General features: G+C 36.6%; 82 protein-coding genes (1 of these 82 only partly in view). 80 read left to right on the top strand and 2 right to left on the bottom strand.

Annotated elements, in window-relative coordinates:
- From HFD15_RS08160 to HFD15_RS08365, 42 genes are all read left to right on the top strand, one after another.
- Positions 1–309: hypothetical protein (locus HFD15_RS08160; RefSeq protein ID WP_346330340.1), on the top strand; the 309-nt coding region annotated here is incomplete at its 5' end.
- The gene (locus HFD15_RS08165) at positions 306–833 is read left to right on the top strand and encodes an SAM-dependent methyltransferase (protein ID WP_167593736.1); all 528 of its coding nucleotides are present in this window, start codon (positions 306–308) and stop codon (positions 831–833) included. The genes HFD15_RS08160 and HFD15_RS08165, both read left to right, overlap by 4 nt.
- A gap of 18 nt (positions 834–851) precedes the next feature.
- A complete protein-coding gene (locus HFD15_RS08170) occupies positions 852–1145 on the top strand; it encodes a hypothetical protein (RefSeq protein ID WP_167593737.1) in 294 nt (97 codons plus the stop codon).
- Entirely contained in the window at positions 1142–1309 is a 168-nt protein-coding gene (locus tag HFD15_RS08175) for a DUF1660 domain-containing protein (protein WP_167593738.1), read from the top strand. Before HFD15_RS08170 ends, HFD15_RS08175 begins: the two co-directional genes overlap by 4 nt.
- A 7-nt stretch (positions 1310–1316) precedes the next feature.
- A complete protein-coding gene (locus HFD15_RS08180; RefSeq protein WP_167593739.1) occupies positions 1317–1502 on the top strand; it encodes a hypothetical protein in 186 nt (61 codons plus the stop codon).
- Positions 1499–1714: a hypothetical protein gene (locus HFD15_RS08185; RefSeq protein ID WP_167593740.1), complete on the top strand. Its 216-nt coding sequence runs from the start codon at positions 1499–1501 to the stop codon at positions 1712–1714. Before HFD15_RS08180 ends, HFD15_RS08185 begins: the two co-directional genes overlap by 4 nt.
- Positions 1711–1848 (top strand): hypothetical protein, encoded by a 138-nt coding sequence (locus HFD15_RS08190; protein ID WP_158423215.1) that lies wholly within the window; start codon positions 1711–1713, stop codon positions 1846–1848. The genes HFD15_RS08185 and HFD15_RS08190 overlap by 4 nt, the downstream gene beginning before the upstream one ends.
- 373 nt (positions 1849–2221) lie before the next feature.
- Entirely contained in the window at positions 2222–2611 is a 390-nt protein-coding gene (locus HFD15_RS08195) for a DUF722 domain-containing protein (RefSeq protein WP_167593741.1), read from the top strand.
- A gap of 171 nt (positions 2612–2782) precedes the next feature.
- Positions 2783–3256: a helix-turn-helix domain-containing protein gene (locus HFD15_RS08200; RefSeq protein ID WP_167593742.1), complete on the top strand. Its 474-nt coding sequence runs from the start codon at positions 2783–2785 to the stop codon at positions 3254–3256.
- The gene (gene terL, locus HFD15_RS08205; protein WP_023164628.1) at positions 3237–4688 is read left to right on the top strand and encodes a phage terminase large subunit; all 1452 of its coding nucleotides are present in this window, start codon (positions 3237–3239) and stop codon (positions 4686–4688) included. The genes HFD15_RS08200 and terL overlap by 20 nt, the downstream gene beginning before the upstream one ends.
- Positions 4689–4700: 12 nt before the next feature.
- Complete coding sequence (locus HFD15_RS08210; protein ID WP_167593743.1) at positions 4701–6230, top strand: phage portal protein; 1530 nt, start codon at positions 4701–4703, stop codon at positions 6228–6230.
- Positions 6223–7053, top strand: coding sequence for a phage minor head protein (locus HFD15_RS08215; RefSeq protein ID WP_031561053.1), 831 nt, complete (start codon positions 6223–6225; stop codon positions 7051–7053). Before HFD15_RS08210 ends, HFD15_RS08215 begins: the two co-directional genes overlap by 8 nt.
- 15 nt (positions 7054–7068) lie before the next feature.
- A complete protein-coding gene (locus HFD15_RS08220) occupies positions 7069–8118 on the top strand; it encodes an XkdF-like putative serine protease domain-containing protein (RefSeq protein ID WP_167593744.1) in 1050 nt (349 codons plus the stop codon).
- Positions 8119–8136: 18 nt separating this feature from the next.
- The gene (locus tag HFD15_RS08225; protein ID WP_029344321.1) at positions 8137–9051 is read left to right on the top strand and encodes a hypothetical protein; all 915 of its coding nucleotides are present in this window, start codon (positions 8137–8139) and stop codon (positions 9049–9051) included.
- Between the two features lie 28 nt (positions 9052–9079).
- The gene (locus tag HFD15_RS08230; protein WP_029344320.1) at positions 9080–9316 is read left to right on the top strand and encodes an Ig-like domain-containing protein; all 237 of its coding nucleotides are present in this window, start codon (positions 9080–9082) and stop codon (positions 9314–9316) included.
- A 51-nt stretch (positions 9317–9367) separates the two neighbouring features.
- Positions 9368–9769 (top strand): hypothetical protein, encoded by a 402-nt coding sequence (locus tag HFD15_RS08235; RefSeq protein ID WP_167593745.1) that lies wholly within the window; start codon positions 9368–9370, stop codon positions 9767–9769.
- On the top strand, positions 9759–10103 hold the full coding sequence (locus HFD15_RS08240) for a putative minor capsid protein (RefSeq protein WP_167593746.1): 345 nt from the start codon (positions 9759–9761) through the stop codon (positions 10101–10103). The genes HFD15_RS08235 and HFD15_RS08240 overlap by 11 nt, the downstream gene beginning before the upstream one ends.
- Positions 10100–10429 carry a hypothetical protein gene (locus tag HFD15_RS08245; protein ID WP_029344317.1) on the top strand — a complete coding sequence of 110 codons (330 nt, stop codon included), beginning with the start codon at positions 10100–10102 and terminating at the stop codon, positions 10427–10429. Before HFD15_RS08240 ends, HFD15_RS08245 begins: the two co-directional genes overlap by 4 nt.
- The gene (locus HFD15_RS08250) at positions 10429–10863 is read left to right on the top strand and encodes a minor capsid protein (protein WP_167593747.1); all 435 of its coding nucleotides are present in this window, start codon (positions 10429–10431) and stop codon (positions 10861–10863) included. Before HFD15_RS08245 ends, HFD15_RS08250 begins: the two co-directional genes overlap by 1 nt.
- Before the next feature lie 13 nt (positions 10864–10876).
- Positions 10877–11356 carry a phage tail tube protein gene (locus tag HFD15_RS08255; RefSeq protein WP_167593748.1) on the top strand — a complete coding sequence of 160 codons (480 nt, stop codon included), beginning with the start codon at positions 10877–10879 and terminating at the stop codon, positions 11354–11356.
- 56 nt (positions 11357–11412) lie between these two features.
- Positions 11413–11820, top strand: a complete 408-nt coding sequence (locus HFD15_RS08260; RefSeq protein WP_167593749.1) for a hypothetical protein — start codon at positions 11413–11415, stop codon at positions 11818–11820.
- Positions 11821–11835: 15 nt separating this feature from the next.
- Positions 11836–12543, top strand: coding sequence for a Gp15 family bacteriophage protein (locus tag HFD15_RS08265; RefSeq protein ID WP_167593750.1), 708 nt, complete (start codon positions 11836–11838; stop codon positions 12541–12543).
- The gene (locus tag HFD15_RS08270) at positions 12533–15136 is read left to right on the top strand and encodes a phage tail tape measure protein (protein WP_167593751.1); all 2604 of its coding nucleotides are present in this window, start codon (positions 12533–12535) and stop codon (positions 15134–15136) included. The genes HFD15_RS08265 and HFD15_RS08270 overlap by 11 nt, the downstream gene beginning before the upstream one ends.
- Before the next feature lie 13 nt (positions 15137–15149).
- Positions 15150–16673, top strand: a complete 1524-nt coding sequence (locus tag HFD15_RS08275) for a distal tail protein Dit (protein ID WP_167593752.1) — start codon at positions 15150–15152, stop codon at positions 16671–16673.
- A complete protein-coding gene (locus tag HFD15_RS08280) occupies positions 16673–18460 on the top strand; it encodes a hypothetical protein (RefSeq protein ID WP_167595090.1) in 1788 nt (595 codons plus the stop codon). Before HFD15_RS08275 ends, HFD15_RS08280 begins: the two co-directional genes overlap by 1 nt.
- 15 nt (positions 18461–18475) lie before the next feature.
- Complete coding sequence (locus HFD15_RS08285; protein WP_167593415.1) at positions 18476–19597, top strand: hypothetical protein; 1122 nt, start codon at positions 18476–18478, stop codon at positions 19595–19597.
- Entirely contained in the window at positions 19597–19770 is a 174-nt protein-coding gene (locus HFD15_RS08290) for a hypothetical protein (protein WP_167593414.1), read from the top strand. Before HFD15_RS08285 ends, HFD15_RS08290 begins: the two co-directional genes overlap by 1 nt.
- Positions 19748–21265, top strand: a complete 1518-nt coding sequence (locus HFD15_RS08295; RefSeq protein ID WP_167593380.1) for a hypothetical protein — start codon at positions 19748–19750, stop codon at positions 21263–21265. Before HFD15_RS08290 ends, HFD15_RS08295 begins: the two co-directional genes overlap by 23 nt.
- 10 nt (positions 21266–21275) lie before the next feature.
- Positions 21276–21512 carry a hypothetical protein gene (locus tag HFD15_RS08300; RefSeq protein WP_167593413.1) on the top strand — a complete coding sequence of 79 codons (237 nt, stop codon included), beginning with the start codon at positions 21276–21278 and terminating at the stop codon, positions 21510–21512.
- A 12-nt stretch (positions 21513–21524) separates the two neighbouring features.
- Positions 21525–21749 (top strand): hemolysin XhlA family protein, encoded by a 225-nt coding sequence (locus HFD15_RS08305; protein WP_010905920.1) that lies wholly within the window; start codon positions 21525–21527, stop codon positions 21747–21749.
- Between the two features lie 13 nt (positions 21750–21762).
- Positions 21763–22050: a phage holin gene (locus HFD15_RS08310; RefSeq protein ID WP_167593412.1), complete on the top strand. Its 288-nt coding sequence runs from the start codon at positions 21763–21765 to the stop codon at positions 22048–22050.
- A complete protein-coding gene (locus tag HFD15_RS08315; protein ID WP_058208071.1) occupies positions 22050–22829 on the top strand; it encodes a peptidoglycan amidohydrolase family protein in 780 nt (259 codons plus the stop codon). Before HFD15_RS08310 ends, HFD15_RS08315 begins: the two co-directional genes overlap by 1 nt.
- A gap of 98 nt (positions 22830–22927) precedes the next feature.
- Positions 22928–23206 (top strand): YjcQ family protein, encoded by a 279-nt coding sequence (locus HFD15_RS08320; RefSeq protein WP_167593411.1) that lies wholly within the window; start codon positions 22928–22930, stop codon positions 23204–23206.
- A gap of 217 nt (positions 23207–23423) precedes the next feature.
- The gene (comGC, locus tag HFD15_RS08325; protein ID WP_167593410.1) at positions 23424–23720 is read left to right on the top strand and encodes a competence type IV pilus major pilin ComGC; all 297 of its coding nucleotides are present in this window, start codon (positions 23424–23426) and stop codon (positions 23718–23720) included.
- A 31-nt stretch (positions 23721–23751) separates the two neighbouring features.
- On the top strand, positions 23752–24111 hold the full coding sequence (comGD, locus tag HFD15_RS08330) for a competence type IV pilus minor pilin ComGD (RefSeq protein ID WP_023188582.1): 360 nt from the start codon (positions 23752–23754) through the stop codon (positions 24109–24111).
- Positions 24083–24379 (top strand): competence type IV pilus minor pilin ComGE, encoded by a 297-nt coding sequence (comGE, locus tag HFD15_RS08335; protein WP_010906316.1) that lies wholly within the window; start codon positions 24083–24085, stop codon positions 24377–24379. Before comGD ends, comGE begins: the two co-directional genes overlap by 29 nt.
- Complete coding sequence (gene comGF / locus HFD15_RS08340) at positions 24342–24788, top strand: competence type IV pilus minor pilin ComGF (protein ID WP_029344525.1); 447 nt, start codon at positions 24342–24344, stop codon at positions 24786–24788. Before comGE ends, comGF begins: the two co-directional genes overlap by 38 nt.
- A 47-nt stretch (positions 24789–24835) precedes the next feature.
- Positions 24836–25111, top strand: coding sequence for a hypothetical protein (locus tag HFD15_RS08345; RefSeq protein WP_255457174.1), 276 nt, complete (start codon positions 24836–24838; stop codon positions 25109–25111).
- Between the two features lie 81 nt (positions 25112–25192).
- Complete coding sequence (locus tag HFD15_RS08350) at positions 25193–25630, top strand: zinc-dependent MarR family transcriptional regulator (protein WP_003129992.1); 438 nt, start codon at positions 25193–25195, stop codon at positions 25628–25630.
- Positions 25627–26469, top strand: coding sequence for a metal ABC transporter substrate-binding protein (locus HFD15_RS08355; protein WP_015427160.1), 843 nt, complete (start codon positions 25627–25629; stop codon positions 26467–26469). The genes HFD15_RS08350 and HFD15_RS08355 overlap by 4 nt, the downstream gene beginning before the upstream one ends.
- A gap of 176 nt (positions 26470–26645) precedes the next feature.
- Positions 26646–27383, top strand: a complete 738-nt coding sequence (locus HFD15_RS08360) for a metal ABC transporter ATP-binding protein (RefSeq protein ID WP_012898617.1) — start codon at positions 26646–26648, stop codon at positions 27381–27383.
- The gene (locus tag HFD15_RS08365; RefSeq protein WP_014570791.1) at positions 27376–28185 is read left to right on the top strand and encodes a metal ABC transporter permease; all 810 of its coding nucleotides are present in this window, start codon (positions 27376–27378) and stop codon (positions 28183–28185) included. Before HFD15_RS08360 ends, HFD15_RS08365 begins: the two co-directional genes overlap by 8 nt.
- A gap of 37 nt (positions 28186–28222) precedes the next feature.
- On the opposite strand, the gene HFD15_RS08370 is transcribed toward HFD15_RS08365, so the two are convergent.
- Positions 28223–29089, bottom strand: coding sequence for an RluA family pseudouridine synthase (locus HFD15_RS08370; RefSeq protein WP_025017140.1), 867 nt, complete (start codon positions 29087–29089; stop codon positions 28223–28225).
- A gap of 204 nt (positions 29090–29293) precedes the next feature.
- Between HFD15_RS08370 and HFD15_RS08375 the strand changes: the two genes are divergently transcribed.
- From HFD15_RS08375 to HFD15_RS08420, 10 genes are all read left to right on the top strand, one after another.
- Positions 29294–29671, top strand: coding sequence for a pyridoxamine 5'-phosphate oxidase family protein (locus tag HFD15_RS08375; protein ID WP_003129983.1), 378 nt, complete (start codon positions 29294–29296; stop codon positions 29669–29671).
- Positions 29672–29784: 113 nt separating this feature from the next.
- On the top strand, positions 29785–30216 hold the full coding sequence (locus tag HFD15_RS08380) for a DUF3290 domain-containing protein (protein ID WP_010906308.1): 432 nt from the start codon (positions 29785–29787) through the stop codon (positions 30214–30216).
- Positions 30217–30232: 16 nt separating this feature from the next.
- Complete coding sequence (locus tag HFD15_RS08385; RefSeq protein WP_058207954.1) at positions 30233–30868, top strand: DUF421 domain-containing protein; 636 nt, start codon at positions 30233–30235, stop codon at positions 30866–30868.
- Between the two features lie 308 nt (positions 30869–31176).
- Entirely contained in the window at positions 31177–33408 is a 2232-nt protein-coding gene (locus HFD15_RS08390) for a PBP1A family penicillin-binding protein (protein WP_003129980.1), read from the top strand.
- 101 nt (positions 33409–33509) lie between these two features.
- Positions 33510–35327, top strand: coding sequence for an acyltransferase family protein (locus HFD15_RS08395; protein ID WP_039116455.1), 1818 nt, complete (start codon positions 33510–33512; stop codon positions 35325–35327).
- Positions 35328–35367: 40 nt separating this feature from the next.
- Positions 35368–35517: a 50S ribosomal protein L33 gene (rpmG, locus tag HFD15_RS08400; RefSeq protein WP_010906305.1), complete on the top strand. Its 150-nt coding sequence runs from the start codon at positions 35368–35370 to the stop codon at positions 35515–35517.
- A 110-nt stretch (positions 35518–35627) separates the two neighbouring features.
- On the top strand, positions 35628–35822 hold the full coding sequence (secE, locus tag HFD15_RS08405; protein ID WP_003129978.1) for a preprotein translocase subunit SecE: 195 nt from the start codon (positions 35628–35630) through the stop codon (positions 35820–35822).
- A 197-nt stretch (positions 35823–36019) separates the two neighbouring features.
- The gene (nusG, locus tag HFD15_RS08410) at positions 36020–36577 is read left to right on the top strand and encodes a transcription termination/antitermination protein NusG (protein ID WP_003129977.1); all 558 of its coding nucleotides are present in this window, start codon (positions 36020–36022) and stop codon (positions 36575–36577) included.
- A 101-nt stretch (positions 36578–36678) separates the two neighbouring features.
- Positions 36679–38169: a threonine synthase gene (gene thrC / locus HFD15_RS08415; RefSeq protein WP_058207953.1), complete on the top strand. Its 1491-nt coding sequence runs from the start codon at positions 36679–36681 to the stop codon at positions 38167–38169.
- Positions 38166–39455, top strand: a complete 1290-nt coding sequence (locus HFD15_RS08420; RefSeq protein WP_033900722.1) for an MATE family efflux transporter — start codon at positions 38166–38168, stop codon at positions 39453–39455. Before thrC ends, HFD15_RS08420 begins: the two co-directional genes overlap by 4 nt.
- A gap of 40 nt (positions 39456–39495) precedes the next feature.
- Here HFD15_RS08420 and mscL read toward each other — a convergent pair whose 3' ends face one another.
- The gene (mscL, locus tag HFD15_RS08425) at positions 39496–39864 is read right to left on the bottom strand and encodes a large-conductance mechanosensitive channel protein MscL (RefSeq protein WP_010906303.1); all 369 of its coding nucleotides are present in this window, start codon (positions 39862–39864) and stop codon (positions 39496–39498) included.
- A gap of 312 nt (positions 39865–40176) precedes the next feature.
- Here mscL and rpsJ point away from each other — a divergent pair, with 312 nt between their 5' ends.
- From rpsJ to rpsK, 28 genes are all read left to right on the top strand, one after another.
- Entirely contained in the window at positions 40177–40485 is a 309-nt protein-coding gene (gene rpsJ, locus HFD15_RS08430; protein ID WP_003129973.1) for a 30S ribosomal protein S10, read from the top strand.
- Positions 40486–40503: 18 nt separating this feature from the next.
- On the top strand, positions 40504–41127 hold the full coding sequence (gene rplC, locus HFD15_RS08435; protein WP_003129970.1) for a 50S ribosomal protein L3: 624 nt from the start codon (positions 40504–40506) through the stop codon (positions 41125–41127).
- A 25-nt stretch (positions 41128–41152) separates the two neighbouring features.
- Entirely contained in the window at positions 41153–41779 is a 627-nt protein-coding gene (rplD, locus tag HFD15_RS08440) for a 50S ribosomal protein L4 (RefSeq protein WP_003129968.1), read from the top strand.
- The gene (locus HFD15_RS08445) at positions 41779–42072 is read left to right on the top strand and encodes a 50S ribosomal protein L23 (RefSeq protein WP_003129966.1); all 294 of its coding nucleotides are present in this window, start codon (positions 41779–41781) and stop codon (positions 42070–42072) included. The genes rplD and HFD15_RS08445 overlap by 1 nt, the downstream gene beginning before the upstream one ends.
- Before the next feature lie 15 nt (positions 42073–42087).
- Positions 42088–42918, top strand: a complete 831-nt coding sequence (rplB, locus tag HFD15_RS08450) for a 50S ribosomal protein L2 (RefSeq protein WP_003129965.1) — start codon at positions 42088–42090, stop codon at positions 42916–42918.
- A gap of 159 nt (positions 42919–43077) precedes the next feature.
- Complete coding sequence (gene rpsS / locus HFD15_RS08455; protein ID WP_003129963.1) at positions 43078–43356, top strand: 30S ribosomal protein S19; 279 nt, start codon at positions 43078–43080, stop codon at positions 43354–43356.
- Between the two features lie 15 nt (positions 43357–43371).
- A complete protein-coding gene (gene rplV, locus HFD15_RS08460; RefSeq protein WP_010906302.1) occupies positions 43372–43719 on the top strand; it encodes a 50S ribosomal protein L22 in 348 nt (115 codons plus the stop codon).
- A gap of 12 nt (positions 43720–43731) precedes the next feature.
- Positions 43732–44385, top strand: a complete 654-nt coding sequence (gene rpsC / locus HFD15_RS08465; protein ID WP_003129960.1) for a 30S ribosomal protein S3 — start codon at positions 43732–43734, stop codon at positions 44383–44385.
- Between the two features lie 3 nt (positions 44386–44388).
- Positions 44389–44802 carry a 50S ribosomal protein L16 gene (gene rplP, locus HFD15_RS08470; protein WP_003129958.1) on the top strand — a complete coding sequence of 138 codons (414 nt, stop codon included), beginning with the start codon at positions 44389–44391 and terminating at the stop codon, positions 44800–44802.
- Positions 44802–45011 (top strand): 50S ribosomal protein L29, encoded by a 210-nt coding sequence (gene rpmC, locus HFD15_RS08475; RefSeq protein WP_003129957.1) that lies wholly within the window; start codon positions 44802–44804, stop codon positions 45009–45011. Before rplP ends, rpmC begins: the two co-directional genes overlap by 1 nt.
- A 20-nt stretch (positions 45012–45031) precedes the next feature.
- Entirely contained in the window at positions 45032–45292 is a 261-nt protein-coding gene (rpsQ, locus tag HFD15_RS08480) for a 30S ribosomal protein S17 (RefSeq protein WP_003129955.1), read from the top strand.
- A 22-nt stretch (positions 45293–45314) separates the two neighbouring features.
- On the top strand, positions 45315–45683 hold the full coding sequence (gene rplN, locus HFD15_RS08485) for a 50S ribosomal protein L14 (RefSeq protein ID WP_003129953.1): 369 nt from the start codon (positions 45315–45317) through the stop codon (positions 45681–45683).
- A gap of 133 nt (positions 45684–45816) precedes the next feature.
- On the top strand, positions 45817–46122 hold the full coding sequence (rplX, locus tag HFD15_RS08490; protein ID WP_003129951.1) for a 50S ribosomal protein L24: 306 nt from the start codon (positions 45817–45819) through the stop codon (positions 46120–46122).
- 19 nt (positions 46123–46141) lie between these two features.
- Positions 46142–46684: a 50S ribosomal protein L5 gene (gene rplE, locus HFD15_RS08495; RefSeq protein ID WP_003129948.1), complete on the top strand. Its 543-nt coding sequence runs from the start codon at positions 46142–46144 to the stop codon at positions 46682–46684.
- Positions 46685–46702: 18 nt separating this feature from the next.
- Entirely contained in the window at positions 46703–46888 is a 186-nt protein-coding gene (locus HFD15_RS08500; RefSeq protein ID WP_003129946.1) for a type Z 30S ribosomal protein S14, read from the top strand.
- 131 nt (positions 46889–47019) lie between these two features.
- Entirely contained in the window at positions 47020–47529 is a 510-nt protein-coding gene (locus tag HFD15_RS08505) for a DUF6287 domain-containing protein (protein ID WP_235586204.1), read from the top strand.
- Positions 47530–47736: 207 nt separating this feature from the next.
- Positions 47737–48135 (top strand): 30S ribosomal protein S8, encoded by a 399-nt coding sequence (rpsH, locus tag HFD15_RS08510; RefSeq protein ID WP_003129932.1) that lies wholly within the window; start codon positions 47737–47739, stop codon positions 48133–48135.
- A 216-nt stretch (positions 48136–48351) separates the two neighbouring features.
- Complete coding sequence (rplF, locus tag HFD15_RS08515) at positions 48352–48888, top strand: 50S ribosomal protein L6 (protein WP_003129925.1); 537 nt, start codon at positions 48352–48354, stop codon at positions 48886–48888.
- Positions 48889–49103: 215 nt separating this feature from the next.
- The gene (rplR, locus tag HFD15_RS08520; RefSeq protein WP_003129924.1) at positions 49104–49451 is read left to right on the top strand and encodes a 50S ribosomal protein L18; all 348 of its coding nucleotides are present in this window, start codon (positions 49104–49106) and stop codon (positions 49449–49451) included.
- 18 nt (positions 49452–49469) lie between these two features.
- Entirely contained in the window at positions 49470–49976 is a 507-nt protein-coding gene (rpsE, locus tag HFD15_RS08525; RefSeq protein ID WP_003129922.1) for a 30S ribosomal protein S5, read from the top strand.
- A 10-nt stretch (positions 49977–49986) separates the two neighbouring features.
- A complete protein-coding gene (gene rpmD / locus HFD15_RS08530) occupies positions 49987–50166 on the top strand; it encodes a 50S ribosomal protein L30 (RefSeq protein WP_003129921.1) in 180 nt (59 codons plus the stop codon).
- A 272-nt stretch (positions 50167–50438) separates the two neighbouring features.
- Positions 50439–50882, top strand: coding sequence for a 50S ribosomal protein L15 (gene rplO / locus HFD15_RS08535; RefSeq protein WP_003129920.1), 444 nt, complete (start codon positions 50439–50441; stop codon positions 50880–50882).
- Between the two features lie 77 nt (positions 50883–50959).
- On the top strand, positions 50960–52279 hold the full coding sequence (gene secY / locus HFD15_RS08540) for a preprotein translocase subunit SecY (RefSeq protein WP_003129919.1): 1320 nt from the start codon (positions 50960–50962) through the stop codon (positions 52277–52279).
- Positions 52280–52418: 139 nt separating this feature from the next.
- Positions 52419–53066: an adenylate kinase gene (locus tag HFD15_RS08545; protein WP_023188596.1), complete on the top strand. Its 648-nt coding sequence runs from the start codon at positions 52419–52421 to the stop codon at positions 53064–53066.
- Positions 53067–53362: 296 nt separating this feature from the next.
- The gene (infA, locus tag HFD15_RS08550) at positions 53363–53581 is read left to right on the top strand and encodes a translation initiation factor IF-1 (protein ID WP_003130554.1); all 219 of its coding nucleotides are present in this window, start codon (positions 53363–53365) and stop codon (positions 53579–53581) included.
- A gap of 53 nt (positions 53582–53634) precedes the next feature.
- Positions 53635–53751: a 50S ribosomal protein L36 gene (rpmJ, locus tag HFD15_RS08555; protein ID WP_001808836.1), complete on the top strand. Its 117-nt coding sequence runs from the start codon at positions 53635–53637 to the stop codon at positions 53749–53751.
- A gap of 17 nt (positions 53752–53768) precedes the next feature.
- On the top strand, positions 53769–54134 hold the full coding sequence (gene rpsM, locus HFD15_RS08560) for a 30S ribosomal protein S13 (RefSeq protein ID WP_003130555.1): 366 nt from the start codon (positions 53769–53771) through the stop codon (positions 54132–54134).
- Between the two features lie 20 nt (positions 54135–54154).
- On the top strand, positions 54155–54378 hold the 5' portion of the coding sequence (rpsK, locus tag HFD15_RS08565) for a 30S ribosomal protein S11 (RefSeq protein WP_010906297.1). Its footprint extends 160 nt past the window's final position; 224 of the gene's 384 nt are visible here — the first part of the coding sequence; its start codon is at positions 54155–54157; its stop codon lies beyond the right edge, outside the window.

The following is a 54378-nucleotide window of genomic DNA, read 5'->3' on the forward strand; positions in this document are numbered from 1 at the left end:
TTTAAAAAAGTCGTAAGTCCTATTGCATACGGATTAGCATATAAATCGAAGCTTGGAACTACAGAGTATCAACAACTTTATGCTGAGGATGATGTTATTAAATATTTTAATAATAAACCATCGCTCACGATTCCTAAAAGCATTGTAGAACAAGCGGATAAGACAGATTTAGATACATTATTTGAGTGGGGGAAACAAGAATTTTATCAATGGTTCAATCATGAACAGGATGAATTTATGCCTGTCATTTATGCCTACCTCGCAGGCAAAGCCCTCGGAGTTGATTTAGTGAAAGTGGTGGAGGGATGAAACCAATTTTAGATATATGCTGTGGTTCTAAAATGTTCTATTTTGATAAAGAAAATCCTAATGTTGAATATTGTGATATTCGAGAAGGTACTTATAAAAATTTAGACCGTGGGAATGTCAGAATTACAGATGTTAAACCTGATACAATCGCAGACTTTAGAAAGTTACCTTTTGAAAATAACTCTTTCTACCAGGTAATTTTTGACCCACCACATCTTAAGTATGCTGGAGATAATAGTTGGCTCAAAGCAAAATATGGATGTCTTGACCGTGAGAACTGGGAAGCAGATTTAAAAGCTGGATTTTCAGAAGCATGGAGAGTTTTGAAATTAAATGGGACATTAATTTTCAAGTGGAATGATATTGATATTCCTTTAGCAAAGTTATATCCATTATTTCCAGCTCAACCAATATTTGGCCAGAAAAGACCTAAAAATAAAAAAGGAAAATATTCTCATTGGTTAGTGTTTATGAAAGTAGAGGATATATTGAATGACCGACAAACTAATATCGCTGGTCAATGACTGGTGGGGAGGGATTGAATGTACGAAAGAAAATCATTATATATCAAACCAATAAATGAAATACACGATAGTGGGTTCGAAATGTTAGAAGTTGGCTATGTAAATAATGAAGAATGCAAAGCCATAGGGCAATGTTCTGATGTTATAAACTTTGGTTTTTGTGGGATTGATGTTATGCCAAAAGATTTAAATATTGATGTGAGCCCAAACGGAGCAATAAATATTTGGTCATTTAATGAGGAGCTTGAATGGAAAAGACCGATTTTATCTAATGCTCAAGTGATTGTTAAAAACAAGGAGGGCAACCAATGAAACTTTTGTGTAAGCTGTTCGGGCATAAGCCTGAACTATACGGTAAGGATTTAGTATGTGTTCGATGTTTTAAAGTTTTTAATTCCAAAATTATCAACCGCTCAGACCTTGACGAGTCCGAGAACGTGTTCCCTGAAAAATGGCTTGATAAACATATGGATTGAGGTGGAGATGAAAAAATTTGAATTATATAGCGCAGAATTCGTTAGCAAATATAGAAAACCTAAGTGTGTAATGAGTATTGTTGAAGCTAATAGTTTAGCAGATTTAATTCAAGAAATAGAAAGTAATGCAGGTTGGTACACTGCTGACAACGGAGCTTTCAAAGTTGCCTATATCGAGGAGGTTGTGGAATGATGTTTGAAACAGTGAAATATTATGGAGAAGGAATTAGCGGTAATATTGTTGAGCGGGAAACCCCTTATGGATTCTCACGAATGAAACATAAAAAACGTACTAAAAAAACAGTTTCTCAACCGTTGACTCTTGATGATTTTAAATTGATGGGGGAAATAGCTGGTAAAGCAGCAAAAGCTTTTGCCGAAGGATACATAGAGGGAATCAAATGACAAATAAAAACGAAAACGGGAAGTTAACTAATTTTCTAATACAAGTACTGACAGCAATAATCTTAATCGGAATTTGTGTGATTGTTACTGGACTGATACTTCGAGTAGTTCGTTTTATATGGTTCGGATATTAAATACAAAAAAGCCCGAACTGACTAAATTCGAGCGAAAGTAAAACCAAAACTGTTTGTTTTTATGATCTTACAAATTATATCATACTGAGCTAGGAACTCGCTAAACTCAACTGGAGGAGAAAAATGATTGCAAATATAATTATCATAGCCTACGTGCTATTCCTAATTCTTGGCCTGTTCGTTACACCTTACGCAATTGGGAAGCCAAGAAGTCCAATAAGTGTTGGGACCGCAACCTTTAATATATTATTTGGGATTGCGTTTCTAATCTCATTATATTTTAAATTAATTAATTAAACAAAAAAGCCCACGGCAATGGGCTTCGGCAACTGAATTTCTAACTTAATTATACCACAAAAGGAGAATTTGATGAATGGCTGATAAGTTAGATATAATTATTGGAGATTACTTGACAGGGAAGTTAGCAGCAAATATCAAAGCTAGAGAACTTGATTTAAGGGCTAGAAAACCTACAGATAATCTTGGAATTAGAACGCAATCACTTGGAATAGCACCACAAGAATCAGAATTTTTAAGAGTTGAGGAAGACGAACTTAATGGTATTCTCGGAAAAATGAAAAGGCAAAAAGAAATACTTGATATGTTTTGGGATGTAGAGTGTAGTGAGACGAAACAAGCTTTACTTCTTCATTATCAGCAAAGAATGACATGGTACGGAGTAGCTCAAGAGATGTTTGTAGGTGTTACTACATTATGGCGCTGGAACAAATCTTTTAAAGAAATGATTAGACCTTATTTGTAAGTTGTAAAATCGTGAAATGTTTTTGAATGATTCGTTGAATTTTACCCCGTGTTTTAAGTGGTATACTTATATCATGGTTTAAGACGACGAGCCAATACTCATAATTCTCCAAGTGATAAAAACTGCTAGAAATAGCGGTTTTTTTGTGTAGATTTTTAGAAAGGAGGAGAAATGGCAAAAGCTAAATATGAAGAATGGATTTTAGAAGAAGGTTTACTCAAGATTCAAGGTTGGGCAAGAGACGGCTTAACAGAGGAGCAAATCGCTCATAATATGGGGATTGCTGTTTCAACTCTGGGTAATTGGAAAAAAAGTCATCTGGAGATTTTGGAGGCCCTAAAAAAGGGTAAAGAAGTTGTTGACATTCAAGTCGAAAATGCTTTATTAAAACGTGCTTTAGGTTATGAATTTGTTGAAGTAACTAAAGAGTTAACCGAAACAGGATTAATAGTAACGAAAAAAGTCACTAAACAGCAAGCACCAGACACAACCGCGGCTATTTTCTGGCTTAAAAATCGTAAGCCAAATGAATGGCGTGATAAAAGAGAAACACAAATTTCTGGTGACATTGGGGTTCGTAATCCTATGCAAAACCTAACGGAAGAAGAACTTCGGAGGTTAGCAAATGGCATTGATGGAACATGATATGAACAAAATCCGTGAAGAGGCCCTTAAAGAGCTTGCTAGAAGAAATTATATTGATTATTTCTATTATGCTAATAACTGTACTTTTGTGCCGTTAAGACATCAAAGGTATATTGCTCCTTATTTGCAACGAATATCAGACGGTGAGCGTCTTTTTATTATCGTTGAATTACCACCTCAACATGGGAAATCAACATTCATTACAGAATCTTTCCCCTCATATTATTTGATGAAGAATCCAGATAAACTTGCAATGGTTGTTTCTTACTCGGAAGAACTTTATAAGAAGTTTGGTAGAAAAAACCGAGAAAAGTTTAGGACTTTCAGCAAGGAATTATTTGATTTAGAAATCAGTTCTGATACTGCTAGTGTTTCAGAGTGGGGAATTGATAAACATTTAGGGCAACTTTACAGCACATCAATTTTAGGTGGAGCTACAGGGCGTGGTTCAAATTTACTTATTATAGATGACCCTATAAAAAATAGGGCTGAGGCGGAATCTAAAACTATTCGTGACAAAATATATAGCGAATGGCAAGATACCTTTTACTCCCGTTTATCTGCTGATGGTTCTGTTATTGTTATCATGACTAGATGGCATGAGGATGATTTAGCAGGACGACTTCTTAAAGAAAATAAATTGCCGTGGATTGAAATAAAAATACCAGCAGTTGCTGAAGAAAATGATTTATTAAATCGTGAAATTGGTGAATCTCTTGCCCCTGAAATCGGAAAAGATGAAGAGTGGGCAAGACAAACTAAAGAAGTGACTGGCTCCCGTGGTTGGGCCGCTTTATATCAACAAAGACCAACACCAGCTGGTGGGGATATTTTTAAACGGTCATGGGCCAAGTTTTATGTGCCTACACTCGAAATGAAAGTTAAATTAGGACTTGGTGATGATGTAAAAGTTATGCCAAGTCATTTTGATATTCAAATGCAGTCATGGGACTGTACGTTCAAAGATAAAAACACATCTGACTTTGTTTCTGGTCAAGTATGGGCGCGTGCTGGTGTCGAAAACTATTTGTTAGACCGTCACCATGAGCGAATGGGGATAGTTGATACAATGAAAGCTATTGAAGTCATGACAGCCAAGCATCCAGAAGCTATTGGAAAACTTATTGAGGATAAAGCCAACGGTTCTGCAGTAATTGAAATGCTACAGAAAAAAATAAAAGGTATAGTACCAGTAAATCCACAAGGTGGTAAAGAAGTAAGAGCGCAGGCAGTATCTCCTCTATGGGAGGCTGGCAACGTTTATTTACCACATCCACTATGGAAATCATATAGTGATGAGATACTTGATGAGTTAACAGCTTTTCCAAATGGAGCGCATGACGATGATGTCGATAGTATGACCCAGGCACTTGTCAGATTAGATAAAAGGCCAGTGCATACAAGAAGAGAAAATAGAACAACAGCATTTTAGGGAGGTGATAAATTGACATCTAAAATTATTAGTGGTGGGAAATCTGGTGGAATTCCAAAAGGTTTAAAGAAGCAGGATGTTATGGCGGATGAAAGCAGGGTATTAGCTTCTGTTATCAAAAGCGAAAATGGAGAACAGAGTTTTAGAAGAGATTTAACTTTAATTAGTCCTCCTTATGATATTGCTGCCTTGAGAGATGTAGTTGATAATAGTAATATTCTTAACCAATGTATTGAAGCTTATGCGACTAATGTTGCTGGATTCGGTCTTGACTTGAGATACAAAATGGATGATTCCAACGAAAATGAGGAAACAAAAGCAGAATGGGATATTCTTACAGAATTACTCAATGAATTAAGCTTTGAACGTCCACCTAAGGAAATCATCCAAGAAGTTATTCGTCAAGTTGAAGAATGCGGAAACGGATATTTTGAAGTTATTAGAAATGGCGTCGGTCATGTTGTAGGGATTGATTCAATCAAGCCTGAATTTATGACAGTTACCAAGCAGAATGTAGTCACTAATTACCAAGGTCAACAGATTAAGGTTAGATATTTTAATTATCGTGACAACTCAGATGATAGCTCCGTAAATTCTGGGACTTGGTTTAAGACTTATGGCGATACAACGCCACTTGATACGAATGGTTCTATCGGCAATGGAACAGCAACTGAAGTCATTCACATTAAAATCGGAGACTTTCAAAGCCCGTATGGCGTTCCAAGATGGATTGGACCGCTGATTAAAATTATTGGTAATCGTAAAGCCGATGAGCTGAATTATCGTTATTTTGTACAAGGTCGGCACATTCCTCTGGCAATCATGCTTGAAAATGCTCAACTTACACAAGCAAGTGAAGCGACTTTGAAGAGCTATGCTGATTCAATTGGTGGAGAAGAAAATCAACATAAATTTATTTTGTTAGAATCTGAAAAAGTTTCGCCAGGAGAAGAAGCGGCAGGCTACGGAGAAGATAAAAGCAAGCCGTCAATTAGAGTTGAGCATCTTGCTGATGTTTTGCAAAAAGATGCACTTTTTCTTGAATATGATGAGAATGTCACTCAAGCTGTTTTAGGAGCTTTTAGGCTTCCTCCAATATATGTGGCAAAGACTACTGACTACAACAGAAACACTGCTGAGACTGCCAAAGAATTGACAGAGGAGCAAGTTTTTCAACCTTTACGTGAATCTTATGCTTGGCGGATTAATTCTTTATTTAAAGAGTATGACCTAAAATATGTTGAAGTTTATCTTAAAGCTCCAAAAATTAAAAACATGGATGACGTTACCAAGTTTATTCAAGTTGCAAATTCTGCTGGGTCTGTTGCTCCAAATGATTTGCGCGGACCTCTATCAGAAGTGCTTGGCTTACCTTTAGAGAACTTTGAGGGTGAGGAGTATAATTTACCGACCAAACAGTCTAACGCTCAAAACGGGCTAAATTCTGATGATGTGAACCTATCTAAAGCCTATGGCACAGAAACAGGGGCAGATATAGCGGCAGGCATCCGTCAAATAATGCGGAGGGCGCGTGATGAATGATGCGGAATTAATTCAAAAATCGTTAGAACTATCAGCAGAGGAAAAAGAAGAGCTGATTAAGCTTTTAAGGAAGGCTGGTTTTAGCTTTACCGAAACTCTTGCTGATAATATATCTGATATTGAACAGGAATTAGAGGATATACTTCAGGAAGATTATGAGCAAGTTGCGCCAATCTTGGAAGAGTTAGCTCAAAAAGATAAAAAACCAAGTCGGAAAATGATTATAGCAGCACTTGCAGCTAGAGTTTTCATTAGTAAAATGTCCGAAAGAGTCAATCCCAAAATAAAACTTTCTTATGTAGCACTTTTTGATAAATTCAATAGCAAATATAAAGGAAAGAGTGAATTCAATCCTAAAAGCCGTCATTCAAAAGAAATTGATAAGTGGCTTAAAGGCTTACCGAAATTAATGGACCTAACTTCTAAAGAGAGGTTCATTTTTCTTGTCCAATCCTCGTATGACGAAGGGAAGGGCATTAAATGGCTAGAGCGTAACCTCTCTAAACTAGACGAGTTTGGGCATAGCAGAGCAAGAACTACATCAATTACTGAGGTTTTAAGGATGTATTCAGGTTCTCAGTATGAAGCGATGATGTCCAATCCGAACATAGTAGGAAAGGAATGGAGGCATACTAGTGGTATAGGAGAACCAAGAATGTCACATGGGCAGGCAGACGGAACAGTTGTTGCAGTTGATGATTTCTTTATTATTGATGGCGAAAGAGCGAGGTATCCAAGGGACCCTCAATTATCACCAGGTAATTCTATCAGCTGTCATTGTTTCATGAATCCTGTACTTGCTGACAAGTACACCAAAAATTAAACAGAAAGGATAAAAATGCGAAAGCTAGAAAATGTAAAAGTTACCCATGTTTCGTATGTTGACAAAGCAGCAAATAAAAAGCAATTCTTTTTGACTAAATCTGCTAGTGAGCCAACTTTTGAAACGACAGTAAAACTTTTAACAAAGTCAGATGACCCTCAAAAGCTAGTTTATGGAGTTGTTTATGAGCCTGATGTAGAAGATGCACATGGCGATTTTATGGACGCTGAAACGATTGAAAAAGCAGCACATGGATTCATGGAAGAATATCAAAACATTGATAAGCAACATGATTTTAAAACGAGTGCTGGGAAAGTTGTTGAAAGTTATGTCGCTCCAAGTGATATGACCGTAGGTGATACTGCTATTGCTAAAGGAACTTGGGTTCTTGTAACAAAAGCTACAGATGAACTTTGGGAGTCAATCCAAAAGGGAGAATTTACAGGATACTCTCTTGCTGGAACAGCAGAGGTTGAAGAAGTCAAGAAACAGACCACTGACAACTTCAATAACAGCAAAATGTATCGTGATATTAATGCTGCGCTTGATGCGTTTCGTTCTGCAACATGGAATATTTTGGATAACTACGCTGTTGATGATTCAACAAGGATTGAAGGTATCCAAAAAGAAATTAGTGAATTATCAGCATTAATTAACTCATTTCAAACAACACAACCACTTACTAAACAAGGACTAATCAGTACGGTTAAGTCTTTTTTTAATTTAAAAAAACAGGAGGAAGTCGAAATGACTAAAGAAGAACTCAAAAAAGCTCTTGGTGAAGCTTTTGCACCAATCAATGATCGTTTGGAAGCTTTAGAAAAAGCTACAAAAGACCCTAAAGATGAAAATAAAAACAAAACAAAAGAAGACGGGGAAGAAACAGCTATTGATGCGAAAGCAGTAGCAAAAGCTGTTTCTGAAGCAGTTGCTCCGCTCAACGAAAAAATTGAACAGTTGGAAAAAGCGCGTGTAAGTAACAACCACGAAACTTCGTATCAAACAAACGTTACTAAAGCAGAAGTAATTCCAAGCTATGTGGATGCTGCTTTCCCATTGGACTAATAGAAAGAGGATTAAAATATGAAAAACGAAGATTTACTCAAACAAATGGCTGCAATTACTAAAGCAGGGAACAATGTAACTTTACGTGACGACAACGCTCGTGCTTTCGTGCTTGATATGACAGGTAGCCAAGCAACGCTTGCAAAACTCCCTGTATACTTCGCTAAGTCAGGTACAGGTTCAATTGATAAACTCGGGGTAAAACGTCGTAATTTGAAAAAGCATCAAGGTGTAAACACTAAGCCTGATGGTACAGACATCAAAGAAGAAGCATCAGTTGACTTCTCTTTGACTTCGCTTTATCTTGATACGTGGATTGAAAATTCAAATACATTCTATACTGCTCGTACTCGTGGGCAAGATGTTCGTCAAGCTTTACTTTCTCTCATGCAAGGCCAGTTCGGTGCAGACTTACAAGACCTTGCCTTTAACGGAGATGAGGGTAGCTCTGATGTATTCCTCAAATTGAATGATGGATTCATTAAGATGGCAAAAGCTGATGCTTCTGTTAAATTGGACGGAACTAAACTTCCAACTATTCAAGAACTTACAACTGGTGTTGTAGGTAAAGTTGAATCTAAGTATTTGAACAGCTCGTTCAAATGGTTCATGTCCCCAGCTACTGCTTCACATTATGTGGCAGAAATTCAAAATCGCGAAACTGTTTTAGGCGATTCAGCAATTGTCAATGGTACTCTTACAAACATTGCAGGTTATGGTGTTGAAGTTGTTGACTCAATGGAAAATGATGTTGTAATCTTCACGCCATTTGAAAACTTGACCCAAGTTATTGGATTGAATGTGACTTTAACTACTGCTGCACAAGATTCAACTGCAGTTGCTAAACAAGCTACGTATCACTTCATGTTGACAGATATCGACTTTGTTATCCGTGAAAATAAAATGGTTGGTATTGTTACGGTGACACCCTGATGCTCCCCAAGAACCAACTGGGGTAACGTTGGATAAGACAACAATAAGTTTAGTTGTTGGGGGTACTGAAACATTGACAGCTACTGTCCTACCAGAAGATGCTGATGACAAAACAGTAACCTTTACTTCTAGTGACCCTACAATTGCTACTGTCACTCCTAAACAAGGTAGTGTAGTAGGTAAAGCTGCAGGCACAACAAAAATTACTGGAACAACAGCTAACGGATTAACCGTTACATGCGATGTTACCGTAACTGCTGAATAATTCTGATAAAAGGAGTGGTTTGTGCCACTCTTTTTTTGGAAAGGAGGTCAAATGGAATATGTAGACAAAACTTACTATGATGAAACTTATGAAGGAGAATCACTAACAGATGATGGATTTCCGAAATTTAATAAACGTTCTCAGGATATCATTGATTCTTTGACAAGTTATCAAATACCTCAAATTGGATTTGATAATTTAAAAACAAATGTCCAAGAGTTAATTAAAAAGGCTGTTTGTGCTCAAATTGAATACTTCAAAGTTGAAGGTATTGAGTCAAATATAAACGGCGTCAGTTCATCATCTCAAAGTGTTTCTATTTCTGGGTTTAGTTATTCTTCAAGCCAACCTTCTTCAAGTAGGCAAACAAATAGAGTATCCCCCAGTACATTAATGTATCTGGAAGGAACGGGTCTTTTAGTCAAGAAGGAGGTAAAAATAAGTGTTATTTGAACCAATCCCGAAAAGAATGCTAATTCATGAAGTAACCTACACAGAACCGCCAAACGGTGGCGATGGTTCTATGGGAGGTGGCTCTAAGCCTAAAAGTACAGTAATTAAGAATGTACGATTTACTCCAACTCGAAAGAAAGTGACTAAATCGGATAATACAGAAGCTTATACAAATGGTATTCTGTTTATTGATTCAGTAAACTCTAGCCCTTTCATTGAAATTAATGAGGGAGGAAAAATAACTTTTAAAAATAAGAAGTTGAATATTATTGGCTGCCTTGAAGCTTATACTGACCAAGAAACCCCTCATCATTTGGAGGTACAGTTACAATGAGTGTTAAATTTAAAGGAAACTTTAACCGAGTTGATAGAGCAATTAAAAAAGCACTCAATCCAACAAGCGTAGAGTTTGCTAAAAAAGCCAATAAGTATGTCAAAAAAGATACTGGAGCAACTGAATCGAGCGTTTGGAGCGCTAGTAATTTTGATAAAGGGCAAGTTATCTGGGATACAGATTATGCTGCTTATGCTTATTATATTGGTACCCCATCTAGGGAACATAATCCAGATGCCGAGCAGAGGTGGGGAGAAGTTGCAAAGTCACGAGACATGGAAGATATTAGAAGAGTTGCTCAAAATGCTATTAAGGAGAATCTTTGATGGATATATTTTCAGTTCTTTCTAATCGTTTGCGAACTTTACAACTAGAAACGCCACGATTAACCGATAACGACCGCCAAATTATCCAAGAGGATAATCCTCCACAAGATAATGAACGTGACATATCGCTTCAATCTGTGGCGTCTGGACAAGGAACAAAAGACCTTTCTCTTGGTAGGGAAATGTCTTTTTTAGTCCAAGTCACAATAAAAAACACTGACCAATTGCAAGCTTACAATGATGCATGGAAGATAGCTAATGATTTTGATAGATTACCTCGTTATGAAAATAATGAATTGGTAACTCTTGAATCAGGAAATGGCTCTTTTTTCTTTGATTCTAGTTCAGTTTATACTCAACCAAGAAATCTTGGAAAGCAAGAACATGATGCTTATCTTTATGTTTTAACGCTTGCACTAAATATTAGAAAATAAGGAGAAAAAGTAAATGACTTATACAGGATTTGCCTTAAATTACCTCAATAAGTACGAAATTGGAGAAGCAGGAGCTGTTGACCCTATCACAGGTAAAGTAAAAGCACCTACTCAACTTTATGAACTAGCAGAAGGCATTCAATCTGTCGATTTAAAAAATGATGAAGATTCATCGGATTATTCTTACTACGCTGATAAAGGCGGTAAGCAAACGAATATTTCATCTGTTTCGACAAGCTATGCATTTAAAGGTCACCGTCGATATGCTGATAGTGATGCACAATCGTTTATTCGTGAACGACTTGCTAAAACAGGTCAAGACCGTGTGGTCTATTTCAAACATACAGAACCAGATGGACGAATTATTTCTGGTAATGCCACTCTTTCAGGAATCGTTCATGGTGGTGGGGATGCCGGTGAGCGCGGTAACTTTGAAGCAACTGTCACTTTCAATGGATTGCCAGATGATTCAAAACCAACAACGGGTGTGTAATACATACATAAAGCTAGAGGGGATTCCTTCTAGCTTTTATTTTTTAAGGAGAAAAAATGGCAAAAAAGCAAAATGAAATCGTAGTTGAACTCAAGAAAAACGTCATCCCTACTCGTGTTTTTGGAATCAAGTTTGAAATTAAAATGGGTACTCGATATTTAAAAAAATATACAGAAGAGCTTCCTAAAATTAATGAGCAAATTGAGAGCAAGCGAAAAGAAGTCAAGATTTTAGAGGATAAAAATGACATTAAAGCATTATTTGAATTGCTTGAGTTCATTAAATCAAAAATTCAAGAATACACAGATTTAATTTTGGGTGATGGTGCTTTTGAAAAGCTCTATGATGTTGCAGATGAAGATTTATTTGTAGTTGAAGAAGGAATGCGTCAAGTAACAGAGCAGTTCCAATTGATTCAAACAAAATCTAAAGCTCAATCATTTATTGACGGTAAAAAACGTTAAGACAGGAGGCTTTACATGGTACTTTCTCTTTCATGGAGTCAGCCAGATGTAATTGAAGCCAAAACTGCTGATTATGAAGTTGTAATGGATTTTTCACGAGTTCTGAGGTTATTTGAGCTTTATAAGCAAGATGATATCGATGTATCTGAAAAACTGTTCATTACCATTGAAATGTTCTTTTTAACGCCTATTAATGAGATACCAGAGGAAGACTTTCAGCTAATACTTGAAGGATTAACACAAAAGATAATTGGTGATAATTCTAGGGAAGAAACAGTTGAGAGGGATATGAAAGGAAATATCCTCGAAGAAGAGAAGAAATTTTATGACTTTGAGGAAGACGCTGATTATATCTTTGCTTCATTTATGCAAGATTATGGAATTGATTTAATAAAAGAGCGTGAGAAATCCAATTATTACTGGAATAAAGTTCAGTCTGGAAAGATGTCGCTTGAAAAATTTAGAAATCATACCATGAGTTGGGATAAGTTTAACGCTCTCCTAACTGGGTTGTCGGAAACTTCTAAGTTTAGGCGCGTGATTGAAATTCGGCAAATGGAAATTCCTGAAAATGCTACTGAAAAAGAGCGTAAAGAAATCAAAAAAGCTAAAAGTGCAGTTGCTCTGAAATCAGACCGCGAAAAAATTGAATTCGAAATGATGGATTTAAAAGAGCAACGGGAGTTCATGAGAAGAAAGGAGGAAGAATTAAATGGCCAATGATGGAGCAGTAGTAATTGACGTCTTGTTAGATAGTGCAAAGGCAATGACTGAATATAATAAATTAGGTTCGGTCATGTCTGGAACTGGTAGCAAAATAGGCAGTGCTTTAAAAGCTGGAACAGCTGCAGCAATTGCTGGAACAGCCGCAGTCGGTGTTGCAGCTGTTGGGATTGGTAAGCAAGTTCTTGCCTCCTATGCTGATTATGAACAGTTAGTTGGTGGTGTTGATACTCTTTTTGGCAATGCTTCTAAAACAGTACAAGGATTTGCTGATAATGCATATAAAACAGCAGGACTGTCAGCTAATGCCTACATGGAAACTGTAACAGGTTTTTCAGCCTCTATGGTTGCATCTCTTAAAGGAGATACTGCAAAGGCTGCTGATTACTCTAATCAAGCAGTTGTCGATATGGCAGATAATGCCAATAAAATGGGTTCAAATATCGGTGATATTCAGAATGCTTATCAAGGTTTTGCAAAACAAAACTACACAATGCTTGATAACTTAAAGCTTGGATATGGTGGTACTCAAGAAGAAATGAAGCGCCTCTTATCAGACGCTGAAAAATTTTCTGGACAGAAGTATGATATTTCTAGTTTTGCTGATGTAACCCAAGCTATTCACGTTGTACAAACGCAAATGGGCATTACGGGAACGACAGCAAAAGAAGCGGCTTCAACTATCAGTGGTTCAATTGATAGTACAAAAGCGGCTTATGAAAATCTGATTACTGGTCTGGGTAGTAGCAACGCTAATATCAAACAATTAGTCGATAACTTAATGGGTTCTTTGACTAATGTTATTAACAATATTACTCCTATTATCGGAAATCTGATAACTGCATTGCCTCCCGTTATTACAGGTTTATTGGGGGCAATTGCTAAACTTCTACCGACAGTATTCTCTACAGTTTCATCACTTTTTGGAACTTTGCTGACTACAATAGTGAGTCTTTTGCCAACAGTTATTCCTTCTTTTACAGCAGGAATAATTTCATTGGTAAATTCAATAATTACTATAATACCTAGTATTATTCAAGCTGGGGTTAATATCATCATGAGTTTAATGCAAGGTATTGTTGGAGCTACTCCTCAGCTTACCTCAGCACTTGGTCAAGCAGTTCAATCGCTTATTGGTACATTAGCTCAAAGTGGACCACTTTTAATAATGCAAGGAATATCCATGATTGCGGGGCTAATTGATGGAATTTCTCAGCAAATACCTGCTTTGATTCCACTTCTGACAAATGCGCTTTTAGAAATGGCTCAATCACTTGTCAGCGTACTACCATACTTAGTTGGTGTAGGTCTTAAATTAATCCTAGCAATCGTACAAGGCATAAGCGCTGCATTGCCTCAATTAATCGCAAACTTTCAAGCTATGATTCCTCAATTGATTACAATTTTGACGATTAATATTCCCCAACTTATTGATATTGCTGTTCAAATCGTTTTAGCTCTAATAAATGGATTTGTAACCGCACTTCCTCAATTAATGCAAATGTTCACAACGTTATTACCTCAAATCATTCAGGTTATAATGACAACTTTACCTCTTTTAGTTCAAGCAGCACTTCAAATAATTATGGCGTTGGTTGAGGGTATTACAACTGCTTTACCAATGCTGATTGATTCATTTACAGCATTAATGCCACAGCTCGTTACTATTATCATTGTTAATTTACCTACTATTATTCAAGCGGCTATTAAAATAATTCTTGCGATTGTTGATGGTATTGCGCAAGCATTGCCATCGTTAACTCCAGCAATTGTTCAGGTTATATTGATGATTGTTAAGACAATTATTAATAATTTACCATCAATTATTATTGCTGCTATTCAGATTTTGGTAGCAGTTGCCAGCGGGATACTTCAAGCTATACCAAAAGCAACAGGGGCAATAAATAATATGATAAATGCTTTGCTGAGATATATCGCTTCATCTATTGGAGACTTCTTAAGCAAAGGTGGACAAATCATTGGAAGCTTTGTAAATGGTATTATTAGCGGCAAAAATCCAGTTGATGTTTTTAAGAATTTTATAAAAGATATCGCTGGGCTATTTGGACTAGATACACTTTATGAACAAGGTTCCGCAATCATTAGCGGATTTTTTAATGGTTTGAAAGACAAATTCGAAGATGTTAAGAGCTGGGTAGGTGGTATTGGTAAATGGATTTCAGACCATAAAGGGCCACTTCCATATGATAGAAGATTGTTGATTCCTCATGGTGGAGCGATCATGGCAGGTTTGGACGAAGGACTTCAAGACAAGTTCAAAACAGTTCAAGCTAATGTCTCATCTATGGCCAATAAACTTGCTAATTCATTTACAGGGGAATTACCTTCTCTTGATAAAGCGTTGAATGCTACTGTCACAGGTTCTAGCACATTTATCCAATCACAGCAAGCTAATTCAAATAGTTCTAGTCTTGCTTCGAAAGTAGATAGAATGGCAGATAAAATTGATGAAATGAACAAACGAAAAATCATCTTAAACGTCAACGGTAAACCTTTTGCCGAGGCTACTTATGATGATTTTAAAAAGGTTTCCGATAAAAAGACCACTATCGCAAATTTATTAGATTTTTAAGAAAGGAGAGTGGATGTTTAAAGTCAAATATGGCGAAGATTATTTAACGGACTATATTCGATTTATTAAAGTAAATCGGGGAGCAGGAACCGAAAACGATCTGTCAGTTGAAGATAACTCAGGAATTGGCTCTAAGGTAATAAAAACTAGAAGAAAAGCTAAAGAAATCTCAATGACTTTTCATGTTATTGATGGTCTTGATGTTAATGTTGTGCGAGAAAAACTAGGAAAAATTATTTCTACAACTGAGACAAAGCAGTTAATATTTAGTGATAATCCTAACTTTTACTATGAGGCTATTCTAACTGGAACTATCGAATACACCGATGACGGTTTTAATGCTGATGGGGGCTTTACATTACTTGTTCCAAGCGGTTACGCAGAATCAGTCGATACTAAAGTATTGAATAATGATAACTCAGGCGGTGAAAATGGAACCATCATAAATAATGCTGATAACTCAGTTTCGGTATTGATTAATAATAACGGAACCTTGCCTATCTATCCCACAATTAAAGTCACTCCAACATCTGAAACAGGCTATTTAGCCTTTGTTGGTCAGAATGGAATCCTTGAAATTGGTAATCCAGATGAAGCAGATACAACTACAGCTAAAAGTCAAAAGCTGGTTTGTGATTTTAAAACTAAGTCTGATTTTGAAACTAACTTTGTTCCAGATACAAGCTGGACGACTTCATGGCCAACAAATCTTGAGGGAATGCCTTTAAATAGTACGATTGCTTGGAAAGATGATGGGATTCGAATTGCAGCAATGGCGCAATCTTCGCTTTGGAACGCAGGAGTTTTAAGATATGAAGTACCTAAAGATGATTTGGGTAATTATGTTAAAGATTGGCATGCTAATTTCAATACGCTCTATATTCAAAAGAACCTTGAACAGTGTGGCAGATTCCAAATTCATTTTGCGGATGAAAACAAACAGCCTCTTGCTTGCTTTGAAATCTATAAAGGGGGTGTTGGTGAAAATGCAAGTTTGAACTTTTGGCTGATTGGTGGAGATAAAAAATTGAAGCTTTTCAAAAATCATACCTTCTCAGCGACAACTGGAAAACCAGATAAAAATGGGTCTCCACTTTTTGCTGCAAGTCATGGAGGACAAGCCATTGTTAAACAAGGCAATAAGATTTCTTTCTATTGGCGAGGTGCTGCAGAAACTTATCTTATGGGCGATGGTTCTGCATCTACCAAACTTGCTTATGTTTATGTTGTGATTGGGAAAAGACGATATTATCAAATGGTTGCAGATACAAGTCTTAGATCATTTAAACTCATGAATCTAAACAATGAGTACACTGTGGATATTCTTAATAAGTATCAACCAGAAGATGAAGTAAAGGTTGATATGGAAAAATCAAAAATCACAGTTAATGACTTAGGGGCGAACTCAGACTATATCACGGGTTCAGAATTCTTTTCAATTCCTCCAGGAGCAAGTCAAAAACTAGATATTGTGTATTCAAATTTCACAAAGACCCCACCTAAAGTTGAAATCGAGTGGAAGGAGCGAATCTTATAATGTTAATCTCAATTCATGACCACACTTTAAAACGGGTTGGTTTTCTCAGTAATGATGATTCAGAAACCCCTGATTTTAAAGATGATAATTTTCATCGCTACTTAGCACAGGGGACATCAACTTTTGATTTCACGGTTAATAAAATAAAAAATGGAGTAGTCCAAGATTATGTTCAATTGCTAAATGAGCGAGCTTATTTCAGCTTTCAGTATGAGGGAGAAGACTTTCTTTTTGATTCTGTCATTGTCGAAGAAGATGATGACAAAATTACTTTCAATTGTCTAACTCTTAATCTTGAAATGCGAAATGAAGAAGTTAAAGCTTTAACAAATATTGCCAGTCATAACATTCAATGGTACTTTGACCAACTAGGCCTAATCAATTTCGCTAAAATCTCACTTGGCATTAATCAGGTTGAAAATGATACAAGGGTCATTAATTATGATTCAGAAGATACTAAACTTGCTCGTTTAATTTCAGTCATTCAAAACTTTGATGCCGAGTTTGAGTTTGTCACAAAATTAAAAAGAGATGGAACGCTTGATAATATCACACTCAATATTTACAAGAAAAATGATGGTGGCGATATTCAAGGAGTTGGTCAAAATAGGAATGATGTGCTTTTATCCTTTGGCGAAAATGTAACGGGGGTTAATCGAAAAGTTGAAAAGTCTCAAGTTTTTAATTCCATTTATGTCACTGGGAAAGATGGGTTAAGTTGGAAAAACTCTTCCTGGTCAGTTACGAATTCAGAAGGGCAAGAGGAGTTCTATAAACGTGCTGGGGAAAGTTATGCTAAAGCTCCACTATCCGCTCAAATGTTCCCCTCACAGCTTCAATCTCCAAGCAGTGACATTTATACTAATAAAAATATAACAACTGAATACACTACAGTTAATGCAATGTGGGGCTATGCATTAAGTCAACTGAAGCAATATGCTTACCCCTTAATTACTTATGAAGTGACAGCCACAAGTAACTTGACTGTTTCAAGTACTGGAGATGGTATGCCTTTGCATATCGGAGATACAGTAAGAATTCAAGATAAGAATTTCATTGATTCAGATGGAAATGTTGGCTTGTTTTTGTCGGCTCGTGTGAGTGAATTAGAAATAAGTTTCACTAACCCTACAAGTAACAAAATTACATTTTCGAATTATATCAAGCTTAAAAGTGAAGTGTCTGATGATCTAACTGCTAGAATGCAAGAAATTATCAATGCTAATACTCCTTATCGAGCAGAACTGACTACTACTAATGGAGTTCAATTTAAAAACGGTACTGGAACGACTACATTAGGCGCACATATCTATTTTGGCTCAGATACAACTGAGACAGTCGCAGATAGCTATGAATGGTCGAAAGATGGAACAGTTGTTGCGAATGCTCAGACAATCACAGTTGATGCTAGTGGTGTAACTGATAAGGCAGTTTACACATTTAAAGCAACGGTTGGCGGTAAAGTAGTCGCAAATCAGTCGGTGACTATCACTAATGTGGATGATGGAACTAGCCCGATTAATCTAGTTATTGATTCATCTAATGGCTATCAATTTAAAAATAATATCATTAATACAACTTTCACTGCGATACTTTATCAAAATAATAAAGAAATTGATAGTGATGGAACAAAATTTGCTTATATATGGTCTAAAACTAACTCTGATGGAACAGTAGATACCGCTTGGAATCTTGCTCATCAAACAAGTCAGAAATCAATTACAATCACAAATAGTGATGTTTGGCAGAGAGCTACATTTGATTGCACTGCAGAACCACTTAATTAATAGGAGGAATAAAATATGTCAATTGTCTCAAGTGGGCAAATCACAATCACAGATTTATCAGATGGGATGCAACTCAATGCTTTCATCACAGCGAGTGGGGTGACTACTCAAACTTATGATGCAACAGCTCAAACATGGTCACCAAGTTATGCAACTACTCCACAAGTGTTAACTCTCAATCTTACTAAAGCAGGAAGTACAACCTCTGTTGTTAGTGGGATTTCAGGAACTATTACTTGGACACGAGCAGATGGAACGACAACAACAACTATCACTTCAACTACTAATACTGATACTCAATATATGAGCGGAAGTGCAAATAGTGTATTGACAACAAAAGTCAATGTTCCAATTGCTAACTCAGCATCACGATTCACTGCTTCTGGATTATGGGTTGACCCTAATACAGGTTTAAATGTTCCATTCTCTGCTGTTTTAGATTTAACTGTTGTACAACTTGCTAAATCAGCTGTTCTTGCGAATGTTTATGCTGGAAATGGTGGAGCGTTCTACAATTCTATGCCTGCAAGCTTAACAGTTAACGCCGATTTATACAAAGGAGGGCAACTTTCTGCAGGTAACAAGCAAATATTCTTCGGTTATGCAGATAGTACTGTAACTACAACTGGTTCAACTGGTTATAACTCAAACCTTGGATTAGGTTGGCATTTATGTACTTCATCTACAACTGGTCAAACTCCCAATGTAGCAGCTGGAACAAATACAACTTCTCAAGGGATACTAACAGTTCTACCATCAGCTATTACAAACTCCCAAACATTTAAAGCAGTTATTATTGACCAAGTCGGTGGTACAGCAGGAACTGCAGTTAGTGGTATATGTACTCTTCTTGATTACACAGACCCATTAACTTGTACGATTGATAGTACAGCAGGTAGCATTTTTAAAAACGGTTCTGGTACAACAACACTTACTTGCCGAGTATTTCAATCTGGTGCTGAAATTGATACAGCTGGAAAAACCTATACTTATAAATGGTCTCAACGTGACCAAAATGGTGTATTAAATGCTAATTTTGGCGGTACAGGCAATCAATATAAAACTGGTAAAACAATTAGTGTTGCAGCAACTGATATTAATGTCAAAGCCCAATATACATGTGAGGTAAATCAATAATGAAAAGTACATTTTATGCCAATATTGAACTTGGGGGAGAAATCACACAAGTTAGCTTTGAAGCAACAAGCGCAAGTGATGTGATTGAACAAATCTGGCGGACTTATGGTATCTCCACTCCAATTATTGAAATTTGGGCGGAGGTGACCGATGACGATAGTAACAAAGAGTAGTCTTACCTTAAGTAACGTTAATGATGGAACAATAACTCACATAGCCTACGCCAACAGCGCAGACGGCACGGACGGATTCACGACTGTTTATCCAAAACCTAACCTTTTAAATGGAACTAAAGTTCATGATATTTTCAAAGGAACTGGAACAGCAAACGCTGGTGGAACACAGAGATATACTCTTGACAAAGGTCTTAAAATAAGTGATTTAAAATTAAGCAAATACCAAGATTTAATTTTTGAGTTTGACTGGAAAGCTACGGGGACAAATTTGTCAGGAGCTTTCGTTTATCAAACCCAAACTTATTATAAAGGGACAAGTATAACTATTTCTCCAACAAATACCTCTGGGCATGTTAAAAATACATTTTATAACCTACCAGTAACAACAGACATTTCAACTTTCATGACTATAAGACAAGATAATATTCCAACAACAGTTACAGTAGAAATATCTAATGTGATGATGTATATTGTCGATTATTCTCCTTGGATGCCCTCATCTAGCGAAGTCACAACTGCTGACTGGCCAAGCTATATAGGACAGTACACAGACTTTACGCAAGCTGACAGCACTAATCCATCCGACTACACTTGGAGTCTGATACGAGGGAATGATGGAGCAGATGGTCAGGATGGAAAAGATGGAACGAACGGCAAGGATGGTGACCCCGGTAAAGTTGTTTCCGATACCGAACCGACCACTCGATTCAAAGGTTTAACTTGGAAATATTCAGGAACTGTAGGCCTTACCGCAAGTGATGGAACAGTTATCAAGCCTAATACGGAGTATTACTTCAATGGCAAAAACTGGATGATTAACTTTCTAAGTGCAAATAACATTGATGCAAATTCTATTACTGCAGAAAAAATCAATGGTACAGATTTAGAAGTGAAAAACGGGAAGTTCACAGACGGAGTTATTGAAACGAGTTGGAAAAATGGAACCGTTGCTGGGAACACGAATATTGAAAATGACCATTTAATAATTACCCGAACAGATTCCTCTGTTAATACAACAAATTCTATTGGTTTGGATAGCACCCAGGGGCTTATCATGGTTTACACCGAGAATTCTACAGGACGAACAATATCAGTCGGTACGAATTTTCAAGGCATGTCCTTAACAGACAGCACAGGGATTTCTGCGAGTATCTCACCAGCTGGCGTCAAGTTGTCCTCCGATGTAAACTGGACTAAAATCGGAAATATCGGTGGACGTAGAGCTGAGTGGAAACGTGAAAACAATCGAGTTACGATGAATATCCACGGTGGTAACGGTGATGGGTTCCCTGTCGTCACGAGCGGTGGAACACTTTTGGGAATACTTCCAACAAACGCTAGACCACCCAGTGATATTTCCATGCCTGCTACTGCTCAGGGAGCTGGTGCAACCGCTCAAATTTCAATTAATTCCACGGGAGAAGTGAGGTGTTATCGCTGGGGTGGAGATTCTGTTTATTTTGGTGCTTATATTTCGTACTATGTTGAATAAAGGAGAAACAATGAAAATACTAAAATCAAACATCTTGCAGTATGTAGGAGAGACTGGAACAGCTGATATTCCAACAGGTAATATTAAAGGAAATGTTAATGAAGATGGGTCTTTCAAATTGGAAGTAACTGTTTTTAACGCAAATGAATTTTTCAGTGAGGAAACTCAAAGAATTGAACTAACAGAATTTTTCAATCAAATTTTGGACAAATCCAAAGAAATAAGTAGTGGATCAAGTAAAGAATAGAAAGCAGGGGTTATGGAGGAGCAAGCATGGCGAGAAGTGCTCGAACGATTAGCTCGAATTGAGACAAAGTTGGACAACTATGAAACAGTTAGAGATAAAGCAGAACGAGCGCTTTTAATAGCCCAATCAAATGCAAAACTTATAGAAAAAATGGAAGCCAATAATAAGTGGGCTTGGGGCTTTATGCTTACTCTTGCCGTAACTGTTATTGGATATATAATTACTAAAATACTTTAAAAGGAGAAAGAACATGAAAACAATCGACAAAGGAACACTCACACGTACAATCTTACTCTGGTTGGCAATTTTAAATCAAATTTTAACAGCGTTAAATATGAACCCATTACCTCTTGATGATAATACTGTCAGCACAGTTATCACAACAGTTTTTGCACTTTGGGCATGGTGGAAGAACAACGACTTCACTCATGCAGCTAAAAAAGGAACTGAACTTACTAAAAGTTTGAAAAATGGCGATAGTGTTCAAGTGATTAAAGCTTCTAATGCTGACCACGAATTCACAGAAGGAGGCAAATAATGTCAAGTATTGAAAATATGATTGCTTGGATGCAAGCTCGAAAAGGTAGAGTTACCTATTCAATGACTTCACGAATGGGGCCAAACAGTTATGATTGTAGCTCGTCAGTGTTCTTTTCAATGATTGCTGGTGGCTTTTTGTCAGCTGGCTCAATGGGAAATACTGAGACATTGTTTGGAATGTCAGGAACAAAACTGAAAGAAATCAGTCGTGGAGAAGTGCAACGTGGGGATATTTTTATCTCAGGCACTCCAGGAGGTTCGGCTGGTTCAGACGGGCACACTGGTATTTTCCTAAGCAACGGTTCATTCATTCACTGCTCTTACACTCACAACGGAATTGCGGTTGATACGAATGATGCATACATGAGCACTCGCTTGCCACATCACTTTTATCGAATTATCAGTTCAGGTTCAGGAAATACTGACAACAAACCTCAAATGGTTACATTGAACGTTGATGGACAGTTTGGAAATGCGACAGCTAAACGACTTCAAGAATACTTTGATACAGCTGGGAAAGACGGAGTAATCAGTCACCAGTATAAACAAACCTTTAATCAAAATATTTATGCGGCACAGTTTGATACATCACTGACTGGTTCAAACGTTGTTAAAGCCTTGCAAAGATTCTTAGGAATTGGACAAGATGGATTGTTTGGACAAGCTACGATTAAAGCTTTGCAAAAACACCTTGGAACAACACAAGATGGGACTATTAGCCCAATTTCCGATTCTGTCAGAGAATTACAGCGTCGATTAAATGCGAATAAATTGTAAAATAAACCCTGACTTCGGTCAGGGCTTTTTTTGTTTGATAAAAATATAAAATAGTGTACAATATAAGAAGATAACGTTTTCAAAAAATGGAGGTAAAAATGGACAAGAAGAAACTGCGCTATGTAATCTTAAAAACATTAGATGAAAAGAAAGACCCTTTTATTGAATTACAGAGTGAAGAAATTCCTGAGCAAGAAATATTTGAGCAAGGGGGCTTTCTTCAAAGAGAAGGATATATTATTGGTAATACTTATGCTGATAATACAATTTATATGTGGGGCCGTTTAACGGAACAAGGAGAGCAATTTTTAGAAGATAATAAAGGGTGGAAGAAAGCCTATAAAGGACTGAAGGAACTGAGAGATTGGATTAAATGATTATCACTATCATATCGTTTCTTAAAATATAAAATATGATATAATGAAACTCTTAAACATGGTGTCAGCATTTTGCTGGCATTTTTTATTTTGAAAACTTAACATATTTATCAAAAAAAGGTAAAAAGTTAACATGCATACCCTATGTAACCATTTCACCTTTTTTTCTTTAAAAATGTAAACTTTAGGAACTATATAATAGTAGAAACTCTTTAAAATGAGTTTTTTAGTTACCTTAATTGAGATGTTAATTGTACTAGCTATTATTAGTATTTTGATATTACTATTTGTTCCAAATTTAATTAAAGAAAAATCACAAGTTCAAAAAACTGGAGAAGCGGCAGTTGTAAAAGTAGTAGAAAGTCAAGCTCAACTTTATGAATTAGATCATGATGATGAGAAGCCGAGTCTGTCAGAATTGCTCAACGCTGGGATGATTACTCAAAAACAAATTTCTGCTTACGATAATTACTATGATCAGAACAAAAATGAAGAACGAAATTTTAATGACTAGAGCATTTACTTTACTAGAGTCTCTTCTAGTTTTGTTGATTATTTCTTTTATCACAACTCTTTTTTCTTCAGAAATAATACAAACAGTCCATCTTTTTAAGGGAGAATTGTTTGTTCTTCAATTTGAAAATTTCTATAAAAGGAGTCAAGAAGAGGCTGCACTGCTTCAAAAATCTGAAAGTTTAGTTGCTAAAAATCAAGAATTAATCTGTGAAGATAGAAGTATCACAATTCCAAAGGAGGTAGCAGTTAAAGATTTTACAGTTAAATTTGATGATAAGGGAGAGAATTCTAGCTTACAAAAACTCACAATTTCTTTACCTTACGAAAAAAAGTTCATCACTTATCAATTGGAGATAGGCAGTGGAAAATTTAAAAAGAAAATCAGTTAAGGCATATTTGCTTTTGGAAAGTTTAATTAGTATAGCTCTACTCGCTTTTCTAGTCAGCTTTATCGTAAGTTCTCTTGTGCAAGTAAGACAAAAAGATACGGAAGAAAATCAAAAGATTGAAGCTTTAAACGTGGCACAAATGGCGATTGAAAGTCACTTAACAGAATTATCAATCAACGGTTCTGATATAAAGATAAAAGAAAACCAAAATTTACTGATTATTAGTAATCATGGAAAGGAAATTATGCGACTTGAACTTCAAAGTTAAAGCATTTACCTTGTTGGAGTGTTTGGTGGCACTTCTTGCAATTTCTGGTTCAGTCCTTGTCATCTCAGGTTTAACAAAGATGTTGAAAGAACAAGTGGCGATTAGTCAAAGTGATAGCATAAAAGATTGGCAAATTTTCTGTCAGCAAATGCGTTTTGAACTCTCAGGAACAAAATTAGATAGGGTAGAACAGAATTTTCTGTATGTAACTAAAGATAAAAAACTAAGGTTTGGTTTTATGAGTGATGATTTCCGGAAGACTGATGACAAAGGTCAGGGTTATCAGCCAATGCTTTATGATATAAAAGCGGCTAAGATTCAAGCTACTAAAAATTTAATAACCATAAGAATTGATTTTAATCAAGGAGGTGAAAGAACATTTATTTATCAATTTCCAGAAGATACGTAAGAGGAGGAATACTTCTATATACGCTAGTCTTATTATTGATGTTTTCAATGTTTCTTCAGTTCTATTTGGAAAGGCAAATAGATGATGCTCGACAATTAAGAAGTGAAAAGGAGCAGTTAACAGCTGAATTAATGGTGTCAGTAGCTTTAAAGACTGATTTAAAATCTCAAGGTCAAATTCATTTTGATTCAGGGGATTTGTCCTACAATTTACTGACAGACTCGTCAGCTAGTTCAAAAATTACTGACCATTCAAGTGATGAAAATACCTATCAATTTAGTATCCATCTAAAAGATGGCACAAACTTTCAAATAAAAAAATAAAAAAATAACGTTAACTGGTTGACATTATTTTTTCTTTGCTATATAATTAACCAGTAAACTAATTATGGAGGACGAAATACGATGAGTATAGCAAATCAAATCGACCAGTTTCTTGGGACAATCATGCAATTTGCAGAAAATAAGCATGAAATATTACTTGGTAAGTGTGAAAGTGATGTGAAACTAACGAGCACACAAGAACATATTTTAATGCTTTTGGCAGAACAAATATCGACAAATGCTAAAATTGCCGAAAAACTAAAGATTTCTCCAGCAGCAGTAACTAAAGCTCTAAAGAAATTACAAGAGCAAGAACTAATTAAATCAGGTCGAGCCACAAATGACGAACGCGTGGTCCTTTGGAGCTTGACAGAAAAAGCGGTTCCGGTTGCTAAGGAGCATGCTACTCATCACGAGAAAACTCTGAGTACTTACCAGGAATTAGGGAACAAATTTACTGACGAAGAACAAGAAGTGATAAGTAAATTCTTATCAGCACTTACGGAGGAATTTCAATGAAAAAGATATTGATGTTACTTGCTATTCCAGCAGTTTTACTCTTGGCAGGTTGTCAAAAATCAGCCAGTAAGCCAGAAGTTGTCACGACTTTTGAGCCAATGTATGAGTTTACGAAGGCAATTGTTGGTGACAAAGTCGATGTCGAAAATATTGTCCCTGCTAATCAGGAAGTTCATGAATTTGAACCAAGTGCAAAGCAAGTTGCGACAATGACAAATGCTGAAGCTATTGTTTACAATTCTAATGACCTTGAAAAATGGGCCAAAAAAGTAAATAATAAAGGGATTAAAATCGAAGCCAGCAAGGATGTTGATAAGATATCTGGTGACCCTCATACTTGGATTAGTCCAAAGCAAGCAATTATTGAAGTTAATACCATTGCCTCTGAGCTTGGGAAAAAATTCCCAGATGATAAAGCAACTTTTGAAAAAAATGCAGCGAGTTATGTCGCTAAATTGAAAAAGCTAGACAGTGAATTTGATACTTTGAAAGATGCTAAACAAAAAACATTTATTACACAACATGAAGCTTTTGCTTATCTAAGTCGTGATTATGGTTTGAAAGAAATTGCGATTGCTGGATTGGATCCAGAAGTAGAACCTTCAGCATCAACGCTAGCTAATTTAAAAGTTGAAATGGAAAAAGCAGGACTAAAAAATGTTTATTTTGAAGGAAATGCTAACAGTAAAATTGCTGAGACTTTAGCAAAATCAGTAGGGGCGAACCTTATTGGTATCAATACTGTTGAAGGATTATCTGACGAGCAGAAAAAAAATGGTGACAATTATCTCACACTGATGCAAGATAATTTGACTGCTTTAAAGAAAACTATCAAGTGAGTTTAAGGAAAAATTAAGATGAAGGATTTATAATGAATTTCTTCCAAAAAATCTTTTCATAAAACTCCTTGAAACTCTCGTTCTCATGAACGGGAGTTTCGTGTTTTTGAAATAAAAATAGATTAGTAAGAAAAACATCGAAATAAGAATTACTATTAGAGATATAAAGAGAAAAAATGAGATATATCAATGTTGAAAACTTGACTTTCTATTATGATAGAGAGCCAGTTTTAGAAAATATCAGCTATCATGTTGATTCCGGTGAATTTGTCACCTTAACAGGTGAGAATGGTGCTGCCAAATCAACTCTTATAAAAACAACTTTGGGAATTTTAAAACCTAAAAAAGGTAAAATAAAAATTTCTCCCAAAAATAACCGAGGAGAAAAATTAAGAATTGCTTATCTTCCTCAGCAAGTTGCAAGTTTTAATGCTGGTTTTCCAAGTTCGGTTCATGAATTTGTTATGAGCGGACGCTATCCGAGACAAGGTTGGTTTAAAAAAATGACAGCTCACGACTCAGAACACGTTAAGGCAGCCCTTGACTCAGTAGGAATGTGGGACTACAGAAATAAGCGTATTGGTGAACTCTCTGGAGGGCAAAAGCAAAGAATTGCTATTGCAAGAATGTTTGCTAGTGATCCTGACTTATTTATTCTTGATGAGCCAACAACAGGAATGGATGATGTATCAAGTAGTGACTTTTATGAATTGATGCACCATGCGGCTCATAAACATGGAAAATCTGTTTTAATGGTCACTCATGATCCGGAAGAAGTGAAAGATTATGCTGACCGAAATATCCATTTATTGAAAGATAAAAATGGGAAATTTGCTTGCTTTGATTTGCATACAGACCGCGATAGAGTAGCTCAAGAAAAGCAACAAGAATTAAAGGAGGAAACTGATGTTTGAATTATTTCAGTATGATTTTATGCGAAACGCTCTTTTAGCAGCAACCGCTATTTCAATATTTTCTCCCTTGCTTGGTGTATTTCTTGTACTACGTAGACAGAGTTTAATGTCAGATACATTATCACATGTTTCATTAGCCGGTGTCGCTTTTGGGGTTCTCTTAAGTTGGAATCCAACGATTACAACTTTAATTACAGTTGTAATTGCGGCTGTTTTTCTAGAGTATTTAAGAACAATTTATCATAACTATATGGAAATTGCGACGGCCATTTTGATGTCAGCAGGACTTGCCATTGCCCTTTTGATTTTGAATTCCTCAAAAGGAGCAACAAGTGTTAGTTTGGAGCAATATTTATTTGGCTCAATTATCACAATTTCCTTATCGCAAGTGATTATGCTTTTTGTTTTAGCAGCTGTCGTTTTACTTGGATTTATTCTCTTTTTACGTCCGCTTTACGTGATGACTTTTGATGAAGATACAGCTTTTGTTGATGGACTTCCTGTTCGATGGATTTCGATTGCATTTAATATTGTCACGGGGGTTGCTATTGCCTTGATGATTCCTGCAGCGGGGGCTTTACTTGTTTCGGCAATTATGGTTTTACCTGCTTCAATTGCGATGCGTCTAGGCAAATCTTTTAAAGCTGTGTTGTTTATCTCGGTTATTGTAAGTTTTATTGGTTTAAATGCTGGCTTGATTGCCTCTTACTATATGGATGCTCCAGCATCTGCTGCAATTACTTTAATTTTCATCGTCCTTTTCTTGGTAACTTCAAGTTTAAAACGATTGATTCGAGCCTAAGAAATAAATAAAAAGAAGTGGTAAAAATCACTTCTTTTTATTTTGTTTTATTTAAAATGTCAAGGAAGCTAGTACTAATTGCTGGAATTTCTAAAATTTTATTTTCAAATGGATGGGGAATAATAATTTTATCAGCATGAAGCATCATTCTTTCCTGTGTTTTTGGGCCATACAAAGCATCACCGATAATAGGGTGCCCCAGAGAAGATAAATGGACGCGTATTTGATGAGTTCTTCCAGTATCTAAGGTACATTTAACAAGAGTTTTGTCAGTAAATTTTTTGATAATCTCAACATGAGTCACTGCTTTTTGACCCTTTGCGGAAAGGATTCGTTTATTTTTATCATGGCGATTCTGACCAATGGCCCGATCAATGGTAAATTGATTTTCTGGGAAATGACCTTTGACTAGTGCCAAGTATTCACGATGAATTTTATTTTCTTCAAACATTTTACCAAGAATAGGGAGAACAAATTGATTTTTTGCAAATAAAACAGCACCAGATGTTGCTTGGTCCAGGCGATGGACAACAAAAACTTCCTGATTGATTGCCGCTGCAACATGATTTTGTAAAGCTAATTCATCAGCCGTATTTCCGTGGGTCTTCATTCCTTCAGGTTTATTAACAACAATCAAATGTTCGTCTTCATAAAGGATGTCAGCTAAATTTGCTGAACCGAATTTTAGAGATAAATTAGAGAAATCCTCATTATCAAAAATAAGAGTGATTTTATCTCCAGCATGGACGAGCTGATTTTCGTTAATAAGCTTGTTATTGACTAAGCAATGTTTTTTCATTCTTAGAAAGTGTCTTTGTTTACGAGGAATGAACCAAGTTTTTTCGAGTAAATCAGAGACAGGCTGTTCTATAAAATTTTCGGGTAAAATGAAGTTATATTCCATATTCACATTATACTATAAGTTTTTATTTGGCCCAAAAATATAAGAAACTGAAAGGGTGACAGCATCGGGATTATCAAGAGAATTACTTTTCAATTAACTCTAGGTTTGTTATAATCAAAGTATCTTCTTAAAAATACGTAATAAAGATAACTCAAAATGTAAAAAATAATAAATATTATGAGTGAATTATAGAAAGAGAAAAAAATGCTAACAAAAAAATTTAAAGAAACATTAAAATATGAAGGTTCAGTTTCCCTCACTTCATGGGGAGCAGAGAAAAGTCCTCATGTTACAGGAACATGGATTTCTTATTTACAGCTTACCAGTGATGAACGAATATTGGCACCAGCAGCAGGGATGCATTATTTAGAAGAAGATATTAAAGTGAATGATACAATTTATCTGATGCTTGGGGTTAGAGAAGTCGAAGGTAAAAATGGCTATCAAGGGATTGGCTTTAGGGTGAGTGCTAAAGCAAAACTTATTTCAAATGGTCCAGAATTTGAAATGATGAAAGAAAAGTATCCATTTTTGCGAGCAGTTCTTGAACTTACTCCGGTGGAAGTAGAACAACTATTATAAAGATAATATTTCATCTTAGAAGGTTTATTTATAAAATTAAATGAGGTTTGAATAATTATAAAATGATTTATTAATCATTTTTTTAATATAATAGTTATTAAGGGGTGAAAAATATGAAATTTTATGATATTGAATTTTTAAAATCGCAAGCTGGACTTAGTGATTATCTTCGATATATCTTTATTTTTGGGAGTCTTGTAGTTCTTGTTATTGTATTTGCTATATATATTAAGCATAGAATTAAAACGAAATATAGAGATCTTAGTATTATTTTATTATTATTTATTATTTTAGAGATTGGTATACAATATTCAAATTATCAAATTAATCAGTCTAAGCATACTCAATCTTCACAGATGGTTGGATTTATTGAAAGAGTCGCTAAAAACGAAAGAACGAATAAAAATAATATTTTTGTTAATTCCACGCAATTAGCTGATGGTGTGATTGTAAAGATAAAAGGTGATTATTATAAAGTTAACCTTAGTGCTGATCAACAGTCATACACCCTTACTAAAAGTTACTTGATTAATCCCGAAAAATAAAAAATTAGGAGTTAAAATGCAATTATACAGCCCAATAATACTAAAATTTGCTTTAGGTATTATTTGTTTAATTATTCAAATAAATTTAATGGGGAAAGGTAATCTTGCCCCCTCATCAGCAATGGATCAAGTTCAAAATTATGTTTTAGGGGGAATTATTGGTGGAGTCATCTATAATGATTCTATTACGGTTTTACAATTTGTCTTGGTTCTAATCATATGGACACTGTTAGTATTAATTTTAAAATTTGCAAAGGAGCACAATCGCTATGTAAAATTAATCGTTGATGGTAAACCATTGACTCTGATTCAAGATGGAAAAGTGAGAGTAAATGAATGTCTCAAAAATGGAATCTCTGCTAATGAATTAATGTTTAAATTACGTTCTAATGGTATCTATGAGATACATAATGTTAAAAGAGCTATTTTAGAACAAAATGGTCAATTGACATTGATTGAATTTGGTGGTGAAAATATTAAATATCCAATTATTGTTGATGGACAAGCTAATTTTGATGTTCTCGAATTAATTGATAAAGATGAAAATTGGCTTGAACAACAAATTAATCTGCAAGGATATAACCAAATTAAGGAAATATATTTAGGAGAATACTTATCAGGTGAACTTAAACTTTACGGATATACAAAATAATATTAGAAAGCGAATACTCTTGTTTTAATTTAGAGTTAGTTAGCTAAATTATAAATAGAATTTTGGTGTTAGAAGTGAAACAATTGAAAAATCTAGAGAAACCTTTATAATAAAACATAAATCCCTTTCGTTTTACAAACTTACATTGTAAGCCAAAGGGATTTTTGGTAAAATAATCAGAACTGAAAAAATGAAATCTAAATACCTTACAAAGATGTAAGGCAAAAAAAGCAGAAAAGTATTAAAATAAGGTATTGCTGTATTCATTTGAGTAAGTAAAGAAATAAAAAGCATCTGAGGAACGATATATGTCTGAAAATAATAATTTCAGTCGGCGTAATAAAAAGGAATCTAAAAAAAATAGTTTAAAAATTCCTAATTTACGCCCTAAAAAACAAAAAAAGCTTGAAGAAGAAATAGAAAAACCGGCTAAAACGAAGTTCGGTAAATTCATGAAACCAATTAAACGGTTCTGGAAACGTTATAATCTGACAAAAATCACAATTATTTTTGTCTTAGTAGCCATTGTTTCGACAGGTTCATATCTTTTTTACTTAGCTAAAACAGCTAATGTTAAAGTACTGCAAAGTTCTATTTCGGCACAAACAGTCATTTATGACAAAGATAATAATGAAGCTGGAAATCTTTATGGTCAAAAAGGAACACCGGTCAAGATTGACCAAATTTCCAAAAATATTACAAATGCTGTTGTGGCAACTGAAGATAGAACTTTCTATAAAAATCATGGTGTCAATTTGAAACGTTTTGCTCTAGCAGCCGTTACTCTTGGGCGTTTTGGTGGTGGTTCAACAATCACTCAGCAATTGGCCAAAAATGCTTATTTGACTCAAGAACAAACGATTGACCGTAAAGCGCGTGAGTTTTTCTTGGCACTTGAAATCAATAAACATTATAGTAAAGATGAGATTCTTGATATGTATCTGAATAATTCTTACTTTGGTAATGGTGTTTGGGGAATTCAGGATGCAGCTTTGAAATACTTTGGTGTTCCAGCAAGTGAAGTAACTGTTGATGAAGCAGCCAGTCTTGCGGGAATGTTAAAAGGGCCAGAAATTTATAATCCTCTTTACGAAAAAGGAAAATATGCGACTGACCGACGTAATACAGTTTTGCAAAATATGGTTAATGCTGGTTATTTGGAGCAGTCACAGGCAGATACTTTTATGAAAGTTGACTTACAAGCTCAATTGCAAGACAATTATCAATCTAAAAGTAGTCAATATAAATATCCAAGCTATTATAATGCTGTAATTTCTGAAGCGGAACGCAAGTATGGTCTGACATTACAAGAAATCATGAATAATGGTTACAAGATATATACGGGCATGGACCAAAATATGCAATCCGGTTTGCAAAAGACTTATTCTGACCCAAGTTTCTTCCCACAAGCATCTGATGGAACTTATGCCCAATCTGCTTCGGTTGCTATTGACCCTAAAACGGGAGCTGTCAATGCTCTTGTCGGAAATGTTAATACAGAAGGTTCAAATAGCTTTACTGATTATAACTATGCCACAATGTCTAAACGTTCTCCTGGTTCAGTTATCAAACCTCTTATTGTTTACGCTCCAGCAATTGAAGCGGGGTGGTCAATTGATAAAACGGTTGATGATTCACCAGCAGATTATAATGGCTGGAAACCAACCGATTTTGATAATCAATGGCGTGGACAAATCCCAATGTATACTGCTTTAGCAAATTCATATAATATTCCAGCTATTAATACATATCAAGCGATTGGACCAAAAGTCGGAAATGCTTTAGGGCGTGAGTTTGGTTTAGATTTAAGTAGTAAAAATGATGTTTTACCGACGGCACTCGGAGCTGGAGTTGAAACGAATCCATGGCAAATTGCTCAGGCTTATCAAGTTTTCGCAAATGGCGGAGTGATGAATGATGCGCATTTGATTACTAAAATTGAAAATGCTGCAGGACAAGTTGTAAAAACAGCAAAGGTAACCAAAAAACGGGTTATTAGTAAAGATACAGCTGACAAAATGACTCAAATGATGCTGGGGACTTATACTAATGGTTCTGCTTGGAAAGCTTCACCTAAGTCTTATACACTTGCTGGTAAGACAGGAACCAATGAAGACCAAGACCAATGGGTAGTAGGTTATACACCGGATGTGGTTATGGCTCTCTGGGTTGGTTATGCGGATGGGAAATATAAACTGACAGGTTCATCAGAAGGACAAACCTCAGTCATTTTCCGTCAAGAAGCTAGTTATATGTTGCCTTATACTAAAGGAACGGCATTTACAGTTGAAAATCCTTATGCGGAAGCAGGTGTTGCCGCACAAGAACCTTATTGGACTCAACAAAGACAATATCAAGATGATATTGTGGACCAAGAACAAGCAGAAGCTCACACGACTGGAAATACACCAGAAAGCTCTAGTTCTAGCTCTTCATCGTCTTCAGATTCTGGTGGTTTGGACCTTGGAAAAGTAGGTAAAGATATTGGAGATGCAGCTAAAAATGCTTGGGATAAAGTTAAAGGGATTTTTGGCAACTAAAACTGAAAAAAGAGGTAGAAATATGGTAGAATTAGAGGTAAAGCGTAGTAGTTTTAAGACAAGAAAATTTTAAAGAATAAAGATAGAAATCGAGAAGAAAAATGAAGCGTTACGTCACAGGTTTTAATGGATTACGGACGATTGGTGTTTTAACAGTTATTCTATATCACCTCTGGCCAAACCATGTTCAGGGTGGTTTTCTTGGTGTTGTTTTATTCTTTGTTCTCTCGGGCTATTTGGTGACGGATTCGCTCCTTCGCGAGTATGAAAAAAATAAGAAGATTAATATTTGGAAGTTTTGGGGAAGAAGATTAAAGCGTCTCTATCCTTTACTAGTTGCAATTTTTCTTCTTGTGACACCTTATATCATCATTTTTCAACCTAATTTGTGGGCGGGATTACGTTCTAATTTCCTTTCTGCTGTATTTTCGGTTCAAAACTGGTGGCAAATTTCGCAAGGAAGTTCATATTTTGCTGATATTGCGGGTGCTTCACCTTTTAAACATATTTATTATTTATCAATCGAGGGGCAATTCTTCATCCTTTGGCCTTTGCTGTTGATTGTTTTGCTAAAATTTGTTAAAAAAAGAGGTAGGATTTTTGTCATTGCTAATGTTTTGGCCTTGATTTCGGCAATTTGGATGGCAATTCTTTTCGTTCCCGGAGCAGACCCAACGCGGGTTTATTATGGAACGGATACGCGTTTCTTTAGCTTGATGATGGGGGCTAGTCTTGCTTTCATTTGGCCTTTGAATAAACTTTCACATAAGGTTAATAAACGAGCGGTTAAAATTGCTTGGCAGTTGACTATTGGATTATCTTTGCTTTTGCTGCTTGCTTATATCTTTATGCCTGCTCAAGGGACATTTACTTATTATGGCGGAATGTGGCTAGCAAGTTTGGCCAGTGTGATAATGGTTGCTTTGGTGGCACATCCAAGTCTTCCGACTAACAAGCTATTTTCAAACCCTGTTTTTGAATATATTGGCTCACGTTCTTACGGAATTTACTTGTGGCAACTTCCTGTTTTTGCTTTCGCTGAAGCTAAGGTACTTGCTCCTACCGCTTGGTATAATTTAATTTGGCAATTGGCGCTCATTCTTATTCTGACGGAACTTTCATATCGTTTGATTGAGCTACCAACGCAGCGCTTTGATTATAGTAATATTTTAGGAATCCTTCAAAATTTTGTTCGAGAAAAAGGTTGGAAACTTAAAAAGAATATTTTACCGATGCTCATTTCAGGGCTTGCTCTAATAAGCTTAGGTTTCATTATTTTTTCACCGCCTTCACCCCATGACCAACGAGTGATTGAAGAAAAAATAATGGCCCAACAGGTTGCACTACAAAAGAAACAACTGGCTGAGGCTAACAACAAAGTACCGATGTCCTTAAAGGCGGTAGCAGAAAAGTATAAGGTTCAACCTGTAGTTGCTGAAAAAGCTTCTCAAATGAATGTTCTAGCCCTTGGAGATTCGGTTATGGTTGCTGCTTCTACAAATCTTCAAGAAGTTTTTCCACATATGTATATTGATGCAGCAGTTGGAAGACAAGCAGAGTCATTGGCGACAGACTTAACGAATGCTAAATCAAAAATGCCTAATCCTGATGCTTACTTAATTGGTCTAGGAACAAATGGAACAATTAAAGAAGATGAAATTGATGCTGCGATGAAAGTGGCAGGTAATAAACCTGTTTATTGGATGAATGTCCACGCAGACCGTGTTTGGGCAAAACCTAATAATAATTTGCTGACGAAAATGGCAAAGAAATATAAAAATTTGAAAATTATTGATTGGAATAAAAAAGCATCTGGTCAAAGTTCATGGTTCTACAGTGATAATATTCATCCTAAAGGAACAGGGGCCGAAAAATACGCCGCTTTAGTAGCTAATAGTCTGACCAATGTGGAAAAATAGTTTGCGCTTCTAAATAATTTTTGATAGAATAAGAGATAATATGTTAAGAAAAGCTGGATTAGCGTGCACCATATGTGGTTCACGAAATTACACCCTCAATCTTTCGTCAGTTGCGAAAGAAAAACGAGTTGAAGTTAAAAAGTTTTGTCGTACTTGTGGCAAACACACATTACACAAAGAAACGCGTTAAATCGTATTTACTTTAATAGGGTTTAAACACGTCGAACTGACATTCTGTCAGTAAACTTTTATAAGAAATGGACTCTGTCAGTAAATTTGTGGCAGTGATAGGAAAAGATTATGTTTAAATTTATTGGTAGCATTATTGAAGAAATGAAATTAACCACTTGGCCAAGCAGAAAACAATCTGTTCGTGATTTTTTTATGGTCATTGAATATACGGCTTTCTTCTTGGTGTTCATCATAATTTTCGATTGGGTAACTCAACATGGAATTACATTTAGTGTTAACCATTTAATCCCATTTCTTAAATAATCTATAAATCTGTCAGTTTTGACAGATTTTTCTTTTCTAATTTTATTAAAAGTCCTTTTAATTCAAGATAAATATGATATAATAATATTATCTGATAAGGGCTTGGCCCTTTTTCTTGTACCCAAATTACTGACAGATTTCTGTCAGCTGGGATTTTAACTGATTAAGTAAAAAAAATAAATACAGAGGTATTTCAAATGGAAGATAATAATTTAGTAAGTTTTGACCAAGGTTGGTTCGTTATTCAAACCTATGCAGGGTATGAACGTAAAGTTAAAGAAGATTTGCTTGAGCGTGCTGAACTTTATAACATGGCTGACAAAATTTTGCGTGTCGAAATTCCAACTGAGACAATTCGTACAGAAGTTAACGGCAAAATGAAAGAAGTTGAAGAAAACTTATTCCCAGGTTATGTTTTGGTTGAAATGAATATGACTGATGAAGCCTGGTTTATTGTCCGTAATACACCAAATGTTACTGGATTCGTTGGTTCACACGGGAATAGATCAAAACCTACACCACTTTTTGAACAAGAAATTCAAGATATTTTGGTTGGCATGGGCAAAGTTGTTCGTGAAATTGACTTTGATGTTTTTGTTGGAAAACGTGTTCGTATTGTTGATGGTGCCTTTTCAGGATTTGAAGCTCCAATCACAGAAATCAATGGCGACAAATTGACTCTGACTGTTGATATGTTTGGTCGTGCAACTCCAGTTGAATTGGACATGCACCAAATTGAAGATATTCAAGCCTAATTAAGTATTATAATAAAAAAAGCCACAAGAATTTGTGGCTTTTTGCGAGTTTACAGAATATTTGTTATAATTATAAAAAATGTGATTGGGGAATAAATATCATGGTAACTTTTTATCAGTCAACACGTGATAAATCAAATAAAAAAACAGCGTCGCAAGCTATTTTGCAAGGTTTGGCAGAAGATGGTGGACTTTTTGTTCCCGTTGACTTCCCAAAAGTTGATTTAGACTTTGAAAAATTAAAAAACGCTTCTTATCAAGAAATTGCTGAACTTGTTTTGAAAGCATTTTTTGATGATTTTTCTGCTGACGAAATTAAATCAATGGTGACAAAAGCATACGGAGAAAAATTCGATAGTCCGGAAATTGCACCGCTTAAAAGACTTGGGAATCACTATATTCTTGAACTTTTTCATGGTGAAACGATTGCTTTTAAAGACATGGCACTCTCTATCTTACCTCATTTAATGACCCAAGCGGCTAAGAAAAATGGTGTGACTAATGAAATTGTTATCTTGACTGCAACTTCTGGAGATACAGGGAAAGCCGCAATGGCCGGTTTTGCTGATGTGCCCCAAACAAAAATTATTGTTTTTTATCCCAAAGGTGGTGTCAGCCATATTCAAGAGCAACAAATGCTGACTCAAAAAGGGGAAAATGTCCATGTTGTTGGAATTGATGGAAACTTTGACCAAGCTCAAACAGCAGTAAAAGAAATGTTTAATAACAAAGTTTTACATGATCAACTTTTGAAAAATAATAAACAATTTTCGTCAGCAAATTCAATGAATATTGGACGTTTGATTCCCCAAGTTGCTTATTATATTTATGCTTACGCACAACTTGTCAAAACTGGTCAAATTACTGACGGAGAAGAAATTAATTTTTCAGTTCCAACAGGAAATTTTGGAAATATCTTAGCGGCTTATTATGCTAAAAAATTGGGCTTGCCCGTTCATCAGCTCATCTGTGCTTCAAATAAAAATAATGTACTGACAGACTTTTTCAAAACAGGACTTTATGATAAAAATCGTGAATTCTATGTAACAAGTTCACCTTCGATGGATATTTTGGTCTCTTCAAATCTTGAACGTTTAATTTTTGAATTAACTGACGAAAATGATAAAGTAACCTCAGATTTACTGACAGCCCTATCAGTAGAAGGGCATTATCAAATTTCTAAAGAAATGATTACTAAACTTCAGGGATTTGTGGCCGACTGGGCATCAGAAGATGAAATTTCAAAAGAAATTCAAGAAACTTTTGAAAATGAAAAATATGTTCTGGACCCTCATACAGCAGTAGCAAATTATGTCTATCATCAAATTCAACCCAAAGAAAAAACAGTTGTGGTCAGCACGGCAAGTCCTTATAAGTTTCCAAAAGTTGTTTTAGAAGGGCTTGAAAATGATAAAACAGAGCTGTCAGTAAATAGAGACGATTTTGCTGCCGTTAAATCACTTGAAAAAATGAGTGGGATTCCATTACCAAAAGCAGTCATCGGACTTGAAGAAGCAGAAGTTCTACATCATACCGTTATTCCAGCCGCTGAAATGCAAAAAGAAGTAGAAAAATATCTTGGCTTAAAATGAAAACAAATAGAGAAATATTAAAATTCGCATTTCCGGCGATTATTGAAAATTTCTTACAAATGCTTGTAGGGGTGAGTGACACAATGATTGTTGCTCACCTTAGTCTTTCTGCCGTAGCAGCTGTTTCTTTGGCTAATAATCTCATCACGGTCTATCAGGCGATTTTTATTGCTTTGGGAACAATTGTTTCAAGTTTATTTGCCAAAGTGCTTATTGCAAAGAAGGTAGAGGAAAATCCGAAAAGATTAATTAATTCTGCTACCAAACTGACTTTTTTAATTGGTCTTGCCTTGGGGATTGTTTCAGTTGTGGGAGCACGACCTATTCTCTATTTACTTGGTGCTCGTCAGCAGGTTTTAGAGCTTTCCATTATTTATCTTAGTTTAGTAGGTGGCTTGATTGTCCTTTTGGCTTTAATGACGACTTTTGGAGCCTTTCTACGGGCTGATGGAAATACAAAGACACCGATGTGGGCAAGTTTTTTTGCCAGTCTTCTAAATTTGATACTGTCAATTGTCTTTATTTTTGTTTTCCATTTAGGAGTGTTGGGAACAGCACTTGGAGCGGTTATTGCTAGATTTATTGGTACGCTTTTCCTCTATTATAAGTTAAAAGATAAGCGACCCGATCTTCAATTTTATAAAGAAAAATTGGACCATCAATTGATTAAATTAAGTTTACCAGCAACTGGAGAGCGTTTGTCAATGCGTTTGGGCGATTTGCTCATCATGATGATTATTGTCAGATTAGGCGAACGTGTATTTGCAGGAAATGCAATTGGTGAAAGCATTACACAATTTAATTATATGCCCGTTTTCGGAATGGCAACCGTTACAGTAATTTTGGTAGCACAAGCAGCAGCTGAAAATAGTATTGAAAATGTTAAAGCTTATATCAAAAAGACCTACTGGTTAGCGACGATTATGATGTTTGTGATTGGTTTGGCCCTTTTACTGACAGCCAATATTCTAAATCAATTTTTCACTACTGACAGAATTGCCATGAATGCAAGTACCACTGTTATTTTGTTTTCATTTTTAGCGACTTTTTTCGTCACAGGAGCAACAACTTATACAGCAGCTTTTCAGGGAATAGGAAACACAAAACTTCCTTTTTATGCCACAACGCTAGGGATGTTTGGTATTCGCTTGCTTTTAGGAGCATTTTTAGCCTTAGGATTAAAATTAGGGCTAGAGGGAGTTTGGTTAGCAGTTTTACTTGATAATCTCTTTAGATTTATTTTTCTCAAAATCAAGTTTAATCGAAGCCTCACAATCAAAATTTAAAATAAAAAAATACTGACAGCTTTTCTGTCAGTAATTTTTTTTATTGTTTTTTCAATAAATCGCGAATTTCTTGGAGAGTTTCCAATTCTTCGTTTTTTTGTTCTTCGACAGTTTCTTCTTTTTTAGGGAAGAGTTTGTTGATGAATTTGATAAGAATGAAAATAACAAAGGCTGTAATGATGAAATTAATGACATCATTTAAGAAAGCACCGTAAGTGAATTTTGTTTTTCCAACAGTTACTGACAAATGAGCAAGAGCAGTACTTTGAACAAACATTCCGATTAACGGATTAATCAAGTTATCAACTAAAGATTTAACTAAAGCAGTAAAAGCTGCCCCGATGATAACCCCAACGGCTAAGTCCAATACGTTCCCACGTAAAATAAAGTTTTTAAATTCCTTTAACATAAATCCTCCTATATAATAGTTTATAAATCCTTCAAACAAATTATACCAAAAAGTTTAAAGATGACAAAGTAAGCTTTCTTGTCATTTCAAGTAAATTCCTTCATTCCCCAAAAAGATTTAGAAAGAATGAAAAAAAGTCTAAAAAGTCCTTGACAAGCCACATCTCCTTTGATAGAATAGACAAGTGCTGTTAAAAACAGTATGTAGCGACGAAACGAGAGGTTGCGACACACCCGAAGGTATTGCCATACCTAACGTGTCGGTTTTCCCGTGGAGCTAGCCTATTGAATACAATAGACGAGAGGAGAAAAAATGGCAACTAAAAAAATTCGCATTCGCTTAAAAGCATACGAACATCGTATCCTTGATGCAGCTGCAGAAAAAATCGTAGAAACTGCTAAACGTACAAACGCAGAAGTAAGTGGTCCAATTCCACTTCCAACTGACCGTAGCGTCTACACTGTTATCCGCGCGACTCACAAATACAAAGACTCACGCGAACAATTCGAAATGCGTACACACAAACGCTTGATCGACATCATCGAACCAACACAAAAAACTGTTGATTCACTTATGAAACTCGATTTGCCAAGTGGTGTAAACATCGAAATTAAACTCTAATTAAGAAAGGTAATTCTCATGTCAAAAGGAATCTTAGGGAAAAAAGTGGGAATGACTCAAATCTTCACAGAAAACGGTGAATTAATTCCTGTTACTGTGATCGAAGCGACTCCTAACACAGTTCTTCAAGTAAAATCTGTTGAAACAGATGGTTACGAAGCAACTCAAGTTGGTTTCGATACACTTCGTGAAGTTTTGACCAACAAACCTGCCAAAGGTCATGCTGCTAAAGCTAATACGACTCCTAAGCGCTTCGTTCGTGAATTCAAAGGACTCGAAGGCGCTGAAGTAGGAGCAGAAATCACTGTTGATACATTTGCAGCCGGAGATGTTGTTGATGTTACCGGAACTTCTAAAGGTAAAGGTTTCCAAGGCCCAATCAAACGTCATGGTCAATCACGTGGTCCTATGGCCCACGGTTCACGTTACCACCGTCGTCCTGGTTCAATGGGTCCTGTTGCAGCTAACAAAGTTCCAAAAGGTAAAAAACTTGCTGGACGTATGGGTAACAAACGCGTTACTGTACAAAACCTTGTTATCGCACAAGTGCTTCCTGAAAAGAACGTTATCCTTGTAAAAGGTAATGTCCCAGGTGCTAAGAAATCATTGATTGTTGTTAAATCAGCAATCAAAGCTAAATAAGAAGGAAAGGAGATAGAAATCTATAATGGCAAAAGTATCATTATTTAAACAAGATGGTTCACAAGCTGGTGAAGTTACACTTAACGACTCAGTATTTGGTATCGAACCAAACGAATCAGTCGTATTCGACGTTGTAATCTCACAACGCGCTAGCCTTCGCCAAGGAACACACGCACACAAAAATCGTTCTGCTGTGTCTGGTGGTGGTAAAAAACCATGGCGTCAAAAAGGTACAGGTCGTGCCCGTCAAGGTTCTACCCGCTCTCCACAATGGCGTGGTGGTGGTACTGTCTTCGGTCCAAACCCACGTAGCTACGCTTACAAACTTCCACAAAAAGTTCGTCAATTGGCGCTTAAATCAGTTTACTCAACAAAAGTTGCTGATGGTAAATTAATCGCTGTTGACACACTTGACTTTACAGCTCCAAAAACTGCTGAATTTGCAAAAGTAATCTCAGCACTTTCAATCGAACGTAAAGTTCTTGTGGTTCTTCCAAACGAAGGTAACGAATTTGCAGAACTCTCTGCACGTAATCTTGCAAACGTGAAAGTTACAACTGCTAATTCAGCATCTGTACTTGACATCGTTTCTGCTGACAAACTCCTTGTGGTTCAATCAGCATTGACACAAATTGAGGAGGTTCTTGCATAATGTCACTTTATGATATCATCCGTAAACCTATCATTACTGAAGCTTCTATGGCTGCAATGGATCAAAAGAAATATACTTTCGAAGTAGATTCACGTGCGCATAAACTTCTCATCAAACAAGCTGTTGAAGCTGTCTTTGGTGTAAAAGTTGCCTCAGTAAATACTATCAGCGTTAAACCAAAATCTAAACGAGTTGGTAAATACACTGGTACTAAATCAGGCTACAAAAAAGCTATCGTTACTTTGACTGAAGATTCTAAAACAATCGAAATCTTCGGCGAAGACGCAGAATAATAGAGGAGGAAAATCGTGGGAATTAAAGTTTACAAACCTACCACAAACGGTCGCCGTAACATGACTGGTAGCGACTTCGCTGAAATCACTACAAGTACTCCTGAAAAGAGCTTGCTTGTAAGCATGAGCAAAACAGCTGGTCGTAATAACACTGGTCGTATCACAGTTCGTCACCACGGTGGTGGTCACAAACGTAAATATCGTGTAATCGACTTCAAACGTACAACTGACAACGTTGTTGCTAAAGTTGCTACAATTGAATACGATCCAAACCGTACTGCAAACATCGCATTGATCGTTTACTCTAACGGTGTTAAATCATACATCTTGGCTCCTAAAGGCCTTGAAGTTGGAATGACAGTTGTATCTGGCCCTGAAGCCGACATCAAAGTTGGTAACGCATTGCCACTTGCTAACATTCCAGTTGGTACATTGATCCACAACATTGAATTGAAACCTGGTAAAGGCGGACAATTGGTTCGTTCAGCTGGTGCTTCAGCTCAAGTACTCGGTTCAGAAGGTAAATATACACTCGTTCGTCTTCAATCAGGCGAAGTTCGTATGATCCTTTCAACTTGCCGTGCTACAATCGGTGTTGTAGGTAATGAACAACAAAGCTTAATCAACCTTGGTAAAGCAGGACGTACACGTCACATGGGTATCCGCCCAACAGTACGTGGTTCTGTAATGAACCCTAACGATCACCCACACGGTGGTGGTGAAGGTCGTCAACCAGTTGGTCGCAAGTCTCCAATGACTCCATGGGGTAAACCAGCTCTTGGTCTCAAGACTCGCAACAAGAAAGCAAAATCAAGCAAACTTATCGTTCGTCGTATCAACGACTAATAAGTCGCTTTATTTTCACAAGAGCCTTCTCGGCGTCTTGTTAAATTTGATAAAACTTATTGTCAAATTTAATGAGATGTCGAAAGTGCATCTATAAATTCCGCCAACTCCGCCTTAGTAGCGGTAGTGGTACAAATATTTAAAGGAGAAACTCGCAAAATGGGTCGTAGTCTTAAAAAAGGACCTTTCGTCGATGAGCATTTGATGAAAAAAGTTGAAGCTCAAGTCAACGCCGAAAGAAAATCTGTGATCAAAACTTGGTCACGCCGTTCTACAATTTTCCCGAACTTTGTAGGACTTACAATTGCTGTTTACGATGGTCGCAAACATGTACCAGTTTACGTTCAAGAAGATATGGTTGGACACAAACTTGGTGAATTCGCACCAACTCGTACTTATCGTGGTCACGCTGCTGACGACAAGAAAACACGTCGCTAATAGGAGGAGAAAAAAATGGCAGAAATTACTTCAGCTAAAGCAACTGCAAAAACAGTTCGCGTTTCACCTCGTAAGACTCGTCTTGTTATCGATCTTATCCGCGGGAAACGTGTTGCAGATGCAATTGCAATCTTGAAATTTACACCGACTAAAGCTGCTGTAGAAGTTGAAAACGTACTTAATAGTGCTATCGCTAATGCAGAAAATAACTTTGGTCTTGAAAAAGCTAACTTGGTAGTAAGCGAAACATTTATTAATGAAGGTCCAACAATGAAACGTTTCCGTCCACGTGCCAAAGGTTCAGCTTCACCAATTAACAAACGCACAGCTCACATCACTGTAGTTGTAGCTGAGAAAGAATAAGGAGGTAAAAACGTGGGTCAAAAAGTACATCCAATAGGAATGCGTGTTGGCGTTATTCGCGATTGGGATGCCAAATGGTATGCTGAAAAAGAATATGCGGATTACCTTCACGAAGACTTGGCAATTCGTCAACTTATCCAAACTAAACTTGCTGATGCTTCAGTATCATTGATTGAAACTGAACGTGCAATTAACAAAGTTATCGTAACTTTGCACACTGCTAAACCAGGTATGGTTATCGGTAAATCAGGAGCTAACGTTGATGCACTCCGTGCAGAACTCAACAAACTTACTGGTAAACAAGTTCACATCAACATCGTTGAAATCAAAAAACCTGATTTGGACGCTCATCTTGTTGGTGAAGGAATTGCTAAACAACTTGAAGCACGTATTGCTTTCCGTCGTGCTCAAAAACAAGCAATCCAACGTGCAATGCGCGCTGGTGCAAAAGGGATCAAAACTCAAGTTTCTGGTCGTTTGAATGGTGCTGATATTGCCCGTGCTGAAGGATATTCAGAAGGTACAGTTCCACTCCACACACTCCGTGCGGACATCGACTACGCTTGGGAAGAAGCAGACACAACTTATGGTAAACTCGGCGTTAAAGTTTGGATCTACCGTGGTGAAGTTCTCCCTACTAAAAAATCTGTGAAAGGAGAAAAATAATCCATGTTAGTACCAAAACGTGTAAAACACCGTCGTGAATTCCGCGGTAAAATGCGTGGTTATGCTAAAGGTGGCGATACTATTTCTTTCGGTGAATATGGTCTTCAAGCGACTACATCTCACTGGATTACTAACCGCCAAATCGAAGCAGCTCGTATTGCTATGACTCGTTACATGAAACGTAACGGTCAAGTTTGGATTAAAATTTTCCCTCACAAATCATACACAGCCAAAGCTATTGGTGTGCGTATGGGTTCAGGGAAAGGTGCTCCTGAAGGTTGGGTTGCTCCAGTTAAACGTGGCGTTGTCATGTTTGAATTGGGCGGCGTTGATGAAGCGACTGCACGCGAAGCGTTGCGTCTTGCTTCACACAAACTTCCTGTTAAAACTAAATTTGTGAAACGAGGTGAAGCGTAATGAAATTGAGCGAAACTAAATCACTTCTTAAAGATTTGCGCGCTTTGTCAGTTGAAGAATTGACAACTCGTGAAGCTGAATTGAAGAAAGAATTGTTTGATCTTCGTTTCCAAGCTGCTGCTGGTCGTCTCGAAAACACAGCTAAGCTTGATGAAGTCAAGAAAACTATTGCACGTGTAAAAACTGTGCAAGCTGAATTGAACAAATAATAGGTCAGGAGAAACTATAAATGGAACGCAAACAACGTAAAGTTTATCAAGGCCGCGTGGTTTCAGACAAAATGGATAAAACTATCACAGTTGTCGTAGAAACTAAGCGTAACCACCCTGTCTATGGTAAACGCATTAACTATTCTAAAAAATATAAAGCTCACGACGAAAACAACTCTGCAAAAACTGGCGACATCGTTCGTATCATGGAAACTCGTCCTTTGTCTAAAGACAAACATTTCCGTCTTGTAGAAATCGTTGAAGAAGCAGTTATTATCTAAGCAAAACTAGGAGGAATATAGCATGATTCAAACAGAATCTCGTTTGAAAGTTGCAGATAACTCAGGTGCTAAAGAACTTTTGACTATCCGTGTTCTCGGTGGTTCATCACGTAAGTTCGCTGGTATCGGTGATATCGTTGTAGCTACAGTTAAATCAGCTGCCCCTGGTGGAGCAGTTAAAAAAGGTGAAGTTGTGAAAGCAGTCATCGTTCGTACTAAATCTGGTGCGAAACGTCCTGACGGTTCATACATCAAATTTGATGAAAATGCAGCAGTGCTCATCCGTGACGATAAAACTCCTCGCGGAACACGTATCTTTGGCCCAGTTGCCCGCGAACTCCGCGAAGGTGGCTACATGAAGATCGTTTCACTTGCTCCAGAAGTACTCTAATCAAGCATTATAGAGATATGGTTTTGTCGGAAAAATTTTTTGACAGAATCATATTTTACTGTTATTATTAACAGAATAGTCCCCTAGTAACAAAATATTAGGGTGCCCATCGGGCGTAAGAAAGGAATTAAACATGTTTGTAAAAACTGGTGATACAGTTAAAGTTATCGCAGGTAAAGACCGCGGTACTACTGGTAAAGTAATCAAAGCTTTGCCAAAAGTAAATAAAGTTGTCGTTGAAGGTGTTGCTATCATGAAGAAACACCAAAAACCAAACTCAGAAAACCCAAGTGGTGCTATTCTTGAAATCGAAGCTCCTATCCACGTTTCTAACGTACAAGTGCTCGACAAAAATGGTGTTGCTGGTCGTGTAGGTTACAAAGTTGTTGACGATAAAAAAGTTCGTTTCAACAAAAAATCTGGCGAAATTTTAGACTAAGGCGGAAAGGAGAAATAATATGACTAATCGTTTGAAAGAAAAATATACTAACGAAGTAGTACCAGCGTTGACTGAACAATTCAACTACACTTCAATCATGGCTGTACCAAAAGTTGATAAAATCGTTATCAACATGGGTGTTGGAGATGCTGTAAACAACTCTAAAAACCTTGATAAAGCTGTTGCTGAATTGGCTTTGATCTCTGGTCAAAAACCATTGATTACTAAAGCTAAAAAATCAGTTGCTGCTTTCCGTCTTCGTGAAGGTATGCCAATCGGTGCGAAAGTAACTCTTCGTGGCGAACGTATGTTCGAATTCTTGGACAAATTGGTTACTGTTTCACTCCCACGTGTACGTGACTTCCACGGTGTTTCAAACAAAGCGTTTGACGGTCGCGGTAACTACACACTTGGTGTGAAAGAACAATTGATTTTCCCAGAAATCAACTATGATGATGTTGATAAAGTTCGTGGTATGGATATTGTTATCGTAACAACTGCTAACACTGACGAAGAATCACGTGAATTGCTTGCTAAACTCGGCATGCCGTTCGCTAAATAAGATAGGGAGAATACATAAATGGCTAAGAAATCTATGGTTGTTAAAAACCAACGCCCTGCAAAATTCTCAACACAAGCTTATACTCGTTGCGAACGTTGCGGACGTCCACATTCAGTTTACCGCAAATTTAAACTTTGCCGTATCTGTCTTCGCGAATTGGCTTACAAAGGTCAATTGCCAGGCGTTAAAAAAGCTTCATGGTAATTTGTTAATTATCGTGTAACGAATAAAAATTACTGACAGAATTTCTGTCAGTAATTTTTTTAGGAGCTTTAGCGACTTTAACAGCTTGCGGTAGCGGAAGTAAAGAAAGTGAAAAAGCTGAGCATACTAGTTTGTCACAAAGTATAAAAAATAAGGAAAGTCTCCCAAGCAGTAGTTCACAATCTTCAAGTATAAGTACGAGTTCAAGTCCAAGTTCAAGTTCGGACATAAGTCCAAGTTCAACTAGTCAGTATGAGGCTGCTAATAGTTCACAAATTCTTGCAGGTGACTATTCTTCTTTAAACGGAACATGGCAAACTACTGACGGAGGTGGTAAAGCTGTTCTGAAAAATGGTACCATCATTTTTAGTTCAGAATATCAAAGAGTTATATCTGGACCACAATCAAAGAATGGGATTATTATGGCCGGTGCTGTGAATCTTGGGAAATACATGGGGTTCATGTTTGCTGCGGCTAACAGCTCGCCAACTTTTGCAAACTCTTCACAAACGGATAAAACAGATAGGACAAAAGATAGATTTGCAATAACTTCAAATGATGAGGGTATGGAAATATTTGATACTAACCCAACGTCATTTTTTTACAAGATAAGTAATGATACAACAAGTCCGAATTCGTAAGCCAGGATGAAAGTTGCTGACAGAAATTCTGTCAGTATTTTTTTATAGAAAAACCATGACACACCCGAAAACATTGTAAAGAAAAGTGTTGACATGGTGCGGAACTTCTGCTATACTAATTAAGTTCGGTCTTTTTATGAAAAGACCTCATTAATTTGAAAGTGGGATTTGAACAAGCCCAAACTACAAATAAGGAGAAATTACACTATGGTAATGACTGACCCAATCGCAGATTTCTTGACTCGTATTCGTAATGGTAACATGCGTAAATTCGATGTTGTTGAAGCACCTGCATCAAAAATCAAACGTCAAATCGCTGAAATCCTCAAAGCTGAAGGTTACGTGAAAGACGTTGAATACGTTGAAGATAACAAACAAGGCGTAATCCGCGTTTTCCTTAAATACGGTAAAAACGGTGAAAAAGTTATCACTAACTTGAAACGTATTTCAAAACCAGGTCTTCGTGTTTACGTGAAATCTGATGATGTTCCTAAAGTTCTTAACGGACTTGGTACAGCAATCATCTCAACATCTACTGGTGTAGTAACTGATAAAGTTGCTCGTGAAACAAATGTTGGTGGTGAAGTAATTGCCTACATCTGGTAATTAGTTCGGAGAGACTTCATTAATGGAGTTGATCTAAATGTTTAATATCGACTTTTGATGATATTAAACTGACGAGCGAATTTTTCGTAAGTCAAAATTACTGACAGAAATATTTTTATGCCTGTCAGTAAAATAAAAGTTCTTTTAAATCAAATTTTGATTTAAAACCCGTGAAAACAGATTGAATTAAATCTGATAATTTAACAGGAGAAAAAAATGTCACGTATTGGTAACAAAGTCATCGTTATCCCTGCAGGCGTATCTGTAGAAGTAAACGGTGCAACTGTCACTGTCAAAGGACCTAAAGGTGAACTCGTTCGTTCATTCAACGAAAATATCACACTTGATATCGCTGAAAACGAAATCACTGTAAAACGTCCAAACGACACTAAAGAAATGAAAATGCTCCACGGAACTACTCGTGCCCTTCTTGCTAACATGGTAGAAGGTGTTTCAACTGGTTTCTCTAAAGCACTTGAAATGATCGGGGTTGGGTACCGTGCACAATTACAAGGAACTAAACTTGTATTGTCAGTTGGTAAATCTCACCAAGACGAAGTTGAAGCACCAGAAAACATCAAATTTGTTGTTGCAACTCCAACTTCTATCGTTGTTGAAGGTATCAGCAAAGAAGCCGTTGGTCAAACAGCAGCTTACATCCGTAGCCGTCGTTCTCCAGAACCTTATAAAGGTAAAGGGATCCGTTACGTTGGTGAATACGTTCGTCGTAAAGAAGGTAAGACTGGTAAATAATTTTTGTCAAAATAATGTTCACTTGAACATTTATTTAGCAAAAAATGTTATCCGTAATTGGTGGTTTGACTTGTCAAATTGCCAGTATTTTGTCAATGCTAACTTTGTTAGACAGACAAAAACTCCCCGCTTGCTGACAGTATTACTAGAATGCTGTCAGCAAGAAAATCGATGGCAAAAACTATCGAAATTTAAAATTATATAGAGGTAGAATTGTGATTTCTAAACCAGATAAAAACAAACTCCGCCAAAAACGTCACACACGTGTACGCGGTAAAATTTCAGGAACATCTGAAACTCCACGTTTGAACGTTTTCCGTTCAAACACAAACATTTATGCACAAGTCATTGATGACGTAACTGGTACAACACTTGCATCAGCTTCATCACTTAAATTGACTGGTACTAAAACTGAACAAGCCGCAGAAGTTGGTAAACTCGTTGCTGAAGCTGCAAAAGCTAAAGGCGTTGAAGAAGTTGTCTTCGACCGCGGTGGTTACCTCTATCACGGACGTGTTGCAGCACTCGCTACAGCAGCTCGTGAAGCTGGATTGAAATTCTAAGGAAAGGGGTAATTAAACATGGCAGAAAACAGAAGAAATGATCGCGAACAAAGCGAATTTGAAGAACGCGTAGTTTCAATTAACCGCGTTACTAAAGTTGTTAAAGGTGGACGTCGTCTTCGCTTTGCAGCACTTGTTGTTGTTGGTGACCGTAACGGTCGCGTAGGTTTCGGTACTGGTAAAGCTCAAGAAGTTCCTGAAGCTATCCGTAAAGCAATCGAAGCAGCTAAGAAAAACCTTATTACAGTTCCTATGGTAGGTACTACACTTCCTCACGAAGCACTTGGTGTCTTCGGTGGTGGTAAAATCCTCCTTAAACCAGCTGTAGAAGGTGCTGGAGTTGCCGCAGGTGGTGCCGTTCGTGCCGTCCTCGAACTCGCTGGTGTTGCTGACGTAACATCAAAATCACTTGGTTCAAACACACCAATCAACGTTGTTCGTGCAACTGTTGATGGATTGAATCAATTGAAACGTGCTGAAGAAGTTGCTGCATTACGCGGTAAATCTGTATCAGATTTCGCCTAAGGAGGAAAAAATGGCTCAAATTAAAATTACATTGGTAAACTCACCAATCGGCCGTATCCCTGCTCAACGCAAAACTGTTAAAGCACTCGGTCTTGGTAAACTCAACAGCTCAGTAGTAAAAGAAGGTTCACCTGCTATTCTTGGTATGGTAAACTCTATTTCTCACTTGGTAAAAGTTGAAGAAGCATAATTAATATTAAAAAAAACAATTCTGTCTTTACTGACAGGATTTTTTTTTACTGACAGAAATCTAGAGTACTTTAAAAAAGATTATTTGCTATTTTTTAAAATAATAAAATATATTTGCAAACGACGAAATGGCTTGTAATTCCAATCGAAAAATAGTAAAATAATAGAAGTCTGATATCAGGCAAATAAATATATTAACGTATCGGCGAGTTTATTTTTCACGTTCCTTTCATGGAAAATAGGCGACAGCAAGGTACAAAATAAGGAGAAAAAATGGAACTTCATTCATTGAAAGCTGCTGAAGGCAGTCGTAAAGTACGTAATCGCGTAGGTCGTGGTACATCATCAGGTAACGGTAAAACATCTGGACGTGGACAAAAAGGTCAAAAATCTCGTTCAGGTGGTGGAGTACGTCCTGGTTTTGAAGGTGGACAAACAGAATTGTTCCGTCGCATGCCAAAACGTGGTTTCTTGAATGTTAACCGTAAAGAATACGCTATTGTCAACCTTGAAACTTTGAACCGTCTTGAAGATGGAGCAACTGTTTCAGCTGAAACTCTTGTAGCTGCTAAAATCATCAAGGACGTTAAATCAGGTGTTAAAGTTCTTGCTAACGGTGAATTGACAGCTAAAAAACTTACAGTTAAAGTTGCTAAAGTATCTGCTGCTGCTAAAGCTGCAATCGAAGCTGCTGGTGGTTCTGTAGAAGAAGCTTAATTTTTACACTACAATTGGCGGTTGAATTTTCAACCGCTTATTGTCTATTTACAATTAAAACGCTTTAAGGAGATTTTATGTTTTTTAAGACGCTTAAGGAAGCCTTTAAGGTCAAGGACGTCCGAGCAAGAATTCTCTTTACGATTTTCATCCTTTTTGTTTTCCGCTTAGGTGCCCATATTACGGTACCTGGCGTCAACGTTCAAAACTTGACAGAAGTAAGTAATCTTCCTTTCTTGAACATGATGAACTTGGTTTCTGGTAATGCAATGCAAAACTATTCACTTTTTGCAATGGGGGTTTCGCCTTATATTACTGCTTCAATCATTGTTCAATTGTTGCAAATGGATATTTTACCAAAATTTGTTGAGTGGTCAAAACAAGGGGAAATTGGACGTCGTAAACTGAATCAAGCGACACGTTACATTACCTTAGTGCTTGCTATGGCACAATCTATCGGGATTACTGCTGGTTTCCAAGCCATGAGCTCGTTAAATATTGTGCAAAATCCAAATTGGCAAAGCTATTTGATGATTGGTGCAATTTTGACCACTGGTTCAATGGTTGTCACTTGGATGGGTGAACAAATTAATGAAAAAGGATTTGGTTCAGGTGTTTCAGTAATTATCTTTGCTGGGATTGTATCTAGTATCCCATCGGCGGTCAAATCTGTTTATGATGAAAAATTCTTAAACGTTCGACCTTCAGAAATTCCAATGTCTTGGTTATTTGTCATTGGTCTAGTATTGTCAGCAATTATCATTATTTATGTAACAACTTTTGTTCAACAAGCAGAACGTAAAGTACCTATTCAATATACTAAATTAACTCAAGGTGCACCAACAAGTTCTTATTTGCCACTTCGTGTCAATCCAGCTGGGGTTATCCCAGTTATCTTTGCTGGTTCAATTACAACTGCTCCAGCTACGATTTTGCAATTCTTGCAACGTTCGCAAGGAAGTAATGTAGGTTGGTTGTCAACTTTACAAGACGCCTTGTCATATACGACTTGGACAGGAATGCTCTTCTACGCATTATTGATTGTGCTCTTTACATTCTTCTACTCATTCGTTCAGGTCAATCCTGAAAAGATGGCTGAAAACCTTCAAAAACAAGGTTCTTACATTCCATCTGTTCGTCCAGGTAAAGGAACTGAAAAGTATGTATCACGTCTCTTAATGCGTCTTGCAACGGTAGGTGCGCTCTTCCTTGGTTTGATTTCAATCATTCCAATTGCCGCCCAAAACGTTTGGGGACTTCCAAAAATTGTCGCTCTTGGAGGAACATCACTCTTAATCTTGATTCAAGTTGCTATACAAGCAGTGAAACAACTTGAAGGATATTTACTCAAACGTAAATATGCAGGATTTATGGATAATCCACTTGAAACAAAATAAAATCTTGTCATTAGACAAGGTTTTTCTTTATTTTTTAGCAAAAATACGCTAAAATAGTGTAGGTAAAATCACAGAGAACATCTGCAATTTACTGACAGTTCTGTCAGTAAATTATAAATTAAAATCAGGAGAAAACAAAATGAATTTATTAATCATGGGACTTCCAGGAGCTGGTAAAGGAACTCAAGCTGAGTTCATCGTTAAAAATTATGGAGTAAATCACATTTCAACAGGTGACATGTTCCGTGCCGCAATGAAAAACGAAACTGAAATGGGTAAACTTGCTAAATCTTTCATCGATAAAGGTGAACTCGTACCTGATGAAGTAACGAACGGAATTGTTAAAGAACGTTTAGCACAAGATGATATCAAAGCTTCAGGCTTCTTGCTTGATGGATATCCACGTACGATTGACCAAGCTCATGCACTTGATACAATGCTTGAAGAACTCGGAATTAAACTTGATGCCGTTGTAAATATCGTTGTTAACCCAGGTATTTTGGTTGACCGTTTAAGTGGCCGTTACATCTGCCGTAACTGTGGTGCAACTTATCATAAAATCTTCAATCCAACTAAAGTTGAAGGTGTTTGTGACGTTTGTGGTAGTCATGACCTTTATCAACGTGCGGATGATGTTCCAGAAACAGTTAAAAATCGTTTGGATGTCAATATTAAAGAATCAGCTCCAATTATTGAACACTACACTGAACTTGGACTTGTTAAAAACATTGAAGGTGAACAAGAAATTAGCCAAGTAACAGAAGATATTAAAAAAGTTTTAGGATAATAAAAATAAAAACCTCTGTCAGAGGTTTTTTTAGTAAAATAGCAAGATTAGAATACAAAATTTTACTGACAAGCTCTCTGTCAGTAAAATTATAAAAATGAAACACCCGAAAACATTGCCATGAACAGTTTTGAAAGCGAGTAATAAATTAAACATGTACTCAAGCTAGAAAAATAAAGGCTTTTCTGAAAGAAAGACTTGCATTTGTTGCTGAAAAATGCTAAAATACATAAGTCCGACTTTTTAGATATATATAGTATATATCTTTCGGGAAATTTCTAAGGAGGTACTTTTGCTTGGCAAAAGATGATGTAATTGAAGTAGACGGCAAAGTCGTTGACACCATGCCGAATGCGATGTTCACGGTTGAACTCGAAAATGGTCACCAAGTCTTGGCGACGATTTCAGGAAAAATTCGAAAGAATTATATCCGTATCTTGCCTGGAGACAAGGTTCAAGTTGAACTCTCACCATACGATTTGACACGCGGACGAATTACTTACCGATTTAAGTAATCCGGACATTCATTGAGTGCATGATGCACAGTAACCATAGAAAGGAAGACACAATGAAAGTAAGACCATCAGTTAAACCAATCTGCGAATACTGTAAAGTTATTCGTCGTAACGGTCGTGTAATGGTAATTTGCCCTGCCAATCCAAAACACAAACAACGTCAGGGATAGAAAGGAAATAGAAAAATATGGCTCGTTTTGCTGGAGTTGATATTCCAAACGAAAAACGCATTGTTATTTCATTAACATACGTATTCGGTGTTGGACTTCAAACATCTAAAAAAGTACTTGCAGCTGCAGGTGTCTCAGAAGATATCCGTACAAAAGATTTAACATCAGATCAAGAAGATGCAATCCGTCGTGAACTCGATGGCTTAAAACTCGAAGGAGACCTTCGTCGTGAAGTGTCACTTAACATCAAACGTTTGATGGAAATCGGTTCTTACCGTGGTATGCGTCACCGTCGTGGACTTCCTACACGTGGACAAAACACTAAGAACAACGCTCGTACACGTAAAGGTCCTGCTAAATCAATCGCAGGTAAGAAAAAATAATTAAATAGAAAGGAGTTAAAATGGCAAAAATTACACGTAAACGTCGTGTTAAAAAGAATATTGAATCTGGAATTGTTCATATCCAATCAACATTCAACAACACAATCGTTATGATCACAGACGTTCATGGTAACGCCCTTGCTTGGTCATCAGCTGGTGCACTTGGATTTAAAGGTTCTAAAAAATCTACACCTTTCGCCGCTCAAATGGCTTCAGAAGCTGCTGCTAAAGCTGCTCAAGAGCA

The organism is Lactococcus sp. EKM203L (assembly GCF_011800585.1).
GTDB lineage: Bacteria > Bacillota > Bacilli > Lactobacillales > Streptococcaceae > Lactococcus > Lactococcus lactis.

Excerpts from the sequence above, each read along its gene's own strand:
- HFD15_RS08190 (WP_158423215.1), top strand. The coding sequence starts at position 1,711 with ATGACAAATAAAAACGAAAACGGGAAGTTAACTAATTTTCTAATACAA.
- HFD15_RS08300 (WP_167593413.1), top strand. The coding sequence starts at position 21,276 with ATGAAAATACTAAAATCAAACATCTTGCAGTATGTAGGAGAGACTGGA.
- rplE (WP_003129948.1), top strand. The coding sequence starts at position 46,142 with ATGACTAATCGTTTGAAAGAAAAATATACTAACGAAGTAGTACCAGCG.
- HFD15_RS08445 (WP_003129966.1), top strand. The coding sequence starts at position 41,779 with ATGTCACTTTATGATATCATCCGTAAACCTATCATTACTGAAGCTTCT.
- rplX (WP_003129951.1), top strand. The coding sequence starts at position 45,817 with ATGTTTGTAAAAACTGGTGATACAGTTAAAGTTATCGCAGGTAAAGAC.
- HFD15_RS08245 (WP_029344317.1), top strand. The coding sequence starts at position 10,100 with ATGAGTGTTAAATTTAAAGGAAACTTTAACCGAGTTGATAGAGCAATT.
- HFD15_RS08500 (WP_003129946.1), top strand. The coding sequence starts at position 46,703 with ATGGCTAAGAAATCTATGGTTGTTAAAAACCAACGCCCTGCAAAATTC.
- mscL (WP_010906303.1), bottom strand. The coding sequence starts at position 39,864 with ATGTTAAAGGAATTTAAAAACTTTATTTTACGTGGGAACGTATTGGAC.
- rpsH (WP_003129932.1), top strand. The coding sequence starts at position 47,737 with ATGGTAATGACTGACCCAATCGCAGATTTCTTGACTCGTATTCGTAAT.
- rplF (WP_003129925.1), top strand. The coding sequence starts at position 48,352 with ATGTCACGTATTGGTAACAAAGTCATCGTTATCCCTGCAGGCGTATCT.
- HFD15_RS08365 (WP_014570791.1), top strand. The coding sequence starts at position 27,376 with ATGTTTGAATTATTTCAGTATGATTTTATGCGAAACGCTCTTTTAGCA.
- rpmC (WP_003129957.1), top strand. The coding sequence starts at position 44,802 with ATGAAATTGAGCGAAACTAAATCACTTCTTAAAGATTTGCGCGCTTTG.
- HFD15_RS08350 (WP_003129992.1), top strand. The coding sequence starts at position 25,193 with ATGAGTATAGCAAATCAAATCGACCAGTTTCTTGGGACAATCATGCAA.
- comGF (WP_029344525.1), top strand. The coding sequence starts at position 24,342 with ATGGAAAGGAAATTATGCGACTTGAACTTCAAAGTTAAAGCATTTACC.
- rpsE (WP_003129922.1), top strand. The coding sequence starts at position 49,470 with ATGGCAGAAAACAGAAGAAATGATCGCGAACAAAGCGAATTTGAAGAA.
- rplO (WP_003129920.1), top strand. The coding sequence starts at position 50,439 with ATGGAACTTCATTCATTGAAAGCTGCTGAAGGCAGTCGTAAAGTACGT.
- HFD15_RS08235 (WP_167593745.1), top strand. The coding sequence starts at position 9,368 with ATGGAATATGTAGACAAAACTTACTATGATGAAACTTATGAAGGAGAA.
- HFD15_RS08275 (WP_167593752.1), top strand. The coding sequence starts at position 15,150 with ATGTTTAAAGTCAAATATGGCGAAGATTATTTAACGGACTATATTCGA.
- secY (WP_003129919.1), top strand. The coding sequence starts at position 50,960 with ATGTTTTTTAAGACGCTTAAGGAAGCCTTTAAGGTCAAGGACGTCCGA.
- rpsM (WP_003130555.1), top strand. The coding sequence starts at position 53,769 with ATGGCTCGTTTTGCTGGAGTTGATATTCCAAACGAAAAACGCATTGTT.
- HFD15_RS08260 (WP_167593749.1), top strand. The coding sequence starts at position 11,413 with ATGGCAAAAAAGCAAAATGAAATCGTAGTTGAACTCAAGAAAAACGTC.
- HFD15_RS08370 (WP_025017140.1), bottom strand. The coding sequence starts at position 29,089 with ATGGAATATAACTTCATTTTACCCGAAAATTTTATAGAACAGCCTGTC.
- HFD15_RS08225 (WP_029344321.1), top strand. The coding sequence starts at position 8,137 with ATGAAAAACGAAGATTTACTCAAACAAATGGCTGCAATTACTAAAGCA.
- rpmG (WP_010906305.1), top strand. The coding sequence starts at position 35,368 with ATGTTAAGAAAAGCTGGATTAGCGTGCACCATATGTGGTTCACGAAAT.
- rpmD (WP_003129921.1), top strand. The coding sequence starts at position 49,987 with ATGGCTCAAATTAAAATTACATTGGTAAACTCACCAATCGGCCGTATC.
- HFD15_RS08310 (WP_167593412.1), top strand. The coding sequence starts at position 21,763 with ATGAAAACAATCGACAAAGGAACACTCACACGTACAATCTTACTCTGG.
- HFD15_RS08195 (WP_167593741.1), top strand. The coding sequence starts at position 2,222 with ATGGCTGATAAGTTAGATATAATTATTGGAGATTACTTGACAGGGAAG.
- HFD15_RS08375 (WP_003129983.1), top strand. The coding sequence starts at position 29,294 with ATGCTAACAAAAAAATTTAAAGAAACATTAAAATATGAAGGTTCAGTT.
- rplC (WP_003129970.1), top strand. The coding sequence starts at position 40,504 with ATGTCAAAAGGAATCTTAGGGAAAAAAGTGGGAATGACTCAAATCTTC.
- HFD15_RS08295 (WP_167593380.1), top strand. The coding sequence starts at position 19,748 with ATGACGATAGTAACAAAGAGTAGTCTTACCTTAAGTAACGTTAATGAT.
- rpsS (WP_003129963.1), top strand. The coding sequence starts at position 43,078 with ATGGGTCGTAGTCTTAAAAAAGGACCTTTCGTCGATGAGCATTTGATG.
- HFD15_RS08250 (WP_167593747.1), top strand. The coding sequence starts at position 10,429 with ATGGATATATTTTCAGTTCTTTCTAATCGTTTGCGAACTTTACAACTA.
- thrC (WP_058207953.1), top strand. The coding sequence starts at position 36,679 with ATGGTAACTTTTTATCAGTCAACACGTGATAAATCAAATAAAAAAACA.
- HFD15_RS08200 (WP_167593742.1), top strand. The coding sequence starts at position 2,783 with ATGGCAAAAGCTAAATATGAAGAATGGATTTTAGAAGAAGGTTTACTC.
- comGC (WP_167593410.1), top strand. The coding sequence starts at position 23,424 with ATGAGTTTTTTAGTTACCTTAATTGAGATGTTAATTGTACTAGCTATT.
- HFD15_RS08395 (WP_039116455.1), top strand. The coding sequence starts at position 33,510 with ATGAAGCGTTACGTCACAGGTTTTAATGGATTACGGACGATTGGTGTT.
- secE (WP_003129978.1), top strand. The coding sequence starts at position 35,628 with ATGTTTAAATTTATTGGTAGCATTATTGAAGAAATGAAATTAACCACT.
- HFD15_RS08270 (WP_167593751.1), top strand. The coding sequence starts at position 12,533 with ATGGCCAATGATGGAGCAGTAGTAATTGACGTCTTGTTAGATAGTGCA.
- HFD15_RS08345 (WP_255457174.1), top strand. The coding sequence starts at position 24,836 with ATGTTTCTTCAGTTCTATTTGGAAAGGCAAATAGATGATGCTCGACAA.
- HFD15_RS08385 (WP_058207954.1), top strand. The coding sequence starts at position 30,233 with ATGCAATTATACAGCCCAATAATACTAAAATTTGCTTTAGGTATTATT.
- HFD15_RS08280 (WP_167595090.1), top strand. The coding sequence starts at position 16,673 with ATGTTAATCTCAATTCATGACCACACTTTAAAACGGGTTGGTTTTCTC.
- rplP (WP_003129958.1), top strand. The coding sequence starts at position 44,389 with ATGTTAGTACCAAAACGTGTAAAACACCGTCGTGAATTCCGCGGTAAA.
- HFD15_RS08360 (WP_012898617.1), top strand. The coding sequence starts at position 26,646 with ATGAGATATATCAATGTTGAAAACTTGACTTTCTATTATGATAGAGAG.
- rplV (WP_010906302.1), top strand. The coding sequence starts at position 43,372 with ATGGCAGAAATTACTTCAGCTAAAGCAACTGCAAAAACAGTTCGCGTT.
- HFD15_RS08290 (WP_167593414.1), top strand. The coding sequence starts at position 19,597 with ATGAAAAGTACATTTTATGCCAATATTGAACTTGGGGGAGAAATCACA.
- HFD15_RS08220 (WP_167593744.1), top strand. The coding sequence starts at position 7,069 with ATGCGAAAGCTAGAAAATGTAAAAGTTACCCATGTTTCGTATGTTGAC.
- terL (WP_023164628.1), top strand. The coding sequence starts at position 3,237 with ATGGCATTGATGGAACATGATATGAACAAAATCCGTGAAGAGGCCCTT.
- HFD15_RS08185 (WP_167593740.1), top strand. The coding sequence starts at position 1,499 with ATGATGTTTGAAACAGTGAAATATTATGGAGAAGGAATTAGCGGTAAT.
- HFD15_RS08165 (WP_167593736.1), top strand. The coding sequence starts at position 306 with ATGAAACCAATTTTAGATATATGCTGTGGTTCTAAAATGTTCTATTTT.
- HFD15_RS08315 (WP_058208071.1), top strand. The coding sequence starts at position 22,050 with ATGTCAAGTATTGAAAATATGATTGCTTGGATGCAAGCTCGAAAAGGT.
- HFD15_RS08180 (WP_167593739.1), top strand. The coding sequence starts at position 1,317 with ATGAAAAAATTTGAATTATATAGCGCAGAATTCGTTAGCAAATATAGA.
- nusG (WP_003129977.1), top strand. The coding sequence starts at position 36,020 with ATGGAAGATAATAATTTAGTAAGTTTTGACCAAGGTTGGTTCGTTATT.
- HFD15_RS08285 (WP_167593415.1), top strand. The coding sequence starts at position 18,476 with ATGTCAATTGTCTCAAGTGGGCAAATCACAATCACAGATTTATCAGAT.
- rplN (WP_003129953.1), top strand. The coding sequence starts at position 45,315 with ATGATTCAAACAGAATCTCGTTTGAAAGTTGCAGATAACTCAGGTGCT.
- HFD15_RS08380 (WP_010906308.1), top strand. The coding sequence starts at position 29,785 with ATGAAATTTTATGATATTGAATTTTTAAAATCGCAAGCTGGACTTAGT.
- rpsJ (WP_003129973.1), top strand. The coding sequence starts at position 40,177 with ATGGCAACTAAAAAAATTCGCATTCGCTTAAAAGCATACGAACATCGT.
- HFD15_RS08545 (WP_023188596.1), top strand. The coding sequence starts at position 52,419 with ATGAATTTATTAATCATGGGACTTCCAGGAGCTGGTAAAGGAACTCAA.
- rpsQ (WP_003129955.1), top strand. The coding sequence starts at position 45,032 with ATGGAACGCAAACAACGTAAAGTTTATCAAGGCCGCGTGGTTTCAGAC.
- HFD15_RS08170 (WP_167593737.1), top strand. The coding sequence starts at position 852 with ATGTACGAAAGAAAATCATTATATATCAAACCAATAAATGAAATACAC.
- HFD15_RS08215 (WP_031561053.1), top strand. The coding sequence starts at position 6,223 with ATGAATGATGCGGAATTAATTCAAAAATCGTTAGAACTATCAGCAGAG.
- HFD15_RS08420 (WP_033900722.1), top strand. The coding sequence starts at position 38,166 with ATGAAAACAAATAGAGAAATATTAAAATTCGCATTTCCGGCGATTATT.
- HFD15_RS08265 (WP_167593750.1), top strand. The coding sequence starts at position 11,836 with ATGGTACTTTCTCTTTCATGGAGTCAGCCAGATGTAATTGAAGCCAAA.
- rplD (WP_003129968.1), top strand. The coding sequence starts at position 41,153 with ATGGCAAAAGTATCATTATTTAAACAAGATGGTTCACAAGCTGGTGAA.
- HFD15_RS08390 (WP_003129980.1), top strand. The coding sequence starts at position 31,177 with ATGTCTGAAAATAATAATTTCAGTCGGCGTAATAAAAAGGAATCTAAA.
- HFD15_RS08320 (WP_167593411.1), top strand. The coding sequence starts at position 22,928 with ATGGACAAGAAGAAACTGCGCTATGTAATCTTAAAAACATTAGATGAA.
- HFD15_RS08175 (WP_167593738.1), top strand. The coding sequence starts at position 1,142 with ATGAAACTTTTGTGTAAGCTGTTCGGGCATAAGCCTGAACTATACGGT.
- HFD15_RS08355 (WP_015427160.1), top strand. The coding sequence starts at position 25,627 with ATGAAAAAGATATTGATGTTACTTGCTATTCCAGCAGTTTTACTCTTG.
- HFD15_RS08305 (WP_010905920.1), top strand. The coding sequence starts at position 21,525 with ATGGAGGAGCAAGCATGGCGAGAAGTGCTCGAACGATTAGCTCGAATT.
- HFD15_RS08255 (WP_167593748.1), top strand. The coding sequence starts at position 10,877 with ATGACTTATACAGGATTTGCCTTAAATTACCTCAATAAGTACGAAATT.
- rpmJ (WP_001808836.1), top strand. The coding sequence starts at position 53,635 with ATGAAAGTAAGACCATCAGTTAAACCAATCTGCGAATACTGTAAAGTT.